At 57.1% G+C, this 57,671-nt stretch carries 58 protein-coding genes, 2 pseudogenes and 1 riboswitch; of the genes and pseudogenes, 54 read left to right on the forward strand and 6 right to left on the reverse strand.

Going from position 1 to position 57,671, the window contains the following annotated elements:
• From SDD30_RS07450 to SDD30_RS07485, 8 genes are all read left to right on the forward strand, one after another.
• Positions 1–987 (forward strand): UxaA family hydrolase (locus tag SDD30_RS07450; protein WP_434074298.1); only part of this gene is annotated, 987 nt, incomplete at its 5' end.
• A 310-nt stretch (positions 988–1,297) separates the two neighbouring features.
• Positions 1,298–3,217, forward strand: a complete 1,920-nt coding sequence (gene accB, locus SDD30_RS07455) for an acetyl-CoA carboxylase biotin carboxyl carrier protein (RefSeq protein ID WP_434074408.1) — start codon at positions 1,298–1,300, stop codon at positions 3,215–3,217.
• 24 nt (positions 3,218–3,241) lie between these two features.
• Positions 3,242–4,588, forward strand: a complete 1,347-nt coding sequence (gene accC / locus SDD30_RS07460) for an acetyl-CoA carboxylase biotin carboxylase subunit (RefSeq protein WP_434074299.1) — start codon at positions 3,242–3,244, stop codon at positions 4,586–4,588.
• A gap of 76 nt (positions 4,589–4,664) precedes the next feature.
• A complete protein-coding gene (locus SDD30_RS07465) occupies positions 4,665–5,063 on the forward strand; it encodes an Asp23/Gls24 family envelope stress response protein (RefSeq protein ID WP_434074300.1) in 399 nt (132 codons plus the stop codon).
• Positions 5,064–5,075: 12 nt separating this feature from the next.
• Positions 5,076–5,618 (forward strand): alkaline shock response membrane anchor protein AmaP, encoded by a 543-nt coding sequence (amaP, locus tag SDD30_RS07470; RefSeq protein WP_434074301.1) that lies wholly within the window; start codon positions 5,076–5,078, stop codon positions 5,616–5,618.
• Positions 5,619–5,634: 16 nt separating this feature from the next.
• Positions 5,635–5,862, forward strand: a complete 228-nt coding sequence (locus SDD30_RS07475; RefSeq protein WP_434074302.1) for a DUF2273 domain-containing protein — start codon at positions 5,635–5,637, stop codon at positions 5,860–5,862.
• Positions 5,863–5,874: 12 nt separating this feature from the next.
• Positions 5,875–6,312 (forward strand): transcription antitermination factor NusB, encoded by a 438-nt coding sequence (gene nusB / locus SDD30_RS07480; RefSeq protein ID WP_434074303.1) that lies wholly within the window; start codon positions 5,875–5,877, stop codon positions 6,310–6,312.
• A complete protein-coding gene (locus tag SDD30_RS07485; RefSeq protein ID WP_434074304.1) occupies positions 6,293–7,243 on the forward strand; it encodes a tRNA (adenosine(37)-N6)-threonylcarbamoyltransferase complex transferase subunit TsaD in 951 nt (316 codons plus the stop codon). The genes nusB and SDD30_RS07485 overlap by 20 nt, the downstream gene beginning before the upstream one ends.
• Before the next feature lie 16 nt (positions 7,244–7,259).
• Here SDD30_RS07485 and SDD30_RS07490 read toward each other — a convergent pair whose 3' ends face one another.
• Positions 7,260–8,498: an MFS transporter gene (locus SDD30_RS07490; protein WP_434074305.1), complete on the reverse strand. Its 1,239-nt coding sequence runs from the start codon at positions 8,496–8,498 to the stop codon at positions 7,260–7,262.
• 321 nt (positions 8,499–8,819) lie between these two features.
• Between SDD30_RS07490 and SDD30_RS07495 the strand changes: the two genes are divergently transcribed.
• From SDD30_RS07495 to sigF, 23 genes are all read left to right on the forward strand, one after another.
• On the forward strand, positions 8,820–9,659 hold the full coding sequence (locus SDD30_RS07495) for a sulfide/dihydroorotate dehydrogenase-like FAD/NAD-binding protein (RefSeq protein WP_434074306.1): 840 nt from the start codon (positions 8,820–8,822) through the stop codon (positions 9,657–9,659).
• Positions 9,650–11,041, forward strand: a complete 1,392-nt coding sequence (gltA, locus tag SDD30_RS07500) for an NADPH-dependent glutamate synthase (protein WP_434074307.1) — start codon at positions 9,650–9,652, stop codon at positions 11,039–11,041. Before SDD30_RS07495 ends, gltA begins: the two co-directional genes overlap by 10 nt.
• A gap of 27 nt (positions 11,042–11,068) precedes the next feature.
• Positions 11,069–11,911 carry a bifunctional methylenetetrahydrofolate dehydrogenase/methenyltetrahydrofolate cyclohydrolase FolD gene (gene folD / locus SDD30_RS07505; protein WP_434074308.1) on the forward strand — a complete coding sequence of 281 codons (843 nt, stop codon included), beginning with the start codon at positions 11,069–11,071 and terminating at the stop codon, positions 11,909–11,911.
• Positions 11,911–13,158, forward strand: coding sequence for an exodeoxyribonuclease VII large subunit (xseA, locus tag SDD30_RS07510; RefSeq protein ID WP_434074309.1), 1,248 nt, complete (start codon positions 11,911–11,913; stop codon positions 13,156–13,158). Before folD ends, xseA begins: the two co-directional genes overlap by 1 nt.
• Complete coding sequence (gene xseB, locus SDD30_RS07515; protein WP_434074310.1) at positions 13,130–13,381, forward strand: exodeoxyribonuclease VII small subunit; 252 nt, start codon at positions 13,130–13,132, stop codon at positions 13,379–13,381. The genes xseA and xseB overlap by 29 nt, the downstream gene beginning before the upstream one ends.
• Positions 13,356–14,255, forward strand: a complete 900-nt coding sequence (locus SDD30_RS07520; protein WP_434074311.1) for a polyprenyl synthetase family protein — start codon at positions 13,356–13,358, stop codon at positions 14,253–14,255. Before xseB ends, SDD30_RS07520 begins: the two co-directional genes overlap by 26 nt.
• A gap of 845 nt (positions 14,256–15,100) precedes the next feature.
• Entirely contained in the window at positions 15,101–15,688 is a 588-nt protein-coding gene (locus SDD30_RS07525) for a hypothetical protein (RefSeq protein WP_434074312.1), read from the forward strand.
• Entirely contained in the window at positions 15,685–17,607 is a 1,923-nt protein-coding gene (dxs, locus tag SDD30_RS07530; protein WP_434074313.1) for a 1-deoxy-D-xylulose-5-phosphate synthase, read from the forward strand. Before SDD30_RS07525 ends, dxs begins: the two co-directional genes overlap by 4 nt.
• On the forward strand, positions 17,600–18,421 hold the full coding sequence (locus tag SDD30_RS07535; RefSeq protein WP_434074314.1) for a TlyA family RNA methyltransferase: 822 nt from the start codon (positions 17,600–17,602) through the stop codon (positions 18,419–18,421). The genes dxs and SDD30_RS07535 overlap by 8 nt, the downstream gene beginning before the upstream one ends.
• A gap of 9 nt (positions 18,422–18,430) precedes the next feature.
• The gene (locus tag SDD30_RS07540) at positions 18,431–19,366 is read left to right on the forward strand and encodes an NAD(+)/NADH kinase (RefSeq protein ID WP_434074315.1); all 936 of its coding nucleotides are present in this window, start codon (positions 18,431–18,433) and stop codon (positions 19,364–19,366) included.
• On the forward strand, positions 19,290–19,745 hold the full coding sequence (argR, locus tag SDD30_RS07545) for an arginine repressor (RefSeq protein ID WP_434074409.1): 456 nt from the start codon (positions 19,290–19,292) through the stop codon (positions 19,743–19,745). The genes SDD30_RS07540 and argR overlap by 77 nt, the downstream gene beginning before the upstream one ends.
• A gap of 5 nt (positions 19,746–19,750) precedes the next feature.
• Positions 19,751–21,427 (forward strand): DNA repair protein RecN, encoded by a 1,677-nt coding sequence (recN, locus tag SDD30_RS07550; protein ID WP_434074316.1) that lies wholly within the window; start codon positions 19,751–19,753, stop codon positions 21,425–21,427.
• 393 nt (positions 21,428–21,820) lie between these two features.
• Positions 21,821–23,143, forward strand: a complete 1,323-nt coding sequence (spoIVB, locus tag SDD30_RS07555; protein ID WP_434074317.1) for a SpoIVB peptidase — start codon at positions 21,821–21,823, stop codon at positions 23,141–23,143.
• A 107-nt stretch (positions 23,144–23,250) separates the two neighbouring features.
• Positions 23,251–24,021, forward strand: a complete 771-nt coding sequence (gene spo0A / locus SDD30_RS07560; RefSeq protein ID WP_434074318.1) for a sporulation transcription factor Spo0A — start codon at positions 23,251–23,253, stop codon at positions 24,019–24,021.
• A 437-nt stretch (positions 24,022–24,458) separates the two neighbouring features.
• A complete protein-coding gene (locus SDD30_RS07565) occupies positions 24,459–24,995 on the forward strand; it encodes an NUDIX domain-containing protein (RefSeq protein WP_434074319.1) in 537 nt (178 codons plus the stop codon).
• 69 nt (positions 24,996–25,064) lie between these two features.
• Positions 25,065–25,679 carry a stage II sporulation protein M gene (gene spoIIM / locus SDD30_RS07570; protein WP_434074320.1) on the forward strand — a complete coding sequence of 205 codons (615 nt, stop codon included), beginning with the start codon at positions 25,065–25,067 and terminating at the stop codon, positions 25,677–25,679.
• Positions 25,680–25,698: 19 nt separating this feature from the next.
• Positions 25,699–25,941: a hypothetical protein gene (locus SDD30_RS07575; protein WP_434074321.1), complete on the forward strand. Its 243-nt coding sequence runs from the start codon at positions 25,699–25,701 to the stop codon at positions 25,939–25,941.
• Between the two features lie 115 nt (positions 25,942–26,056).
• Positions 26,057–26,944 carry a site-specific tyrosine recombinase XerD gene (xerD, locus tag SDD30_RS07580; protein WP_434074322.1) on the forward strand — a complete coding sequence of 296 codons (888 nt, stop codon included), beginning with the start codon at positions 26,057–26,059 and terminating at the stop codon, positions 26,942–26,944.
• Between the two features lie 34 nt (positions 26,945–26,978).
• Positions 26,979–28,148, forward strand: a complete 1,170-nt coding sequence (locus tag SDD30_RS07585; protein ID WP_434074323.1) for a phosphopentomutase — start codon at positions 26,979–26,981, stop codon at positions 28,146–28,148.
• A 149-nt stretch (positions 28,149–28,297) separates the two neighbouring features.
• The gene (locus SDD30_RS07590; protein WP_434074324.1) at positions 28,298–29,488 is read left to right on the forward strand and encodes a D-alanyl-D-alanine carboxypeptidase family protein; all 1,191 of its coding nucleotides are present in this window, start codon (positions 28,298–28,300) and stop codon (positions 29,486–29,488) included.
• Between the two features lie 80 nt (positions 29,489–29,568).
• On the forward strand, positions 29,569–29,910 hold the full coding sequence (locus SDD30_RS07595; RefSeq protein WP_434074325.1) for an STAS domain-containing protein: 342 nt from the start codon (positions 29,569–29,571) through the stop codon (positions 29,908–29,910).
• Positions 29,910–30,356: an anti-sigma F factor gene (gene spoIIAB / locus SDD30_RS07600; RefSeq protein WP_434074326.1), complete on the forward strand. Its 447-nt coding sequence runs from the start codon at positions 29,910–29,912 to the stop codon at positions 30,354–30,356. The genes SDD30_RS07595 and spoIIAB overlap by 1 nt, the downstream gene beginning before the upstream one ends.
• Positions 30,357–30,402: 46 nt before the next feature.
• A complete protein-coding gene (sigF, locus tag SDD30_RS07605; RefSeq protein WP_434074327.1) occupies positions 30,403–31,212 on the forward strand; it encodes an RNA polymerase sporulation sigma factor SigF in 810 nt (269 codons plus the stop codon).
• Between the two features lie 243 nt (positions 31,213–31,455).
• Here the strand turns inward: sigF and SDD30_RS07610 are convergent, their stop codons facing one another.
• The gene (locus SDD30_RS07610; RefSeq protein ID WP_434074328.1) at positions 31,456–32,616 is read right to left on the reverse strand and encodes a UxaA family hydrolase; all 1,161 of its coding nucleotides are present in this window, start codon (positions 32,614–32,616) and stop codon (positions 31,456–31,458) included.
• Between the two features lie 2 nt (positions 32,617–32,618).
• A complete protein-coding gene (locus SDD30_RS07615; RefSeq protein WP_434074329.1) occupies positions 32,619–32,897 on the reverse strand; it encodes a UxaA family hydrolase in 279 nt (92 codons plus the stop codon).
• A 400-nt stretch (positions 32,898–33,297) separates the two neighbouring features.
• Here SDD30_RS07615 and SDD30_RS07620 point away from each other — a divergent pair, with 400 nt between their 5' ends.
• The 4 genes from SDD30_RS07620 (at position 33,298) to hepT (ending at position 35,190) form a co-directional block, all read left to right on the forward strand.
• On the forward strand, positions 33,298–33,681 hold the full coding sequence (locus tag SDD30_RS07620; protein WP_434074330.1) for a RidA family protein: 384 nt from the start codon (positions 33,298–33,300) through the stop codon (positions 33,679–33,681).
• 132 nt (positions 33,682–33,813) lie between these two features.
• Positions 33,814–34,215 carry a secondary thiamine-phosphate synthase enzyme YjbQ gene (locus SDD30_RS07625; protein WP_434074331.1) on the forward strand — a complete coding sequence of 134 codons (402 nt, stop codon included), beginning with the start codon at positions 33,814–33,816 and terminating at the stop codon, positions 34,213–34,215.
• 113 nt (positions 34,216–34,328) lie between these two features.
• Positions 34,329–34,775, forward strand: a complete 447-nt coding sequence (gene mntA, locus SDD30_RS07630; protein WP_434074332.1) for a type VII toxin-antitoxin system MntA family adenylyltransferase antitoxin — start codon at positions 34,329–34,331, stop codon at positions 34,773–34,775.
• Entirely contained in the window at positions 34,768–35,190 is a 423-nt protein-coding gene (hepT, locus tag SDD30_RS07635; RefSeq protein WP_434074333.1) for a type VII toxin-antitoxin system HepT family RNase toxin, read from the forward strand. Before mntA ends, hepT begins: the two co-directional genes overlap by 8 nt.
• A 41-nt stretch (positions 35,191–35,231) precedes the next feature.
• Here hepT and SDD30_RS07640 read toward each other — a convergent pair whose 3' ends face one another.
• Positions 35,232–35,441 carry a dodecin family protein gene (locus tag SDD30_RS07640; RefSeq protein WP_109207404.1) on the reverse strand — a complete coding sequence of 70 codons (210 nt, stop codon included), beginning with the start codon at positions 35,439–35,441 and terminating at the stop codon, positions 35,232–35,234.
• A 353-nt stretch (positions 35,442–35,794) separates the two neighbouring features.
• On the opposite strand from SDD30_RS07640, the gene SDD30_RS07645 reads away from it, so the two are divergent.
• From SDD30_RS07645 to SDD30_RS07735, 19 genes and pseudogenes are all read left to right on the forward strand, one after another.
• Positions 35,795–36,571, forward strand: a complete 777-nt coding sequence (locus SDD30_RS07645) for a fumarylacetoacetate hydrolase family protein (RefSeq protein ID WP_434074334.1) — start codon at positions 35,795–35,797, stop codon at positions 36,569–36,571.
• Positions 36,572–36,732: 161 nt separating this feature from the next.
• Positions 36,733–37,923, forward strand: coding sequence for a pyridoxal phosphate-dependent aminotransferase (locus SDD30_RS07650; protein ID WP_434074335.1), 1,191 nt, complete (start codon positions 36,733–36,735; stop codon positions 37,921–37,923).
• A 186-nt stretch (positions 37,924–38,109) separates the two neighbouring features.
• A complete protein-coding gene (gene ku, locus SDD30_RS07655; RefSeq protein WP_434074336.1) occupies positions 38,110–38,943 on the forward strand; it encodes a non-homologous end joining protein Ku in 834 nt (277 codons plus the stop codon).
• Between the two features lie 93 nt (positions 38,944–39,036).
• Entirely contained in the window at positions 39,037–40,014 is a 978-nt protein-coding gene (gene ligD / locus SDD30_RS07660; protein WP_434074337.1) for a non-homologous end-joining DNA ligase, read from the forward strand.
• 61 nt (positions 40,015–40,075) lie between these two features.
• Positions 40,076–43,432 carry a DEAD/DEAH box helicase gene (locus tag SDD30_RS07665; RefSeq protein WP_434074338.1) on the forward strand — a complete coding sequence of 1,119 codons (3,357 nt, stop codon included), beginning with the start codon at positions 40,076–40,078 and terminating at the stop codon, positions 43,430–43,432.
• A gap of 25 nt (positions 43,433–43,457) precedes the next feature.
• The gene (locus SDD30_RS07670) at positions 43,458–44,363 is read left to right on the forward strand and encodes an SWIM zinc finger family protein (protein ID WP_434074339.1); all 906 of its coding nucleotides are present in this window, start codon (positions 43,458–43,460) and stop codon (positions 44,361–44,363) included.
• Positions 44,364–44,381: 18 nt separating this feature from the next.
• Positions 44,382–44,825, forward strand: a complete 444-nt coding sequence (locus tag SDD30_RS07675) for an OsmC family protein (protein ID WP_434074340.1) — start codon at positions 44,382–44,384, stop codon at positions 44,823–44,825.
• A 96-nt stretch (positions 44,826–44,921) separates the two neighbouring features.
• On the forward strand, positions 44,922–45,476 hold the full coding sequence (locus SDD30_RS07680) for a sigma-70 family RNA polymerase sigma factor (protein WP_434074341.1): 555 nt from the start codon (positions 44,922–44,924) through the stop codon (positions 45,474–45,476).
• Positions 45,469–46,167: a hypothetical protein gene (locus SDD30_RS07685; RefSeq protein ID WP_434074342.1), complete on the forward strand. Its 699-nt coding sequence runs from the start codon at positions 45,469–45,471 to the stop codon at positions 46,165–46,167. Before SDD30_RS07680 ends, SDD30_RS07685 begins: the two co-directional genes overlap by 8 nt.
• A gap of 289 nt (positions 46,168–46,456) precedes the next feature.
• Positions 46,457–47,620, forward strand: coding sequence for an NEW3 domain-containing protein (locus tag SDD30_RS07690; RefSeq protein ID WP_434074343.1), 1,164 nt, complete (start codon positions 46,457–46,459; stop codon positions 47,618–47,620).
• A 2-nt stretch (positions 47,621–47,622) separates the two neighbouring features.
• A complete protein-coding gene (locus SDD30_RS07695; RefSeq protein ID WP_434074344.1) occupies positions 47,623–48,597 on the forward strand; it encodes an ABC transporter ATP-binding protein in 975 nt (324 codons plus the stop codon).
• Between the two features lie 112 nt (positions 48,598–48,709).
• The gene (locus SDD30_RS07700; RefSeq protein ID WP_434074345.1) at positions 48,710–49,714 is read left to right on the forward strand and encodes an ABC transporter permease subunit; all 1,005 of its coding nucleotides are present in this window, start codon (positions 48,710–48,712) and stop codon (positions 49,712–49,714) included.
• Positions 49,715–50,391: 677 nt separating this feature from the next.
• Positions 50,392–50,757, forward strand: coding sequence for a response regulator (locus tag SDD30_RS07705; protein ID WP_434074346.1), 366 nt, complete (start codon positions 50,392–50,394; stop codon positions 50,755–50,757).
• An 83-nt stretch (positions 50,758–50,840) separates the two neighbouring features.
• A riboswitch (cyclic di-GMP riboswitch) is annotated at positions 50,841–50,928 on the forward strand.
• A gap of 132 nt (positions 50,929–51,060) precedes the next feature.
• Complete coding sequence (locus SDD30_RS07710; protein WP_434074347.1) at positions 51,061–51,975, forward strand: copper amine oxidase N-terminal domain-containing protein; 915 nt, start codon at positions 51,061–51,063, stop codon at positions 51,973–51,975.
• Between the two features lie 395 nt (positions 51,976–52,370).
• A pseudogene (locus tag SDD30_RS07715) lies at positions 52,371–52,802 on the forward strand (CHASE3 domain-containing protein); the annotation flags it as partial.
• A gap of 198 nt (positions 52,803–53,000) precedes the next feature.
• Positions 53,001–53,156: pseudogene (locus SDD30_RS07720) on the forward strand (histidine kinase dimerization/phospho-acceptor domain-containing protein); the annotation flags it as partial.
• A gap of 114 nt (positions 53,157–53,270) precedes the next feature.
• Positions 53,271–53,714, forward strand: coding sequence for a sensor histidine kinase (locus SDD30_RS07725; protein WP_434074410.1), 444 nt, complete (start codon positions 53,271–53,273; stop codon positions 53,712–53,714).
• A 32-nt stretch (positions 53,715–53,746) separates the two neighbouring features.
• Complete coding sequence (locus SDD30_RS07730; protein ID WP_434074348.1) at positions 53,747–54,139, forward strand: response regulator; 393 nt, start codon at positions 53,747–53,749, stop codon at positions 54,137–54,139.
• The gene (locus SDD30_RS07735) at positions 54,132–55,646 is read left to right on the forward strand and encodes an HD-GYP domain-containing protein (RefSeq protein WP_434074411.1); all 1,515 of its coding nucleotides are present in this window, start codon (positions 54,132–54,134) and stop codon (positions 55,644–55,646) included. Before SDD30_RS07730 ends, SDD30_RS07735 begins: the two co-directional genes overlap by 8 nt.
• 66 nt (positions 55,647–55,712) lie before the next feature.
• On the opposite strand, the gene fliD is transcribed toward SDD30_RS07735, so the two are convergent.
• On the reverse strand, positions 55,713–56,831 hold the full coding sequence (gene fliD / locus SDD30_RS07740; protein ID WP_434074349.1) for a flagellar filament capping protein FliD: 1,119 nt from the start codon (positions 56,829–56,831) through the stop codon (positions 55,713–55,715).
• A gap of 277 nt (positions 56,832–57,108) precedes the next feature.
• Entirely contained in the window at positions 57,109–57,651 is a 543-nt protein-coding gene (locus SDD30_RS07745) for an undecaprenyl-diphosphatase (RefSeq protein ID WP_434074350.1), read from the reverse strand.
• Positions 57,652–57,671 lie beyond the last annotated feature (20 nt).

The raw sequence follows: 57,671 nt of genomic DNA on the forward strand, positions 1-57,671 counted from the left end.
CAGCTGGGGGACGACCACGCCAATACCCGGCGGTTGCTGGCGGCCTTAGGCCATCACCCCAACGCCGCCGGGGTCCTGGTCCTGGGGTTGGGGTGTGAAAACAATAATATCTCTACGTTCCGCCAGGAATTGGGCGAGGTAGATCCCCGGCGCATTAAATTCCTGGTCGCCCAGGAAGTAGAAGACGAAATGGCGGCGGGCCTGGAGCTCCTGCGGGAACTGGCGGCGTATGCCGTTACCTGCCGGCGCGAACCCTGCTCCCTGGCCGAACTCAAAGTCGGGCTCAAGTGTGGTGGCTCCGACGCCTTCTCCGGCATTACCGCCAACCCCTTGGTCGGCCTGGTGGCCGACCGGGTAGTAGCCGGCGGCGGCACGGCGGTACTTACCGAGGTGCCGGAGATGTTCGGCGCCGAGACCATCCTGATGGACCGGGCCGTAGACGAAAGAGTGTTTCAAAAGATAGTAAACCTCATCAACACCTGGAAGCAGTATTACCTGGACCACGGCCAGCCGGTCTACGAGAATCCTTCGCCGGGCAATAAAGAAGGCGGCATCACCACCCTGGAGGAGAAGTCCCTGGGTTGCGTCCAGAAAGGCGGTACGGCGCCGGTGGTGGACGTTCTGGCCTACGGCGAAAGATGCCGGGAGCAGGGGCTCAACATCTTAAGCGCCCCGGGCAATGACCCGGTATCATCCACGGCCCTGGCGGCGGCCGGCTGCCAGATAATCCTGTTCACCACCGGCCGGGGCACGCCCTTTGGCACCTGCGTACCAACGTTGAAGGTAGCCAGCAACAGTACTATTTATAAAAAGAAGCGGCAGTGGTTTGACTTTAATGCCGGTAGGGTCCTGGAGGGCGAAAATACGGCGGAGCTGGCCGGAGAATTACTGGAGCAGGTTTTGCGGGTAGCTTCCGGAGAATGGATAAAAGCGGAAACTATGGGCTCAAGGGAGATTGCCATTTTTAAGTCCGGGGTCACCCTTTAAAACCCCCTTTGCAAGAAACTCTTTACTATCAGGTTAAATTTTACTTTATGATCCATACGACCATAAAACGGAGAGGGTACGGAGAGGGTAGGGGGATGGTGGGGGGCAGCCGGTTAAGTTGTATTTAACCTTGTGGCGCATATACCAGGTTTTAGTGCAATAATATTCATTGCTTCCATGCCTAATACCCAACATAATTAAAGCATGATATATGGAGGTGAGGCGTAAATATATTGTATACTTCTTCTTAAGGTATTGAATAACAGGATTGCTATTTATATAATAGGGCATGGCGGTTGCAAAGCCAGCCATGGGGAATCTCGCCCTGGCGCTAGCCAGGGTTTTTCTTTACGGGGGAGGAGCAGTTTTGAGCCAACTTAAGATTACCGACACCACTTTGCGGGACGGCCACCAGAGCCTCTGGGCCACCAGGATGACTACGGCCGACATGCTGCCCATTATTGAGAAGATCGATAGTGTCGGTTACCACTCCCTGGAGGTCTGGGGGGGAGCGACCTTTGACGTCTGCTTGCGCTTCCTGGATGAGGACCCTTGGGAACGCCTGCGGACCCTGAAGAAATACGCACGGCGGACACCCCTGCAGATGCTCCTCCGGGCCCAGTCCCTGGTGGGATACCAGCTCTATCCCGACGATGTGGTCCGGGCCTTCATTGCCCGGGCTGCAGCCAACGGCATCGACATTATCCGTATTTTCGACGCCCTCAATGACCTGCGCAATATGGAGGTCCCGGTGGTGGCCGCTAAAAAGGAGGGTGTCCACGTCCAGGGTACGGTGGTCTACACTATCAGCCCCGTCCACACCGTTGAGCACTACCTACAGGCGGCCCTGGAACTGGAGGAGATGGGGGTTGACTCCATCTGCATTAAAGATATGGCCGGCTTACTGGCCCCCTTTGAGGCCTACCAGCTGGTCAAACTCTTTAAAGAAAAACTCCACGTCCCGGTTCAGCTCCACAGCCACTACATCGGCGGCCTGGCGGTGGGAGCCTATCTCGAAGCGGCCCGGGCCGGGGTGGATACCGTCGACACAGCCTCGGTGCCCCTGGCCTTCGGCGCCTCCCAGCCGCCGGTAGAGACGGTGGTCCGCGCCCTGGCGGGAACGCCCTATGATACCGGCCTGGACCTCCATCTCCTTTTTGAGATTGCCCGTTACTTTGATGACCTGCGCCGGGAGCTGGGTTATGAGCGCGGCGTCACCCGCATCACCGATATGTGGGTTTTCCAGCACCAGGTCCCTGGCGGCATGATCTCCAACCTGGTCAGCCAGTTAAAGGAACAAAAGGCCGCTGACCGCATTAACGAGGTCCTGGCGGAGATTCCCCGGGTGCGGGCTGACCTGGGTTATCCGCCCCTGGTCACGCCCACCAGCCAGATTGTCGGCACCCAGGCGGTTTTAAACGTCCTCATAGGTGAGCGCTACAAGATGGTGCCCGGAGAGGTGAAGAATTACGTTCGCGGCCTCTATGGTAAACCGCCGGCGCCCATTCCCGCCGCGATCCGGCGCCTGATTATTGGCGATGAAGAGCCCATCCAGGGCCGGCCAGGCGATACCCTGGCACCCGGCCTGGAGGCAGCGCGGCAGGAGATCGGCGACCTGGCCCGGGACGAAGACGATGTGGTGGCCTATGCCCTGTTCCCCCAGGTGACCCGAAAATTTTTAGAGAAACGCCAGCTAGGTCAGCTTCGGCCGGGGAGGCAGACGGTAAAATCCCCGGACCGGCATCAGGCAGAGGCAGGAGGTACGACCAGGATGGATCTCAAGGATATTACCCAGCTCATCAAGGCCCTGGAAGAGACCGGCATTACCGAACTCAATTTAGAAAGCGATGGAGTTAAGGTAATGATTCGCCGGGGTGGCGGCCAGGAAGCCGTTGCCGGACCGGCACCAGCAGTCAAGACGGCCGGCGAGGTGCCGGCCCTGGAGGGTGGCGGCCAGGAAAAACCAGCCCCGGCCGCGGATATTATTGAAGTCCGGGCGCCCATGGTGGGCACCTTTTACCGGGCGCCTTCCCCCGACGCACCGCCCTTTGTCGAAGTGGGGACCAGGGTTAAAGCAGGACAAACCCTGTGCATAATAGAGGCGATGAAGTTAATGAACGAGCTGACGGCCGAGAACGGCGGCCAGGTGGTGGCCATCCTGGCGGAAAACGGCCAGCCAGTGGAATACGGCCAGGTGCTCTTTCATTTAAAAAAGTTAAAAAAGGACTGAGGTCTTCGTCTATGGAGGCTTGCTATGTTTAAAAGGGTCTTAGTTGCTAATCGTGGCGAAATCGCCGTACGGATTATCCGTGCCTGCCGCGAGCTGGATATTGAAACGGTGGCTGTTTACTCCGAGGCCGACCGGGGGGCTTTGCACACCCGCCTGGCCGACAAGGCCGTCTGTATCGGTCCGGCCCCGGCCAACCGCAGCTACCTGCATATACCCAGTATTATCGCTGCCGCCCAAATGAGCGGCGCTGACGCCATCCACCCCGGTTACGGCTTCCTGGCGGAGAACCCCTATTTCGCCGAAATGTGTGCAACCTCGGGGATAACCTTTATCGGCCCTTCACCGCGGGCCATGCAGCTCATGGGGGACAAGGCTACAGCCCGGTCCACCATGATTGCGGCCGGGGTGCCGGTGGTCCCTGGTTCCGCGGGAGTCATTAAGGACCTTGACCAGGCCCTGGCTACGGCCAGGGAGATCGGCTATCCGGTTTTAATTAAGGCTTCAGCCGGGGGCGGCGGCCGGGGCATGCGCGTCGCCCAGGGCCCCCGGGAACTGCGCCAGGCCGTCCAAACCGCCCAGCGGGAGGCCGAGGCTGCCTTCGGCGATTCCCAGGTCTACCTGGAGAAGTATATTGAAGAACCACGCCATATCGAGTTTCAAATTATCGGCGACGGCGAGGGCCAGATCATTCACTTGGGCGAGCGCGACTGCTCCCTGCAGCGGCGTAACCAGAAGATCCTGGAAGAAGCCCCTTCGGTGGCCCTGACCCCGGAATTGCGCCAGGAGATGGGCGAACTGGCCTTGAAGGCCGCCCGGGCAGCCGACTATTACAGTACCGGTACCGTGGAATTCTTGCTGGATAAGTATGGTCGTTACTACTTTATCGAGATGAATACCCGCATCCAGGTGGAGCACCCGGTGACCGAGGCCATCACCGGCATCGACCTGGTCCAGGAGCAGATCAAAGTAGCTGCCGGCGCGCCCTTAGGCCTGCGCCAGGAAGACATCCAGATCCGGGGTCATGCCCTGGAGTGCCGGATAAATGCCGAAGACCCGGCTTATAACTTCCGGCCGGCGCCGGGACGTATCGAGCGCTATCATGCGCCGGGGGGGTTTGGCATCCGGGTAGAAAGCGCCGTTTACAACGGCTACACCATATCACCCTACTATGACTCCTTGATCGCCAAGGTCATTGCCTGGGCACCAGAACGGGAAATGGCCATCAACCGCATGAGCGGCGCCTTAAAGGAAATGGTTATCGAAGGGGTACCCACGACCATACCCTTCCACCTGCAGATTATGGGTAATGCCTTTTTCCGGCGGGGGGAGATTTACACTAATTTCATCCAGCGCCGGTTAATGGCCGGGTAAAGTTTTTCAGGCTGGCAGTTGAGGTCACTGTCAGCCTTTGGTATAATAAATGAACGAATAAACGGAGGTGGGCAGAGTGGATCAGATTCTGGAACAAGAGGCTAAAACCGATCTGGGGACTATTAAAATCGCCAATGAGGTAGTAGCCATTATTGCCGGCCTGGCGGCGACGGAGATTGAAGGCGTAGCCGGGATGAGCGGCGGCATTGCCGGCGGCATTACCGAACTCCTGGGCCGTAAAAACCTGGCCAAGGGCGTTAAAGTAGAAGTAGGGGAAAAAGAAGCCGCTGTTGACTTGTTTATCGTCGTTAACTTCGGCGTCCGGATTCCCGATGTGGCCATTAAAATTCAGGAAAACGTCAAGAAGGCCATTGAGAGTATGACGGGCCTTCAGGTGGTGGAGGTTAATGTCCACGTCCAAGGAGTAGTCTTCCCCCAGGAAACCCGGGAAGAAGAAACCAGCCGGGTACGTTAGGAGGCCGTAACTTTGTCAGCACTGGATCGAGTCATGCTGGCCTTTTTTGCTTTACTGGCTGCCGTCCTGGCCGGCCTGTTCCTGGCGGTGATCGCCGGGTGGACCGTGCCCCTGGATCTCTTCGAATTCAGCCTGTTAAACAATGAGTATCGCCTGCTGGGCGGGGTCATCGCTCTGGTCTTTTTGCTGCTGGCCCTGCGTTTTCTGCTGGGGAGCCTGCGCCTGGCCCCGGCAGGGGAAAAGCAGGCGGTGATCAAGGCCGCCGATTTAGGACTGGTAAGCATCTCCATGCCGGCCCTGGAGAACCTGGTCGTCAGGGCCGCCCGCCAGGTCAAAGGGGTGCGGGAGATTCGCCCGCGGCTGGATTACGGCCCGGACGGCCTGGCCATCCGGTTGAACCTCACCGTCAACCCCGATCGTAACCTGCCGGAAATGGCGGCGGAACTCCAGCAAAGGGTCCAGGAGTACATAGCCAGCACTGCTGGCCTGGATGTACCCGAGGTGCAGGTGCGGATTAAGGGTATCTTTCAAGAAGGCCAGCACCGGGTAGAATAGGGGAGAGAGGTTCAGGATGGAAGAATTCGTTACCTGGTTGGAGTACCTCTGGCGGGAACATCGAGGCAAGGTTATCGGCGTTATCCTGGGCCTGCTCTTTGGCCTGGTAACTGCCGTCTGGGGCTTCGGCAAAGCCCTTTTTATTGGTATTTGCATCACCCTGGGCTACTTCATCGGGCACCGCCTTGATGAAGGTCAGGGCTGGCGCGAACTCTGGCAGCGCTTTTTTGGCGACCGCTGGTGAGGGGGATGCTATTTGCTTAGACGGGCAGCCAGGGCCAGGGCCCTACAGGCCCTCTTCGCCATTGATGTGGGACATACCAGCCCGGCGATGGCCCTGGAACAGGTCCTGGGGGAGGGCGAGCTGCCGCCCCGGGTAGCGGCCTTTACCCGGCAACTGGTAGAAGGAACCCTGGCCCGGCGGGAGGAGCTTGATGCCATAATCAGCAGGTATGCTGTCGGCTGGCGTTTGGAACGCCTGGCGGCGGTCGATCGTAATATCCTGCGGCTGGCTTTGTATGAATTGCAGTATCACCGGGAGACACCCGTCGGGGTAGTCATCAACGAAGCCATCGAGCTGGCCAAGGGCTTTAACAACGAAGAGGCAGGCAAGTTTGTCAACGGTCTCCTAGATAACGCCCGTAAGGATCTGGGATTGGGTGAGGAGTCAGAGAGTGGCTATTCTGGGGATTGACACCAGTGCCTATACCTGTTCAGCGGCTGTCGTCAGCCAGGAAGGGGAATTACTCACCGCCCACCGCCGCCTGTTGCCGGTGCCCCCGGGAGAGAAGGGGCTGCAACAGGGAACGGCGGTTTTTCATCACGTCCAGATCCTGCCGGAGGTCCTGGAAACGATCTTCGCCGCTGTCCCGGCAACAAGAGTCCGGCGTGTCGTAGCTGCAGTTAAGCCGCGACCGGTGGAAGGTTCCTATATGCCGGTCTTTACCGTGGCTGCCGGCCAGGGGCGCAGCCTGGCGGCCGCACTGGGGGTGCCCTTCCAGGCTACCACCCACCAGGAAGGGCATATTCAGGCCGGCTTGTGGTCGGCGGGCTGGCAACCCCGGGGGCCTTTCCTGGCGGTCCACCTCTCCGGGGGGACTTCCGAGGTCTTGCGGGTTGCGGAAAAAGCGGGTGGTTTTAGCATTGTCAAACTGGGGGGTACCCTGGATCTCCACGCCGGCCAGCTGGTCGACCGGGCCGGGGTCCTCATGGGTTTGCCCTTCCCGGCCGGGCCGGCTCTGGAGGGCCTGGCCCGGGAGGCAGGTCCGGCCAGGGTCCACCTGACCTCGGCCGTACGGGACTATAATTTCAGTTTTTCCGGCCCGGCCAGCCAGGCGGAGCGCCTGCTGGCAGCCGGAGCTGCGCCGGCGGCCGTGGCCCGGGCGGTGGAACAATGTATTGCCAATACCCTGGAGCGAGTCCTGCGGCCGGCAGTAGCGGCTACCGGTTTGCTGGATATTTTGATCGTCGGCGGGGTGGCGGCTAATGGCTACCTGCGGCAGCGCCTGCGTCACCGCTTGGAACATCCGGCGGTAGGGGCGCGCCTGCACTTTGCCGCCCCGGAACATAGTTCTGACAACGCCATCGGCGTCGCCCTGCTGGGCCAACCCCGCCACGAGGCATAAAAAAGGCATCAACCTTTTACTCTTGCTCCACCGGTTGCCCGGCGGCCGCCGGAGCCTCTTTTGGCGCCGCCACAATTATCTCCTGGCTGGACGGTCGCGGGCGCAGGTCAGGGAGGAAGCAGGCCAGGATAGCACCGATGGCCGGGATGATGGCCATGAGCTGGATGGTAAAGGGCACGCCCCAGGCATCGGCAATACCTCCCAGAATGAAGGTGCCCAGGCCGCCGGTGCCGATGGCAAAGCCCATCATCAGCCCGGAAGCCATACCCACATGCTGGTAGAGGATGTTCTGGGCCAGGACAATGGCCGGGGCAAAGGTGGAAACCAGGGCAAAACCGCTGGCGGCCAGGAGGATAGCCACCCAGAAACCCTGAACGTAAGGAAAGGCGATTACCAGTGGGACAAGGACGATCATGGAGCCGATAATCATTCTCTTGGCGCCCCAGTAATCGGCCAGCCGGCCTCCCACCAGGGTGCCCACCGCCCCGGCAATGAGGAAGATGGAGAGCATGGAGCTGGCGAAGTCCTCGTTACCCTGGAGATAATTAAGATAGTAAAAGGGTATATAATAAGTCAGGCCGCTCTGCAACCAGGAGCGCATAATCACTACCAGCACCAGCAGGGTGATGGCTGCCAGGGTGGCCTGGCCGGGTTTTAACCTGCTACTGCCGCCCGGAGCTGTCACCGTGTGGCGGCCGCCGGCCATGGTTTTTCCCAGGAGCGGCAGGGTGTAGCCCAGGAGTCCCACGGTAATTGCCGTAGGAATAAGGACCATCCACGAGGCCCGTAAGCCCCCGTGACCGAGGATAAAGGTCGCGATGATGGGCCCCAGGCCGAAACCCAGGTTGCCACCAACGGAGAAAATAGACATGGAACTAGCCTGCATGGGACCGCTGATATAATGGGCTGATTTGGAGGCTTCCGGGTGATAGGCGGCTACCCCCAGGCCGCTGATAAAAACGGTAGCTACCAGTAGAAAATAATCGGCAGCATAGCCGGCTGCCGCCATCCCCAGGCCGGCTACCAGGCAGCCGGCAGGTAAGAGCCAGCGCAGCTGGTGCCGGTCCGACCAGTAGCCGAAGAGGGGCTGGATTACCGAAGAGCTGATATTAGAAAGGAAGACGACCATACCTGCGGCCGCGTAACTCAGGCCGTACTGATCTTTATAAACAGAAAGGAAAATGGGCAACAGGCCCTGGTTGATGTCGGTGACCATATGCCCCAGGCTTAAAAGGTAGAGAATACGTTTGCGCACAGCTGACCCTCCCAATCTCATCATATCTTAATCCCCGCGGTGGTAGCGGTCAAGATTTTTTTCGGCCGCCGGCGTTACCCCAGTGTTACTACCGTTTCCGGGGCGGGGTAAGGGCTCCAGGTGCAAGAGGGGGCTAACTTACGGGGTTGTTCCACGATAGGAGTCGGCCCGAGGGTGCTGTTTTTCAGTGGCAGAGGTGCAGGGAGGAGTTGTGAACGATGTAACTTGTTTTTAATCCTGCAAGCAGGAAAAAAGGTTTCGGTATCGAACTTATAACAATATAGACTCAATTAGCTCGCACGTAAGGGGGTAATACTGTTAGTGTACCGGATTGTAAAGAAAGAAGTCATGTCGCCGGTGATCAAGCTGCTGGAGATTGAGGCCCCGGAGGTGGCCGCCAAGGCGCAACCGGGCCAGTTTATCATCCTCCGCCTGGATGAAACAGGGGAGCGCATCCCCCTAACCATCGCCGACTTTGACCGCTCCCGGGGAACGATTACGACTATCTTCCAGGAAGTCGGTTATAGCACCCGGCGCCTGGGTTGCCTGGAGGCCGGGGACAGCCTGGCGGATTTTGTCGGCCCCTTGGGTCAGCCTTCGGAAATTGAGAATTACGGCCGCGTAGTCTGCGTAGGCGGCGGCGTCGGCGTGGCACCGGTTTATCCCATAGCCAGGGCCTTAAAAGAAGCCGGCAACGAAGTCATCTCCATCATTGGCGCCCGGACCAAAGAATTGCTCCTGTTGGAAGACGCGATGCGGGCCGTATCCAGCGAACTCCTGGTCGCCACCGACGACGGCAGCTACGGGCACCACGGCTTTGTTACCGACCTGTTAAAGCAGGTCCTAGAGGAAAAAGGTAACGTCGCCCGGGTCTGGGGTATCGGCCCGGTGGTCATGATGCGGGCTGTGGCGGAAACCACCCGGCCCTTTGGCGTCAAGACCATCGTCAGCATGAACCCCATTATGGTCGACGGCACCGGCATGTGCGGCGCCTGCCGGGTCAGTGTCGGCGGGGAGACTAGGTTTGCCTGCGTCGACGGGCCGGAATTTGACGGCCATGAGATTGACTGGCAGTTAGCCCTGCGGCGGATGAACATGTACCGGGAAGAAGAACAGGCAATTATCAAAGCCCATGAGGGAGGTGGCTGCGGATGCCATTAAGCCCGAAAAAGACGCCCATGCCCTCCCAGGAGCCGCAAAAACGGATTCACAATTTTAACGAAGTAGCCCAGGGTTACACCCGGGAGATGGCCTTGGCTGAGGCCGAGCGCTGTCTCCAGTGTAAAAAGGCCCCCTGCCGCCAGGGCTGCCCAGTAGAAGTGGATATACCGGCCTTTATCGCCCGGCTGAAGGAGCAGGATTTCGACGGTGCCATTAATAAAATCAAGGAAAAGAACAACCTGCCGGCCATCTGCGGCCGGGTCTGCCCCCAGGAAAGCCAGTGCGAGAAATACTGTACCCTGGCCAAAAAACACGAGCCGGTGGGTATCGGCCGCCTGGAACGTTACCTGGCTGATTACCAGTTGAGCAAGGGGGAGCCGGGCAGTGTGGAAAAGGCACCGCCGACGGGCTTCAAGGTGGCGGTGATCGGTTCCGGACCGGCCGGTTTGACGGCAGCTGCGGACCTGGCCCGGATGGGGCATCAAGTAACAATCTTTGAAGCCCTCCATGTACCCGGGGGGGTTTTGATGTACGGTATCCCCGAGTTTCGTTTACCCAAAAAGATTGTCCAGCAGGAGATCGCTACCATCCGCCGGTTGGGAGTGGAGATCCGGACCAACGCTGTGGTGGGCAAGCTGACCACGGTGGACGAGCTGCTGGAGCAGGGTTACGACGCCGTTTTCATCGGTACGGGAGCCGGGCTGCCCCATTTCATGGGGATCCCCGGGGAAAACCTCCTGGGCGTATACTCGGCCAACGAGTTCCTGACCCGGACCAACCTGATGAAGGCTTACCTCTTCCCCCAATATGCTACTCCCATTAAAGTCGGTAAAAGGGTAGCTGTCATCGGTGCCGGCAATGTGGCTATGGACGCCGCCCGTACGGCCCTGCGCCTGGGCGCAGAAGAATCCTATATCGTATACCGCCGCTCGGCGGCGGAGATGCCGGCTCGCAAGGAAGAGATTGAACACGCCGAGGAAGAGGGCGTCCAGTTCCGCCTCCTGACCAGCCCGGTGCGCATTCACGGTAACGACCAGGGTGTGGTAACGGGCATGACTTGCCAACGCTTCGAGTTGGGCGAGCCTGATGCCTCGGGCCGGCGGCGGCCGGTCGCCATCCCCGGTTCTGAGTTCGACATGGCGGTAGATACCGTCGTTATCGCCATCGGCCAGGGCCCCAATCCCCTGGTCCTGCGGACCACGCCGGGGTTGGAGCTAACCCGCAAAGGGACCATTGCTGCAGATGAGGCTACCGGCGCCACCTCACGACAGGGCGTTTTTGCTGGCGGTGACATCGTCACCGGCGCCGCCACTGTCATCCTGGCCATGGGAGCCGGCAAAGCCGCCGCCCGGGCCATCGATGCCTATTTACGGGAGAAGTAATTGATTTATCGAGGAGGTTGTATTTTCATGTCAGCACAAATTCTCGACGGCAAAAAGATTGCCGAAGAAGTCAGGGCCGAAGTGAAAGAAGAGGTTGCCCGGCTTAAAGCCGAAGGGATTAATCCGGGTCTGGCCGTAGTCCTGGTAGGGGAAGACCCGGCTTCCCAGGTGTACGTCCGCAATAAACATCGTGCCTGCGAAGAAGTCGGTATCTATTCGGCGGTCTACCGCCTGCCGGCCGAGACCAGCCAGGATGAACTTTTAAAACTAATCGACCAGCTGAATAAAGACCCCCAGATTCACGGCATTCTGGTACAACTGCCCTTGCCGCGGCATATTGATGAGAAAACCGTCATCGACGCCATCGCCCTGCAAAAGGATGTCGACGGCTTCAGCCCGGCCAACGTCGGCAACCTGGTAATCGGCGACAAATGCTTCTATCCCTGCACCCCCCACGGCTGCATGGTTCTGCTGGATAAAGCGGGTATCGACCCCAAAGGCAAGAAGGCAGTAGTGGTCGGACGCAGCAACATTGTCGGTAAACCGGTGGCCATGATGCTCCTGGCCCGCCACGCCACAGTGACCATCTGCCACTCGCGCACCAGGGACCTGGCCGCCGAGTGTCGCCAGGCGGACATCCTTATTGCCGCGGTGGGCAAACCGGAAATGATTACCGGGGATATGATTAAAGAAGGCGCCGTAGTCATCGACGTGGGCATTAACCGCATCGCTGAGAAAAAGCTGGTGGGTGACGTCCACTTTGAAAGCGCCTCCCGGAAGGCCGGCTGGATTACCCCGGTTCCCGGCGGGGTAGGCCCCATGACCATTGCCATGCTTCTGAAAAATACAGTCGAGGCGGCCCGGCGCTAGTGCCGGAGGCTAGAGTCCTGGCGGTGGGGGAACTCACCGCCTATTTACAACGTCTCCTGGCCAATGACGGCCACCTGGCCAATGTCTGGATAAAGGGCGAGATTTCCAACCTGCGCTGCCCGGCCTCGGGGCACTTCTATTTCAGCCTGAAAGACCGGGTGGCAACCTTACGCTGTGTCATGTTCCAGGGACGCAGCCGTAGCTTCGCCCTGGGCCTGCGGGACGGTCTGGAGGTAATCGCCCGGGGGCAGGTCTCAATTTACCCACGGGACGGCGTTTATCAGCTTTATGTAGCGGAGATATTTCCGGCAGGAATAGGCCTGGCCAACCTGGCCCTCCAGGAATTAACGGCCCGGTTGGAAAGGGAAGGCCTCTTTGCCCCGGAGCGCAAGCGGCCCCTGCCCCTTCTGCCCCGCCGGGTGGGGCTGGTCACCTCCCCCACCGGGGCTGCCCTGCGGGATATGATTACTGTCAGCCGGCGGCGTTTTCCCGGCATTGGTCTGCTCCTGGCTCCAGCCAGGGTGCAGGGGGAGACGGCCCCCCGGCAGCTGGCCCTGGCCCTGGAACTCCTGGGGAAGAGGGGCGGCGTGGATGTTATTATTATCGGCCGCGGCGGCGGCTCGGCCGAGGACCTGAGTGCCTTTAACACCGAGATTGTCGCCCGGGCGATCTATGCCTGCCCAGTACCTGTTATCGCCGCTGTGGGTCATGAGACGGATCTCACCCTGGCCGACCGGGTGGCCGACCGACGGGCGCCGACCCCTTCGGCAGCAGCAGAAATGGCCGTACCGGTAAAGGCGGAACTGGAGAGGCGTTTGGAGATCCTGGCCGGCCGCGCTTGGCGCGGCCTGGAACACCGCCTGGAAATAGCCCGGGCCCGCCTGGAACGCCTGGCTAGAAGCCGTGGCCTGGACCGGCCCCGCCAGGAGCTCTATTACCGCCAGCAGTACCTGGACGGCCTGGAACAGCGCCTCTTGACCACCTGGGAACGCCGTCGCGGTGAGGGGGAACAGGCCCTGCAACTCCTAGCGGCCCGCCTGGAAGCCGCCAGCCCCCTGGCCCTCCTCGCCCGGGGCTACGCCGTCTGCCGCCGCCCTGGCGGCGGTCCGCCCCTGAAGTCCAGCCGGGAAGTAACCCCGGGCGCCAGGGTCGAGATCATCTTGCGGGAAGGCTCCCTTCAGTGCCAGGTGGAAGAAGTTGACGAAGCGGAGGTTCGATATGCCCGAAGAGGAACAGCTGACCTTTGAAGCGGCTTTACAAAAGCTCGAAGAAATAGTCCGGGCCCTGGAAGGGGAAGGGTTGACCCTGGAGGAATCCCTGGTTCGCTACCAGGAAGGGGTCCGCCTGGTACGCCTGTGCCGGCAACGCCTCAAGGAGGTTGAAGGGAAACTCCAGGTGCTCCTCCTCCAGGACGGCGAGGTAGTGACCAGGGAGATAGCCCCGGATGGGGGTGAAAACAACGAATCTTGACAGCTACCTGGAGGAACGCCGGCAGCAGGTTCAGGAGGCCCTCCGGGAATGTCTGCCGCCGGCGGATAGTTACCCGCCGGTCATCCACCAGGCCATGTACTATAGCCTCTTTGCCGGGGGTAAACGGCTGCGGCCCATCCTGGTCCTGGCAGCAGGTGAAGCCGTAGGCAGCCCGCGGGAGCCCCTGCTGCCCGCCGCCTGCGCCGTGGAACTTATCCATACCTATTCCCTCATCCATGACGACCTGCCGACCATGGATAACGACGATTACCGCCGCGGCCGGCCGACCTGCCACCGGGTTTATGGTGAAGCCATAGCCCTGCTGGCGGGCGACGCCCTCCTGACCCAGGCCTTTGCGGTATTAAGCCGCGTCCCGGCGGACATACCGCCGGAAAGGGTCTTGCAGGCAATGGGAGAGCTGGCCGTCGCCGCCGGCAGCCAGGGATTGATCGGCGGCCAGGTAGTCGATATGGAGGCTGAAGGCCAGCCGGTGACCGTCACCACGGTAGATTATATTCACAGCCACAAGACCGGCAGCCTCATCCGGGCCTGCCTGCGCTTGGGGGGCCTCCTGGGCGGCGCGGGAGAGGAACAGCTGGCTCTTTTAACCCGTTATGGCGAAGCCCTGGGCCTGGCCTTCCAGATCACCGACGATATTTTGGACATTACCGGCGATTTCAGCCGGATGGGTAAGCAGGGCGGCGGCGATGTCGCCCGGGGGAAGGCCACTTATCCCGCCTGCCTGGGCCTGGCGACCTCCCGGCAGAAGGCCGCAGAGCTCTGCCAGGAAGCTGAGGACTGCGCCCGGGCACTGGGACCGGCGGCCACACCCCTGGCTCTCCTGGCCGGGTTTGTTCTCAAGCGGCAGGAATGAGCATCGAGGTGCATTAATGAGGGTTAAAGTTATGGCCGCTGGCCAGCAACTGTGGCCGCCGGTGGCCAACCAGGGCCTCCTGCCGTAGTGCTTGCTGATTACGACCGGATAGCTTATAATACATCATGTCAGCGCAAAAACTTGCCTAAGACAGCTGACAATGGTAAAATTAAATACCTTGTTTGGTGGGTGGCGCAGTATTCTAGTCAAGACCACCATCTTTGAAGACGGGCCTAAAAATTCGTCAAGGGCACAACGATGAAGTTCCTGGTGCTGGCTGCCGACGCCCAGTCGGGGGTTGGTACTGGGAGTTAAGGAGGGGGGGCGATCTACAATGGCATGTAGGCGTGGACCCTCCCTCCGCGGAGACCCAGGTGCGTGGGAAAGTTCCCGGCAGGAACAAATACTATGGCCTGGGGTGGAAACCTGCAGTTGGTACGGAGGGTGCTGGCTGCAGCGTAGCCTGCCTTGAGCGGCAGGGGTGGATGCAGGCTGGTTGGCCTGGCCCGGTTTTCGCCGAAAGCCGGTGCTCTTAGCGGAAACTCCTGTTGCAAAAGAGGCTAAAAGATGGTCGGGATTGCCGGGGAAAACCCCTAGACTGTTTACCACCTGTAAGGCTGACCGGGGATTAAAGTATGTGCTAAGTGGTAATCCAGTCCTGCCGTCGGTGACGGGGCAGGGCAACCTTTAAAGGGAAACCGCCATGACGGCGACGCATGGTAGGTTGTCGGGAAAACCTACTGGACCTAAGCCATAACATTTATCCGGTCCGCTGCCACCCACTGCCAATTTATTTTTTACCTGTTCTACATAACCTTGCCGGTGGTGGAGGCATAAAATATAAAGTGGCCAAAACACAAGGTCGTTCCTCCTGGTTGAATGCCCTGACCATGGGCGGGGGAACTTTTTTTATAGCCCTGGCAGCAGGCTATGGTTCCCAATTTTTTTTGGGTAAAATAACTTCGATTATCCTCTCCTTTGTTCTGTTGCTGCTAATTATCCTGGCGGGCATTCTTTTTGACATCATCGGCGTGGCGACGGCAGCAGCTGTTGAAGCCCCTTTGCATGCGCGGGCTGCTAAAAAGATACCCGGCGCCCGCCAGGGTCTGAGCCTTTTACGTAATGCCGACCGGGTGGCTACCTTTTGTAACGATGTCATCGGCGATGCCAGTGGCACCCTGAGCGGGGCCATCGGGGCGGTAATTATCCTGCGCCTGGTCGGCCAACATGGGACTGAGGACATCCTGATTAGCACCCTGATGACGGCCGTTGTGGCAGCGGTGACGGTGGGCGGTAAAGCCCTGGGCAAAAGCTTTGCCCTGCGCCAGGCTAACGAAATCGTCTTTTTTGTCGGCAGGTTGCTGCACGCTATAGAAAAGGTAACCGGTTGGCAACCTATTCAGAATGGGTCCAGGAAAGGAAGACGTCAATGAGCCTGTTGACAGAAATAAAGGAACCGGCTGATGTTAAAAAGTTGACTCCCGGGGAGTTGGAGCTACTTGCCCGGGAGGTCCGTCAGGAGCTGGTGCAGGCAGTCGCCCGTACCGGCGGCCACCTGGCCCCCAACTTGGGGGTAGTCGAGCTGACCCTGGCCCTGCACAGCGTCTTTAATTTGCCCCGGGATAAGATCATTTGGGACGTGGGTCACCAGTGCTATGTGCATAAGATCCTCACCGGCCGGCGGGAAGCCATGGTGGGCTTGCGCCAGTTCGGCGGGATCAGCGGTTTTCCCAAACGGGCCGAGAGCCCTTATGATGTCTTTGACACCGGCCACAGCAGTACCTCCATTTCCGCGGCCCTGGGGATGGCCCTGGCCCGGGACTTAAAAAAGGAAGACTACCAGGTAGTCGCCGTCATCGGCGATGGTGCTCTGACGGGTGGGATGGCCTTCGAGGCTATGAACCACGCCGGCCACCTGCAGACCGACTTGATTGTTGTTTTAAATGATAACGAGATGTCCATCGCCCCGCCGGTGGGCGGCCTGGCGGCCTATCTTTCTCGCTTGCGGACGGACCCTATGTACTCCCGGGGTAAGGAAGAGCTGGAGAACCTGCTCAATCGCCTGCCCCACGTGGGGCCCCGGGTTCTTAAGGTCATTGACCGCCTCAAAGACAGCTTTAAGTACCTGGTTGTTCCCGGCATGTTCTTTGAGGAGATTGGCTTTACCTATCTGGGACCCATCGAGGGGCATAATATCCCCCAGCTGCGGGAAGTTCTCCAGCACGCCCGCAATACCCGGGGGCCGGTGCTGGTCCACGTGATAACTACCAAAGGCAAGGGCTACCAACCGGCCGAAAAGCAGCCGGACCGCTTCCATGGCATCGGCCCCTTCGACCCGGCGACGGGAGAAGCGCTGAATAAAGGCGGTCCACCAACTTATACGGCTGTTTTCGGTGCGGAGATGGTGCGCCAGGGGGAAAGGGATGACCACCTGGTGGCCATTACAGCCGCCATGCCCGATGGCACCGGCCTTACCCCCTTTGCGCGGCGCTTTCCCCGGCGCTTTTTCGATGTCGGCATTGCTGAGCAGCATGCCCTGACCATGGCCGCTGGTTTGGCCGCCGCCGGCCTGCACCCGGTAGTAGCCATCTATTCGACTTTTCTCCAGCGGGCCGTTGATCAAGTAATCCACGATATCGCCCTGATGGAACTGCCGGTAGTTCTGGCCATCGACCGGGCCGGCCTGGTGGGAGAGGATGGCGAAACCCACCAGGGCCTCTTTGATGTCTCTTTGCTCCGGAGTATTCCTGGTCTGGTCTTGATGGCTCCCAAAGATGAACAGGAGCTCCGGCACATGCTGGTTACAGCCCTCCGTTACCGGGGACCGGCAGCCCTGCGGTATCCCCGGGGCGCCGGCGTAGGCGTACCCCTGACGGGGGCGGCCCAGCCTTTACCCCTGGGCCGGGGCGAGATCCTGCGCCGCGGCCGGGACGTCACTATCCTGGCCCTGGGACCCCTGGTCTATGCCGCCCTGGAGGCGGCCCGGGACCTGGCCGGGGAGGGGATTGAGGCTACCGTTATCAACCCCCGCTTTGTTAAACCCCTGGATGAAGAATTGATCCTGTCCTGGGCGGACCTTACCGGCCGCCTGGTGACGGTGGAAGAACATATCCTGGCCGGCGGCTTTGGCAGCGCGGTCCTGGAACTGCTGGCCAGGAACGGCCGCCAGGACGTGCGGGTGCAGTGTCTGGGGGTCAAGGACGAGTTTGTCCACCAGGGTAATCCCCAGGTGCTCCGGGAGCACCTGGGCCTGACGCCGGCCGGGATCAAGGCCGCCGTCCAGGCCATACTCCAGGAAAAGCCGGCCCTGACCCGGAAACGTAGCCAGAGCAGGGGGATTTGGGGTGGCTAAGGTGCGCCTGGACCTCCTGCTGCTACAACGGGGCCTTTATCCCAGCCGCGAACAGGCCCGGGCGGCCATTATGGCTGGGGAGGTGCTGGTCGACGAAGTCCCGGTAGACAAGCCCGGTGCTGCTGTACCGTTGGCGGCGGCCATCCGCCTGACGGGATACTCCCTGCCCTACGTCAGCCGGGGCGGCCTGAAACTGGCCCACGCCCTGGAGGTCTTCAAGATTGATTTAACGGGTAAAATAATCCTTGACGTGGGGGCTGCCACCGGCGGGTTTACCGACTGTGCCCTCCAGCACGGAGCGGCCCGGGTCTATGCCGTCGATGTGGGTTATGGCCAGCTGGCTTGGTCCCTGCGCCAGGACCCCAGGGTTGTCGTCCTGGAGCGGGTCAATGCCCGCTACCTGGAACCGGGGCTCCTGGGCGAACCTGTGGATGTAGCCACCATTGATGTCTCTTTTATATCCCTGTTAAAGATCTTGCCGGCCGTCGCCAGGTGCGTGAAACCGGAAGGAGAAATAATACCTCTGGTGAAACCCCAGTTTGAAGCCGGTCCCGGCCGGGTCGGCAAAAAGGGCGTAGTGCGCGAGGCAGCCGTCCACCGGGAGATCCTGCAGGAGGTTTTGGCCGGTGCTGCCGGCCTGGGTCTTAAAGTCCGGGGTCTTACCTACTCACCCATCCTGGGTCCGGAAGGCAACCGGGAATTCCTCCTCTGGCTGGGCTTAGGGGGCCCGGCCCTGGCGGAGGGTACCTGGCCGGCCCTAATCGAGGCAACAGTGGCCGCTGCCCACAGGGAAGTTTCGCAGAGAAAGAAATGAGGGAATAGAGTGCAGCGGATCGGCATGGTCGCCAACCTGGAAAAACCCCGGGTCCGGGAAACGGCCCTAGAGATTATTGACTACCTTGAACGGCGGCAGGTCCAGGTCCTGATCTCCCACCGGAAAGCTGCCGCCCTGGGGTGCCCGGCAAAGGGCGTGGCGGAAGACGCAGTAATCACGGCCCAGGTCCTTTTAGCCCTGGGGGGTGACGGCACCCTCCTGCGGGCCGCCCGGCTGGTGGCTCCCACCGGAACCCCCATCCTGGGCATCAACCTGGGCCACCTGGGCTTCCTTACGGAGATTGAACTGGCGGAGCTTTACCCGGCCCTGGACAAACTCCTGGCCGGCGCTTACCGGGTGGAAGAGCGCATGATGCTCCAGGGCGCGGTGCAACGGGCGGAACAGGTACTATCTTGTACGGCTTTAAATGATATCGTCATTACCAAGGGTGCCTTTTCCCGCATGCTGCGCCTGGAGGTTTATATTGATACTGCCTACCTGGACACCTACCCGGCGGATGGTTTAATCGTCTCCTCCCCGACAGGTTCCACGGCCTATTCCCTGTCGGCGGGGGGTCCCCTGGTCTCGCCCCAACTCCAGGTCATGATTCTCACGCCCATTTGTCCCCATACCCTTTATGCCCGACCCCTGGTAGTACCGGGCGAGCAGACCATCAAGGTCTGCGTTCACGCCCCCGGTGCCGAGGTGATGCTGACAGTTGACGGCCAACAAGGGCTGCACCTCCGGGATGGTGACGTCATCAAGGTCACCCGGGCCGGAACGCCAACCCGCTTAATCAGGTTGCAAAACAACACCTTTTTCAGCCTGGTGCGGGAAAAGCTCAAGGAAGGGGGGAGCAGGCAGGATGATGAAAATCCAGCGCCAGCAGTTAATCCTGAAGCTGATAGCCGCCATGCCCATAGCCACCCAGGATCAGCTGGCTAAAGAGCTGCGCCGGCGGGGTCTCAGGGTAACCCAGGCTACCGTCTCCCGGGATATCAAAGAGCTGGGCTTAATTAAGGTTCCGGCAGGGGAAAATCTCTACCGTTATGCCGCACCCCCCGGGCAACGCCTCATTAATCCCTACAGCCGGTTGCAGCGCCTGTTTGCCGACTCGGTTATAAAAGTTGATGCTAGCGAAAATTTAATTTTAATCCGAACCCTACCGGGAACCGCCCACGCCGTGGCTTCCTGCCTGGATTCCATCGACTGGCCGGAGGTTATCGGTACTGTGGCTGGTGATGATACCATTCTGGTGATTGTCAAACCCAAGGAAGCGGTGGCTACAGTTTTACAACGCTTCCGGGAACTAGGGGAAGGGTGAAAAAGGTGCTCCGGGAACTGCAAATCGAGAACCTGGCATTAATCGAGTCCCTGCAGCTCAGCCTGGAGCCAGGGTTGACGGTCCTCACCGGTGAAACGGGTGCCGGCAAATCAATTATCGTGGACGCTGTCGGGTTGCTGGTGGGGGCGCGGGCTTCGGCAGAGTATATCCGGGCCGGGGCGGAGAAGGCGGAAGTCCGGGGCCTTTTCCAGGCTGCCGGCCTGCCGGGCCTGGCCGCGGCCCTGGCCGAAATGGGCGTGCCCGCCGAAGAGGATGGTACCTTGCTCCTTAACCGGGAGATCTGCCGCAGCGGCCGGCACAGCTGCCGCATCAACGGCCGTAGCTTGACCCTAGGGATGTACCAGCGCATTGGCCAGATGCTGGTCGATATCCACGGCCAGCATGCCTACCAGTCCATCCTCAGGCCGGCCTATCAAATGGACATGGTGGATAGCCTGGCCAACCTGATGACTTTGCGGCAGGAGGTCGGGGAACTCTATAACAGCTGGCAGGAGTTAAAAAATAAACTGGCAGAACTCTGCGGCAATTCCCGGGAAAGGGAGCAGCAGCGTGATTTCTGGCAATACCAAATCAAGGAGATAGCTGCGGCTAACCTGCACCTCGGGGAAGAAGAGGAATTAACCCACCAGCGGGATATCCTCAATAATGCCGAAAGACTGGCCCGGGGCGCGGCGGCAATTTATACCGGCCTTTTTACCGGGGAAGGCCGGTCCGCCTACGATCAAATCAGCCAGGCGGCGGCAGAACTGGCAACCCTGGCCGCTATTGACCCGGAGTTACAGGTCTATCAGGCAACCCTTGAAGGAGCGGCAGCCCAGGTGGAAGAGGTAGCCCGCAGCCTGCACCGTTATGGTGAAGGCCTGGAGTACGATCCCCGGCGGTTGCAAGAGATCGAAAATCGCCTGGAATTAATCAAGAATTTAAAACGTAAGTACGGCGATAGTATCCAGGCCATTCTGGCCTACCAGGCCGCAACAGCGGCAGCCCTAGAAGGGCTGGAACAGCGGGAACAGCAGGCCGCCGATCTGGAAAAAGAGATCCAGCAGGCTGAGGCAAGGTACCGGGAAAGGGCTCAATTTTTACGCCGGCGGCGCCTGGAGGCAGCCGCAAAAATTGAAAAAGATCTGGAGGAGATTCTCAAGGACCTGGCCATGCCCCGGGCCCGGATCAAGGTGGCCTGTACAGAGTCCGGTGGATCTGGCCCCAAAGGCCTGGATGAGGTCACCTTTCTTTTTCAACCCAACCCCGGTGAGGGCACGCGTCCCCTGGCCCAGATTGCTTCCGGCGGCGAGATGGCCCGGGTCATGCTGGCCTTAAAAAATATCCTGGCCGAGGTTGACGCTGTTCCGACCTTGATTTTTGATGAAATTGACGCCGGGGTCGGCGGCGCCGCCACCCGGGCTGTAGCCCGGACCCTGGCGGCCATCAGCCGCCGGCACCAGGTTCTTAGCATTACCCATTCGGCCCAGCTGGCCAGTTACGCTAGCCGGCACTACCGGGTCAGCAAGGTTGTCCAGGACGGCCGCACCTTTACCAGGGTGGCAATCTTGCAGGGTGAGGACAGGGTCGACGAGCTGGCGCGACTCTTATCCGGCTCCGCCAGCCAGGTGGCCAGGGAACACGCCGCCGATCTTTTAAGGCAATCGGCGGCCACAAAATGAAATTTATGCTAAAAAAAAGCAAATAGCAGTAAATATAGCTTGATATCTCCATGAATCAGGCCAAATCTCCACCTCAGGTCGTTTTTGACAGCATAAAAGCAACGACTTGAGGTTATTTTATGTTTAGAACAAAAAACAAAATCACGTTTAAGCTGTGGCTTGGATTAACGTCTTTACCGGCAAAGGGCTGGAGGCTACAGGCGAAGGGCGACTTGGTTCGAGGCCTTAGCAAACCCAGTGAAGCCGTAAAAAAGATAAGTCCAGCCACCCCCGCCGCCGAGCAAGGCTGAGCGCCAAGTTTGCTAGCCGAGAACCACCGGAGCCCGGAGCTGTACCTCCAGCCCTTAAGATGCTAAACCTAACTATTATTATGAAAATCCTCAGGGGAAGGTGATGCCCTTGAAACGCCTGGGGCACCGGATACTGGGCCTGGTGCTGGCGGCAATGATCCTCTATGGTGGTCTGGCTTCACCGGTACGCAACTTCTTTACCTTGCCCTGGCAACAGCGGCTCACAGCAACAGCGCCCCTTACCCTGCCCTGGGACCTGCCGCCAGGCCTGGCTCGCCAGGTTGAGGTCCAGATTGCCAGCGGTGACCGGACCAGTACCGCCACCAGCAGTTTTCCCCAGTGGTTGCAATTACAATTAAAACTCTTTGGCTTCATTCCCTTAAAGAATATCACCATCCAGCTGGTCCAGCCGGTATACGTTTCCCCTGGCGGTCAAGCTATCGGGGTTTTTCTGAAGACCGAGGGTGTCCAGGTGGTGGGTCAAGCGGCTGTTATCGATGAACATGGTAATAAAGTATACCTGGCACGGCAGGCAGGCCTGGAAACAGGCGACACCATCCTGACCATTGATGGACAAAAGGTAACCAGTGACCAGGAAGTAGCCAACCTGATTAATGCCGCTGGCCAGGCTAACCGTCCAGCCCGGCTAACCGTCAAAAGAGACGGCCGGCTATTAAATCTCAATATCCAGCCCCGGTACTGCCAGGAAACCGGGCGCTTCCGGATCGGCGTTTATGTCCGGGATAGTACAGCCGGTGTCGGCACCCTGACTTTTTTTGAACAAAGCAAGGGCGTTTTTGGCGCCCTGGGTCATGTAGTCACCGGTAGCGATGGCCAGACGGCCATGGATATCAGCGGTGGTAAGATCGTAGCAGCTGCTATCCAGGGTATCCACCAGGGGCATCGTGGTCAACCCGGTGAAAAGCTGGGGGTCTTCCTGGATAATGGTCAGTTTACCGGTATAATACAAAAGAATACGACTGTTGGCATATTTGGGACGATCTCCGGGAGGCCCGGTAGCGAGCAACAAGTACAGGTGGCCCTGGCCGATAGTGTGCATCCTGGACCGGCGGAAATTTTGACGGTTTTAGAAGGGGAAAAGGTCGAAAGTTTCCAGGTGGAAATCGAACGGGTTATGCCTAACCAGCGGGCTAGCGGTAAGGGCCTAATCCTCAAGATTACTGACCCGCGGTTGCTAGCCATTACCGGCGGCATTATCCAGGGTATGAGTGGCAGCCCCATTCTCCAGGATGGGCAACTGGTAGGTGCCGTAACCCACGTTTTTATTAATGATCCAACTCGAGGTTACGGCGTCCTGGCCGAATGGATGCTACAGGAGACAAATTTAGTACCTGCGACTTCAACCAGGGGCGCTGCTGTCGAAACCCCTGGTTATTTCCTTTTTATGGAATATTATGTTGGATAACCAAAACTTTTGCCTCTTTCTGCGGATGGAAGGATTATCCCCCCTGGACGTCGAAACACTATCTGCCAAATAAATGACAGGGTTTGCAGGAGGCGGGATGAAATAATATGGAGGCTATTAAAGTACTTATTGCCGATGATAATCGGGAATTTTGCGAGGTGCTGGAAGAATACTTTCAAGATCAGCAGGATTTTGTCCTTTCCGGTGTAGCCCATAACGGGCAGGAAACCCTGCAGCTTATCCAGGAACAGGAACCCGACATTGTCATCCTGGATATTATCATGCCGCACCTAGACGGCATCGGGGTATTAGAAAAACTTCAGGTTTTAAATTTTGAGCCGCGGCCGAAGATAGTTATCCTTACCGCCCTGGGGCAAGAGAGTATGACCATGCGTTCGGTCGAGCTGGGGGCTGACTATTACATACTAAAACCCTTTGACCTAGAAGTCCTGGGGAACCGGTTGCGGCAACTGGCCAACGGCCATCCCTTGCCGGCGGCACCGCCCCAGATTAACCGGGCCGGCCGGAACATGGACGTTGAGGTAACCAAAATTATTCATCAGATGGGTGTGCCGGCACACATCAAGGGTTATCAGTACCTGCGGGAGGCCATCCTCATGGTCATTGACGACGTCAGCCTCCTGGGGGCGGTAACGAAAGAGCTCTATCCTCTCATTGCCCGCAAGTATATGACTACCCCCAGCCGCGTCGAGCGGGCCATCCGTCATGCCATCGAACTAGCCTGGGACCGGGGCAATGTCGAGATGATGAATAAATTCTTTGGGTACACTATTAATGTTGAACGGGGTAAACCCACCAACTCGGAGTTTATCGCCATGGTTGCCGATAAGCTGCGGATCGGCGCCAAGATAAATTAACCGGCTAAAACTAACGAGGCTTTAGATAGATATGATAGCGAAAAACAGGAGGTTGGAGGGGAAACTGGCGGCAGCCGCCAGTTTCTTAATTTTGACAGTGCCAGCCAGGTTTCGCAATATTGCTGGTCGGTTTGGAGGGCTGGCGGTTACAGTCTCAGGCTCCGGTGGTTCTCGGCTGGCAAACTTGGCGCTCAGCCTTCCGCGGCGGCGGGGGTGGCTCGGTTTAGTCCTTTTGATCAATCATAACGGGGTGTGTTACTTTAAGCTTCTGAAGTTCCGTTACGATCCCCATCCCGTTCACCGCCGCCGCGGTGCGGCTTCGCTTAGTTTGCTATCGCCTCGAACCAAAGTCGCCTTTCGCCTGTGACCGCCAGCCCATTAGCGGTTGCGAGCACCAATTTCCATAGCAAAGCTATTTACGAAGGAGGACTTATTTCATGGACCTAACCGAAACCCGCCTTACCTCAGAGCGCATTTACGAAGGCCGTATCTTAAACCTGCGCCGGGATAAGGTGCGACTGCCCAACGGTCGCGAGGCCAGCCGCGAGGTGGTAGAGCACCCCGGAGCAGTGGCCATCATCGCCCTTGATGCCGAAAAAAACGTCTACCTGGTGCGCCAGTACCGCTATCCTATTAACCGGGCGACCCTGGAGATTCCAGCCGGGAAACTCGATGCCGGCGAAGAGCCCCTGGCTTGCGCCCAGCGAGAGCTGGCCGAAGAGGTCGGCCTGGCGGCAGCTGAATGGCAACCCCTCTTAACCTTCTATTCCACGCCGGGCTTTTCCAATGAAATAATGCACCTTTTTCTCGCCACAGGCCTGCGTCCCCACCGGGAAAAGGCCGATGATGATGAATTCATTGAAATCGTCCGCGTTCCCCTGGCGGAGGCCGTAACCATGGCCCTGGGGGGAGAGCTTCAGGACGCTAAAAGTATTGCCGGAATCCTGGCCGCAGCCCGGATCTGGCAGGCATAATTATCCTGGACCGGAATAAGTATCTAGGGGGTGGAAATTCTCCTGCCACTGCCCCGGGGAGGGTGTGAGGTGGAGCGAACCCTGGCCCGACACCTGCACGATAACCTGGGCCTGTACCTGCTGGTCGGTTTTTTCTTCCTGGCCGGGATTGTGGCCGGGACGGTAGCCGTTAACTTCCTGGAAGCCCAACAGGTAAGCCAGCTGGGCTCCTACCTGGAGAAGCTCTTAAACCAGTTTAAGGGCGAAGGCCCGGCATTTAAATATGCCGCCTACCAGGCCCTAATGAGCGCCTTGAAGGAAATGGGCCTGGTGTGGTTTTTGGGTTTAACGGTAATCGGCATCCCCTTAATTATCGGGCTTATCTTTTTCAAGGGGGCCATCCTGGGTTTCACCGTCGGTTTTTTGGTCCAGCAAAAGTCCCTGGCAGGGGTGGCTTTCTCCTTCCTGGCCATTTTGCCGCCCAATATTATTCAGATACCGGCCCTGTTTCTGGCTGCCGTCCTGGGGATCTCCTTCTCCATCGGCTTAATGCGTGGTCGCAGCCAGGTCGGCGGGGCCATCATGCCGCGCTTTTTAACCTACTCTTTTCTCATGTTACTGGTGACGGTACTCCTGGTAGGTGGGGGATTGGTAGAGGCCTACCTGTCTCCCTTCTTTGCCCGGGCAGTTCTTGCTTATTTTTGAAGGAACGGAGGGGTGCGGGATGATTGTCGTATCCATTAGCAACTGGCGCCGGAAAATAGTGTGGCTCCTGGCTGCGGCGCTGGTGGTAACGGTATTGCTGGGGCAACTGATTGGAGGGAACACTGCCGACCTGGCCGGGCCGGGTAACGCGCCGGCCAATATGCAAAGACAGGAACAACCGGCCTCGGCTCCAGCAGTCCAGGATTCCGGTCGCCTGGAAAGTTTACTGGAAAAGCTCAGAGGGTTTTATCGGGGTGAATAAACGCCATCCGCCCGGAGGGGCGGATTTTTTTGTGGTTTTTTCTGGTGCTGTTGGAGGACTTTTACCTTTACATGTGGAAATAATCTGGTAAACTTATGGGGAATGGTGGTGCAGCGTGCGCGAGCTGATAGATGAATTTCTTTATTACCTGGTGGTAGAACGGGGCCTGGCAGAAAATACCTTGGCTTCCTATAACAGCGATCTGCAACAGTTCCTGCAATATATGGAGAAGGCGGGAATCAAAAACCCGGAGGATGTGACCCGCGGGTTAATGGTCGCCTATGTGGTGAAAATGCAACAAGAAGGACGTTCACCAGCGACTATCTCCCAGCACCTGGCGGCCCTGAAATCCTTTTACCATTTTTTGTTGCGGGAACGCCTGGTCGAGAGCGATCCCACCAGCAACCTGGAATCGCCCCGGCAGACCAAGAAGTTACCCCAGGTCCTGACGGTAGCCGAAGTAGAAAAACTTCTGAACCAGCCGCGCCCAGATACACCGGCAGGCCTGCGGGACAAGGCCATGCTGGAGCTTCTCTATGCAACTGGCTTGCGAGTCTCAGAACTCGTAGCCCTCAACATCGATCAAGTCCACCTGGAAGGGGAGTTTGTCCGCTGCTTGGGCAAAGGAGCCAAAGAAAGGGTAGTTCCCATGGGTCAGGTGGCCAGTTTCCATGTTCGGACATACCTGGAGCACGGGCGGGGGAAACTAGTTAAAAAGGCGACGGAGCCGGCCCTGTTTGTGAACCATCACGGTCGGCGCCTTTCCCGCCAAGGCTGCTGGAAAATACTGAAGGGTTATGTCCGGGCGGCCAATTTGCAAAAAGACATCACGCCCCATACCCTGCGCCATTCCTTTGCTACCCATCTCCTGGAGAATGGCGCCGATCTGCGTTCGGTGCAAGAACTCCTGGGCCACGCCGATATCGGTACCACCCAGATCTACACCCACCTGACCAGGAAAAAGATTCGTGAGGTCTATGATGAAGCCCATCCCCGGGCCTAAAATATCGCTATTGTATTTCGGAGGAGCCGTGATCATGGATTCAGACCGTGTTATCTTGATTGTGTTGGATAGCGTCGGTGTCGGTGCCTTGCCCGACGCCGCCAAGTACGGTGACGAAGGCAGCAACACCCTGGGTAATATAGCTGCTGCCGTAAACCTTAAACTGCCCAACCTGACCCGCTTGGGCTTGGGCAATATTATTCCCCTGCGAGGTATTCCTCCGGTAGGAGTACCAGCGGCTGCCTGGGGTAAGATGGCCTCCAGGACGGCCGGCAAGGATACTACTAGCGGTCACTGGGAGCTGGCCGGCCTGATCCTGGAACGTCCCTTCCCCCTTTACCCCCACGGTTTCCCACCGGAGGTGATTGCGCCCTTTGCAGAGGCCATCGGCCGCCAGGTCCTGGGTAATAAACCGGCCTCGGGTACGGTAATTATTGAAGAGCTAGGGACCGAGCATATGCGCACCGGTTACCCCATTGTCTATACCTCGGCCGACAGTGTCTTCCAGATTGCCGCCCACGAAGAAGTCATCCCGGTGGAGGAATTATATCGTTACTGCAAAATAGCCAGGAAAATACTCACCGGCGAACACGCCGTCGGCCGTGTCATCGCGCGGCCCTTTATCGGGGAACCGGGGCACTTCATCCGCACTGACCGGCGCCAGGATTTCTCCCTGGAGCCGCCGCAACCGACCCTCCTGGACGCCGTGACTGCCGCCGGCCTGGAGGTCATGGCAGTAGGCAAAATAAAAGATATTTTTGCCGGCCGGGGCATTAGCCGCTGGATTCATACCCATGATAATATGGATGGCATTGATCAGACCTGTAACTATATGCGTGAAGGTGAGCGGGGGCTGATCTTTACCAATCTGGTGGACTTCGACATGCGCTACGGCCACCGCAATGACGTGGCCGGTTATGCTGCCGCCCTGGAGGCCTTCGACCGGCGCCTGCCGGAATTGCTGGCGGGCCTGGAGGGGGATGACGTCCTGATCCTTACGGCCGACCACGGTTGCGACCCAACTACTCCGAGCACCGATCACTCCCGGGAGTACGTACCACTGTTGATTTACGGCCAGCGCATCCGGCCCCTGAATGTCGGCGTCCGTTCGACCTTTGCCGACCTGGGCGCTACGGTAGCGGAGCTTTTAGGCGTGCCTTATAGACTGCACGGAAAGAGTTTTGCGTCTATGTTGCTCAAATAGTTGCCAATGGTTAACAATAGTTATAAAGAAAACCGGCGTAGCCGGAATTTTTTAAGGTAATGGGTTAAGGCCGGGAGTATACGTTCATATTTTGACCCCATCGCTAATATAAGTAAAAGGAGAGCAAGCCAGGCAGAGGGGGCGGTGGGGTGCCAAAAATCAGAGTGTTACTCCTGGCCTTACTTCTGGGTCTCTGTTCCTGGGCGGGTGTTTTGCTATTACAGGCGGCCGCAGCCCCGGCAACAGCCGGACAACAGGCCGGGCCAGGGGATATTAACGCCAAAGCAGCCATCCTGATGGATCCCCAGACCGGGGAGGTCCTATGGGAAAAAAATTCCCATGCCCATTACTACCCGGCCAGTATGACCAAGCTGATGACCATGGTGGTGGCCATGGACATGGTGGCGGCAGGGCAGGCCACCTTGAATGAACCGGTCCAGGTAAGCGAGCGAGCCGAGAGTTTTGGCGGGTCGGAGGTCTTCCTGGCCGTGGGCGAGACCTTTCCCTTGGAGCAAATGCTTATCGCCATTGCCGTGGCCTCGGCCAACGATGCCGCCGTGGCTGTAGCCGAACACCTGGCAGGTTCGGAGGAAGCCTTCGTCGCCCAGATGAATGCTAAAGCTAAAGAACTGGGCCTGAAGGACACCCACTTCGCTAACTGCCACGGCCTCCATGACGAGCAGAATTATACCTCGGCCTATGATATGGCCGTCATCGCTCGCTATGCCCTGAAATACCCCAAGATTCGCGAATGGACCGCCATCAAACGCTATACCCTGCGGAAGGACCCCTTGACTATCCTAGACACCACCAACAAAATGCTTTATTGGTACCCGGGCACCGACGGCTTCAAGACCGGCTTTACGGATGCCGCCGGTTTAAACCTGGTCTCCACGGTAGAACGGGACGGCCTGCGTTTTATTGCCGTAGTTATGGGCGTAGAGACACCCCAGGGACACTTTACGGAATCCATGAAACTCTATAATTGGGCTTTCAAACAGTGGGCCTTTAAACAATTCTACGCCCCGGGCCAGGTGGTGGCTGCCGTCCCGGTAGGAAAGGGCCAGTCAGACCAGGTTAAAGTTGTGGCTGCAGGTAAGGTGGGGGCCCGGGTGAGCCGCCTGCGGGGCCAGGCCGCCGACCTGGCGGCGAAAGTTGAGCTCCCCGGGATCATCAAGGCCCCGGTACAGGAGGGGCAGCACCTCGGCCAGGTACGGGTTTTCCGGGACGGCCAGGAAGTTGACAGGGTCGGGCTGGTTGCCCAACAAAGTATAGCCAGGGCTTCTTTGGGCCAGGAAATCTTGCGGGTTATCCGGGCGGTCTTCATTATTCGACAATAATTTTGCCATTATTTAGCAGGAAGAAGGCCGGGTCATAGCGAATTAACCCCTTCGGAAACCTTTACGAGGGGGTTTTTATTTTGCAGGTCTTTTTTAGTATGGAGGGTAAGGAACTCCAGGCACGCATTAAGGGTGAGGTAGACCTGGAGACCGCCGACCGGTTGCGCCAGGAATTGGAGGCCAGCCTGGATCATGCCCGGCCCGAGGTGTTACTCCTTGACTTGGCCGGCGTGACCTTTATGGACAGTTCGGGCCTGGGGGTTATCCTGGGCCGTTACCGGCGTTTAAAGAAACAGGGCGGGAAAGTCGTCCTCGCCCGGCCCCAGCCCCAGGTACGCCGCCTCCTGGAGATTTCCGGCCTGGGGAAGATCATGGCCATCGAGACTGGAGAACAGGTAAGCAGGCAGGGAGGGATTGACTGATGGCCGGCCAGGTACAGGTAGAAAATAGCATGGCCCTGGAGTTTTTAAGCCTGCCGGAGAATGTTGGCCTGGCCAGGGTGGCCGTAGCCGCCTTCGCCGCCCAGGTGGACATGACCTTAAACGAGCTGGAAGAGATTAAAGTGGCTGTTTCGGAAGCCGTCTCCAACGCCATTATCCACGGTTACGAAGGCCAGCCCCGGGGCACGGTGCGGGTAACGGTAGAACGTACCGACGCCGGTCTAGTAATCACCGTCACTGACCAGGGTAAGGGCATCCCTGATATAGCCCTGGCCATGCAACCCGCCTATTCCACCGACCCGGAGAGGATGGGCCTGGGCTTTGCCTTTATGCAGTCCTTTATGGATGAATTGGAGGTAACTTCGGAGGTTAACCGGGGTACCAGGGTCCGGATGTTAAAAACCACTAAGCAAGCGGGGGAGGCCTAATGCCTGCCGCTGGGGCTACCAGGCCGGTTGAGGTGGCGGTGAAGCAATGCGCCTGTCGGAAATGAACCTGCCCCGTTTCCCCCTTTTATCCGAGGGGGAGACAGAAGAGCTGTTGCGCCGGGCCAAAGGTGGAGACAAGGAGGCCCGGGAGCGACTTATAAATTGTAACCTTAAGCTGGTCTTCAACCTGGTGCAGCGTTTCGAAAAGCGCAACTATGAACTGGAGGACCTCTTCCAGATTGGGACCATCGGCCTCATTAAGGCCATCGATAAATTTGATTTAAGTTATAAGGTGCGGTTTTCTACCTATGCCGTACCTATGATCCTGGGGGAGATCCGGCGTTTCTTAAGGGATGACAGCACGGTCAAGGTGAGCCGCTCCCTAAAAGAAACGGCCTTTAAGGTCAATCGCACCCGGGAAGAACTGGCTAAGCAGTTGGGCCGCGAACCGGCCATCAGCGAGATTGCTGACGCCCTGGATCTTTCCCTGGAAGAGATCGTAGCGGCCATGGAGGCCGTGCAACTGCCCAGCTCCATCCATGATACCGTCTACCAGGACGACGGGGATCCTATCTACGTCCTGGATCAACTGGCCTCCGAGGACGGCGAGGAACCGGAGTGGCTGGATAAAATCGCCCTGAAGGAGGTCCTGCGCCAGCTGTCGGAAAAACACCGGCGGGTCCTGGTCCTGCGCTTCTTTCAGGATAAAACCCAGGCCGAGGTGGCGACGCGCCTGGGGTTGTCCCAGGTGCAGATCTCCCGCATTGAGCGTCAGGCCTTGGCCAAGATCCGGGAGCTCCTCCAGGCTGAAGGCAGGGATGGGGACGCCGGAGATAATGACAACCGGGTTGATTAGCGATCCTGAGTCCGGCGGTGACCATGGTTGTTTTTTTCTACTGCTGCCGCCTGGAAGCAGGGCCGCGATCATGGTCCTTGTCCAGCTTGCGCCAGGTACGGGACAGCAGTATCTCCTTCGTTCCGTAAAAAAGGGCCTAAGGCGAAAGAAGTCTCGCCTCAGGCCCTTGCTTTTTTTGTAACTGCTCAGGTTGCCTGGCGGTCACCCTTGAATGAAAGCACCAGACACCTGTATATTAGAACCCTAAGCGCTGCGGTAGAGCTTGGTGAGGATGAATTCCTTGTGGCTCAGGGCCTCGGCATTAGTGTAGCGGCCGTTCAAGGTCCGGATGAACATATCCAGGATGGCTGTGCCGGCACCGTCGAGGTCCATTTCCCGCCGCAAGAGGCCAGTCAGATCCACATCAATGTGTTCGTTCATGGTAGCCACAGTTACCGGGTTGGCGGAAATTTTAATGACCGGGATAACGGGGTTACCAACGATGTTGCCCTGGCCGGTGGTGAAGAAGTGCAGCACCGAGCCGCCGGCGGCAAAGAGGGTGATGGCCTCGGCGCCAGCGGAAGAGGTTTCCATGTACCACAGACCTTTACCTTGGGGTGCTGCGGCTGGCTGCAGGACACCCTGGACCATGGCCCGTTTGCCGATTTTCTGGATGTTGCCCAGGGCCTTTTCTTCAATGGTGGTCAGGCCGCCGGCAATATTGCCTTCCGTGGGTTGGGAACCGCTGAGGTCGACACCCTGGGATATAATAAAGTCATTATAGGATTTAAAGCTCTGCATAAACTGCTCACGAACCTCCGGGGTGGCGCAGCGGGCGGCTACCAGGTGCTCACCACCGGTGAGCTCGGAGGTTTCGCCAAAAAGGACAGTGGCGCCCAGATCCACCAGGCGGTCAACGGCGTTGCCAATGGAAGGATTGGAAGCCAGGCCGGAGGTGGTATCGGACTCGCCGCACTTGATGCTGACAACCAGCTCGGAGATATCGCATTCTACTTTTTGCTGCTCGGTGGCGTATTGGACGAATTCCATAGCCTTGCGGGAGGCCATTTCAATTGTTTTCAGGTCGCCGTGGCGTTCAATGGCAAACCCGGCTACCGGTTTACCGGTTTTGGCGATACCTTCCACGACGCGATTGGTCCAGTTGGGCTCAATACCGATAACGATGCAGGCGGCCACATTGGGATTGGCGCCAGTGCCGATGAGGGTCCGGAAGAAAAGTTCCAGGTCTTCGCCGAATTGCAGGCGGCCATAGGGGTGGGGGAGGGCGATGGTGCCGTCGATGAGTTTGGCTACGCCTTCGGCGGCGGCGTTGGACAGGTCGTCTAAAGGCAAAATAACTACGCGGTTACGAACGCCGATGCGGCCGTTTTCCCGGCGGTAACCCATGAATTTAGTACTGGTCATCTTTACCACCTCGCAGTCTTGAGATTATGGACATGGACGTGTTCACCCTTGGCAATAGGGGCGACGGTCTTGCCGATGGGCTCGCCATACTTGATAACCGTTTCGCCTTTGGCGATGTCCTGGAGGGCAAGTTTGTGGCCCAGTTTAATATCATTCAGGGCCTTGACGCTGACAATGGAGTTGTCCTCCATTACCCACCCGGAAACCGTTTCGCCGGCCAGGATATCGGCCACGGCCACGCCGACGGTGTCCCGCTTGTCATGGACAAAGAATTTTTCCACTGCTGGTTCCTCCTCTGCATATGAGATGTGGGAAGTGGGAGGTGAGAAATGGGAGGCTTGTCGAAACTGGCTGCGCCAGTTTCAGATTAAAGTTTGCCCACCTCTCGTTTCTCACGTCCATTGGTGAAGGCTCGCCACCGTGGGCGGCTCCCCATAGTTGAAATGTAGGTTGTGAGAGAAATACAGACCCAACTGAAAGGTCCCGAGTATGAGGTCTGTGGTAGGACCACTTTTATTGTAAAGCCCTTTCCGGTGAGTGTCAAGATAGAATTTGTGATATGATGAATAAAAAGCTCCGGGTTGGTTTATGATATTACTATTTGGCTTATGGAGCAGGAATTTTTATCTGCAGGGAGTATAATTTAAAAGGAAAAGTACTTGCAGAAGGAAGGAGATTTAGATGGCTTTTAAAGATGTAGTGACTGCTAGCAAGGCGCCGGCAGCTATTGGCCCCTATTCCCAGGCCATCAGAGCAGGTAACCTCATCTTTACCTCCGGGCAAATCCCCCTGGATCCGGCTACCGGGCAGGTCGTTAGCGGTGGGGTGGCCGCGCAGACTGAACAGGTGCTAGCTAATATAAAGGCCATCCTGGCTGCTGCCGGGGCCGGGATGGAGGATGTAGTTAAAACAACAGTCTATATTAAGGACATGGGTGATTTTAATACCGTTAACGAGGTATATAGCCGCTATTTTGTCCAGGAGCCCCCGGCGCGTTCCTGCGTCGAGGTCGCCCGTTTGCCTAAAGACGTCCTGGTAGAGATTGAAGCCGTAGCGGTTGTTTAAACCAAGGCCCGGTTTGCTGCTGGAAGCCAGGCGCCTGTACCTGCAGCTCCATGGTAACTAGCACATAATCCAACCTGAAAGATTTATTTTGGTATGGCCCTATCTGGGAAGTCCTCGTGGGGAGGTAACGCCATGTTTTTTTCCTTTGACTTGCAGACCCAGAACCAGACAGCTCTAATCGATATTACCCACCTGGCCGTAAAGGCGGTGCAGCAGGCAGGGATAAAAGATGGCCTTTGCCTGGTCTATATTCCCCACACAACCGCCGGGGTGACGATTAATGAGAACGCCGACCCGGACGTGGTAACCGACATTCTGGCGGCCCTTGATAAAATCGTTCCCGCCGGGGGTTACCGTCACCGGGAAGGCAACTCACCGGCTCACATTAAGGCTTCCCTCATGGGCAGCAGCCAGACGGTGATTGTTCGGAAGGGCAACCTGGTGTTAGGTACCTGGCAAGGCATATATTTCTGTGAATTCGACGGCCCCCGCCGGCGCAAGATACATATTAAAGTATGGCAGACAGGGGCATAGATCCTAAATTGCGATTGGGTACAGGGAATGGGCTAGATGCTGGACATCGAAACCAGCTGATGGTAGAATGTACCTGGTAAAGGGAAACATGGATTTGAAGCGGTGATCTAATTATGGACCCTGCCATTTCTTCCCTGGTAGAACGCCTGCGCGATGGTTTCATAAAAAGAAATGAAATTGAGTTTGCCTATCTTTTTGGTTCCCATGCCAGAGGGACAGCAAATAATCTAAGCGATGTGGACGTAGCCATTTTTTTAAAAGAAAGCCTTATGCCGCCAGCCGGCCCCTATGGGTATAAAAGCGAGTTACTCGTCTCCATGAGACAACAACTACGGCTGCCTGTGGATATAGTTATACTCAATGAAACCTCCCGGTCTTTACGTTTTCGTGTTATCCGGGATGGAAAAATCCTTTTCTGCCGTAACAACAAGGCCCGCGTCCATTTTCATGAGAAAACCTTGCGCGATTATTTGGATTTCCGGCCTGCACAGAAGATCCAGCAACAATATTTACTGCGGCGGTTGGCGTCAGGGCATTTTGGGGGTGGACTGAGTGGTTGATTCCGATCTTATCCAACAAAAGCTACTACAATTAGAAGGTTATTTAAGACAGCTGGAAAAGCACAAAGATGTCAGCGCCCCTGAACTGGAACAAGATTTGGACTTGGCCTGGATAGTGGAACACGGTCTGCAATTGAGTATCCAGGTAGTACTGGACATCGGTACCCATATTCTGTCCGGAGAAGGAATTATTGTTGATGAATATGGCGACGTTTTTGAAGAGCTGACAAAGTTAGGTGTCCTACCGCGGGAATTTGCCCGGAACATTACCGGTATGGCGGGTTTTAGAAATATTCTTGTGCATGAATATGGCAAAGTAGACATGAAAAAAGTAGCAGATATTATGGCTCATCACCTTGACGATTTCCGCCAGTATGCCCGCCACGTTATCAAATATATGGGTTGGAGTTTTTAAATAACCAGTAAAAAGCCCCGGTTGTACCCGGGGCTTTGCTGTTACAGGTCGGCGCTATGGTCGGCATAGGCAATCTTGACGTTGGCTTTAAACTCCGAAAGCTTACCATCCTTGACATTGGCCGTGAGGTTGTAGACCTCGACGCCGGAGATATTCCGGACATCGCGGCTGGCCTCAGCCACGGCAGCCTGGACGGCATCCTTCCAGTTATGGGGGGATTCACCCACCAGTTCTACTACTTTAACGTGCAAAAATAAACCCTCCCTTCCCTGAAAAATTCCTGGCGAGTTTTATTATTCCCCTGCCGGGAAGATTAATCCCTGCACCTTTATTGTAACCGCGTTAACCGCGATAACTCCGTGAGAAAGGAGATGTCAAAGCACCAAGCAGTTTCCGATACATGAACTCTATATTATTCATATAGCCAAATAAAGGGAAGTATAGTAAAATGAGCTCTGAGGTTCTGAAGCGCAGTTATCAGCAATATTTGCCTGCGGTATTACAATCCCTGCTGCAAATAGAACCAGTGGCGAATGTAAGATGTAATGGTAGAGAGTTCTATTTTCGCGGTCAATAAAAAAATAACAGGGGAAGGAGTAGTACAATGGAAAATATTGAAAAACTAGTTCGCTTTGTCGTCAATGGCAAAGTTTACTATGGCCGCCTGGAGGGGGAGAATATCCAGGTCATGGCGGGTGATATCTTTAGCTCACCCCAGGAAACGGGCCGGCATTATAATATTAATCAGGTCCGGCTGCTGGCCCCCTGCCAGCCGGGTAAGGCCGTTTGCGTCGGCCTGAACTACCACAGCCATATCGCCGAAATGGCCGAAAACTTGCCGGCCGAGCCGGTGCTATTTATTAAACCCGCCACCAGCGTCATCGGCCCAGGGGAGGATATAATCTACTGGCCTATGGTCGGACGGCTGGATTATGAAGCCGAATTGGCAGTGGTTATAGCTCGGGAAGCCCATAACGTCAGGGAGGAGGAAGCCGGGGAGTATATCTTCGGTTATACCGTCGCCAACGATGTTACGGCCCGGGACCTGCAGCAAAAGGACGGCCAGTGGACCAGGGCCAAGGGCTTTGACACCTTTTTGCCTTGCGGGCCCTGGATCGTCAGGGGTATCGACCCTGCCGGCCTCCGCGTCCAGTCTTTTTTAAACGGGGTACCAAAACAAGACGGTCGGACCTCCCAGTTAATCTTCTCCGTTCCCTACTTGGTGAGCTTCATCTCCCATGTAATGACCCTGCAGCCCGGGGATCTAATCCTGACCGGTACCCCTGAGGGCATAGGCCCCATGCAGGTTGGGGATACCATTGAGATCCGGGTGGAGCAGATCGGCAGCCTGGTCAACCGGGTCGCCAGCCCGGAGGCATAGCCGGATCGAACAACCGGTAATTACCGGCACCGGCTGCCCGCGGGCTTGCCTCCTTTGGCGGCAGCGGGCAGAGAAATACTGTGTACAAGGGGGAAATGCCTTTACAAAACCATGGTCACTGATAAATAATAAAAATATCAAGGACACTGGAGGGATTTAGATTGGAACTTGCCCGGCGGGCTGCGGGAATCAGCCCTTCCCCCACCTTGGCCATTGATGCCCAGGCCAAGGCCATGAAGGCCAGGGGGGTTAAAGTGATAAACTTCAGTGCCGGCGAACCCGACTTTGGTACTCCGGAACATATTAAACAGGCAGCCGTTGACGCCCTGGCCGCCGGTTTTACCCGTTACACGCCGGTGGCCGGTATCCCGGAGCTGCGCCAGGCGGTAGCCGCCAGCCTGACGGCCCGGGGGGTGAACTACGAACCGGCGGATATTGTCGTCTCCTGCGGTGCCAAACACTCCCTGTATAACGCCATGCAGATCCTGCTTAACGAGGGGGACGAGGTAATCCTGCTCGCCCCCTACTGGGTGAGCTACTACGAACAGGTCAAGCTCGCCGGCGGGGTACCGGTGGTCATCCCAGCGGGCGCCGATAGGGACTTTAAGGTAACTCCAGCCGCCTTGCAGGCGACCCTGACCCCCAGGACCAAGCTAGTAGTCCTGAATTCACCTGCCAATCCAACCGGGGCCGTCTACAGCCGTGCTGAGCTGGAAGCCCTAGCGGAGGTGATTCTGGCCCACGACCTCCTGATCATTTCTGATGAAATCTACGCCGCCCTGCTTTATGATGGTCTCACCCACACCAGCATCGCCTCCCTGGGGCCGGAGATTAAGGAACGGACCATCCTGGTGGATGGGGTTTCCAAAACCTACGCCATGACCGGCTGGCGGATTGGCTACGCTGCCGCGCCGCGGACTATCGCTAAAGCCATGACCGATCTCCAGAGCCACTCGACTTCTAACCCCACCTCCATCGCCCAGAAGGCAGCCGTAGCCGCCCTGAACGGCAGCCAGGAACCGGTGGAGGCTATGCGCCGGGAGTTTGAGGTGCGCCGCAACCGCATCTTGGCAGGCCTGCGGGAGTTGCCAGGGGTGGTGTGCAACCAACCCGGCGGTGCCTTTTATGTCTTCCCATATATCGGCAAGCTCTTGGGCCGGAAGTTCCGCGGCCAGGAATTGACCAATTCCACCGCTGTGGCCACGGCCCTTCTTAATGAATACCAGGTAGCTGTGGTCCCCGGCGTGGCCTTTGGCGCTGACCCGTACTTGCGCCTCTCCTACGCTACATCTATGGACCAGATTGAAATCGGCCTGAAACGGATCAAAGCCTTTATCAGCGAGCTGGAGTAATTGGCAGGAAAAAACCGCTTAAACTCAAGCAAAGGATTTTCATGGGGCGTCACTGCCCGTCTTGGGAATTAACGAAAAAACCGATTAAAGGTCAAGGAAAGGCCCGGGTTTCCCCGGACTTTTCCTTTTTCTGTATCTACTTCCTCTAAGACGGGGATACTACAGAAAAAGCCCGAGGTGAGAGCCATGCGGCCCCTGTGGAAGGGCGCCATCAGTTTCGGCCTGGTCAACGTGCCGGTGAAACTCTACCCGGCCACCGAAAGCCAGGACCTTAAATTCAACTACCTGCACTCCCGTTGTCAAACACCTATCCAGTACCGGAAATACTGCCCCCATTGCCAGACCGAAGTGCCGCCGGAAGAGATTGTGCGCGGTTATGAGTACGAAAAAGGCCGGTACGTAATCATCCGGGAGGAAGACCTGGTGGGTATCCCGGCTGATACCACCCACAGCATTAACATAATGGATTTCGTCGACTTGCCGGAGATCGACCCCGTCTATTTTGCCCGTTCCTATTACCTGGTTCCCGGCGAAAGGGGGCAGAAACCCTACACCCTGTTAAGACAGGCTATGGCTGAAACGAGGAAGGTGGCTATAGCCCGGGTGACCTTGCGAACCAAGGAAGCCCTGGCGGCAGTGCGGGTCTACGGGCCGGCTCTGGTGATGAACACGATGTTTTACCCTACCGAGGTAAGGGCGATAAGCGCCCTGCCGGAGCTAGACTTCCAGGTGGACCTCCACGCCAATGAAGTCAAGATGGCCGTCACCCTGATCAAGAGCCTGGCCACCAGTTTTCAACCGGAAAAATACACCGACACCTACCGCCAGGCTCTAATACAGGTTATCGAGGCTAAAATTGCCGGCGCCGAGGTAGCCGTCCCGGCCCGGCCGGAGGCCGGTAAGGTGGTTGATCTGATGGAGGCCTTGAAGGCCAGTATCGAGCTGGCCAAAAAGGAAAAGGAAGGGGTGCCCGCCGGGACAAGGGCAGATAAACCCCGCCGCCGGCGTAAGACCTCCTAACGAAGGCAGGGGCAAGCCCTATGACAACAGCATCCGACTCGCTCGCGGTGGCGGTGAAATAATAATAGAAGTAGCGCAAGGGAGTAAAATCATATGACAAGAGTGGCGGCCCTTCCTGAGAACAGCCAGCTGCCGGTTTTCCAAATTAAGCCCATGCTGGCCATTGCCGGTCAACCCTTCGATTCCCCGGACTTCCTGTATGAAGTCAAGTGGGACGGCTACCGCGGCCTGGCCTACCTGGAGGAAAGGACCATTCTCCAGTCCCGCAACCTGCAGGATATTACCGCGGTTTTCCCGGAGCTGGCCGATTTGCACCAACCGGTCCGGGGACGCCCAGCAGTCCTGGACGGGGAGATCATCATCCCCAGGACGGACGGCAAGCCGTCCTTTAGCCTTCTCCAGGCCCGGGGTCGGTTGGGGGACCCTTTAAAAATCAGGCAGGCGGCCCGGCAGACGCCGGCTATTTTTATGGCCTTTGATATCCTTTACCATCAGGGTAGAAATGTCATGGCCGAGGCTCTGCAATTACGTAAAGAGATCCTGCAGTCAGAGGTTCGGGCTGCGGCGAACCTGATCGTCTCCCAATTTATTCTCAACCAGGGTATCAGCTTTTATGAAGCCTGCGTCAACCGGGGTTTGGAAGGGGTCATGGCTAAGGAGCTAAGCAGCCCTTACCTCCCCGGCAAGCGCTCGCCCCTGTGGCGCAAATTCCGGCATACCCTCGCCGGGGAATTTATTATTGCCGGTTATGAACCGGGACGTGGGGAGCGGGCTCTGGGTGCCCTGATCCTGGCGTCATACGTGGAGGGGCGTCTGATTTACCGGGGTAAGGTAGGTACCGGCTTTGATCGAGGGGAGGAGCGGGAACTTATGGCCTGCTTGCAACGGCTGCCGGCGGCGCCCCCGCCCTTTAGAGAAGCCATCCCCGAGCTTAAAAATCCGCGCTGGGTGGAGCCCCGGCTGGTCTGCCAGGTTGAGTACCTGGAAATGACGCCTCAGGGTCGCCTGCGGCACCCCGGCTATCGTGGCCTGCGCCGGGATAAAGAGCCGGAGGAATGTAGTTTACCTTGAAGGAGGATTTAATTCCCGCGGCGAATATATACAAGATATAGCCGACAGGAGCGAACAGTCCATGGTTGCCTTCAATATACCCCCTGGGTCCGGTGTCCTGGAGGCGGCAGGGAGGAGCAAGTCGACGGTAGTCCTCCACGGCACCTGGGTGCCGGGTAAAAATCCAGGGGCCGGCGGACGTTTTTTTGTTTGGGGAGAAATGCCGGTGAGAGCCAGGAATCAGGGTAATAGCCATTCTCGGGCTGCGACCGGCAAACCCCCCGCCCACCCTTACCAGGCCCCCGAACAGGAGTTGATTAACTCCCTCCGTAATTTAAGTGCCGGCCTTTATAAAAGTATTCCCCTGGCGGCACCGGGTTTGGAACGGATGGAGCTGCTCCTGCCGACCTCTGGGGAATGGCCCTTACCGGCACCAGCAGGGCGGCGCTTGGCCGGCAGCAACCCTGCTCCCCGACCCGGGCGGACCCTAAAGGAAACGTCGCCAACCCTGACCCCCTGGGAGGTTAAAGGCCTGGCTGTTTCCCCGGTGTGGGTTGTTAATATCCTCAGCCGCATCCAGCACGGCGAGGGGGAAACCGCTCAGGGTTACGTTTTGGCTGCCGATTTACGCTTCTGGAGCCTGGCCGCCAAACTCGCCCTGGAACTGCTGGTGCGGGAACGCTTTATCCCGGCGGCCCTGGCAGTAGAAAAAGTTCCCCTTAGAAAGCAGAACCTGGTCCGGGCCGGTACGCCGGCCCGACTGTCCGTGCAGGCAGCCTGGCGTGCCCTCCTGGACCAGCCGGAGGACGCCAGACGGGTGGCGATATTGGCAGCTGGCATGCCGCCGGCCTGCCGGGCTCCGGTAGAGGCGACTCCCCTGGACTCCGTCCAGATGATCGAAGATTTTCTCCACGGTACGGTTGATGCCTTGGCCCGTTACTGGTTGGCCCTTTCACCCCTGGAGGGGAGGATCAGGGCCGATGCCGATCTGCCGGAAAAATGGACCGCGGCCCTGGCTACGGCAAGGCCTGTCTTCAGCGGTCCGTTAGTAGAGACTAGGGACCTGCTGCAAAAGGTTTCCTCCTGGACGGGAACTTTAACCATCCAGCCGGATGCCGTGGCCTTTCGTACCTGCTTTCGCCTGGTGCCCCCGGCGGGAGACGTTAACCAGGATAGAACGGGAGCGCAGGAAGAAGCAGAGCCGGCCTGGCAGCTGCAATTTTTACTCCAGGCCAGCGACGATCCCAGCCTCCTGGTCCCTGCCGGCAGGGTCTGGCAGGAGGGCGGTAGCATTCTTAAATTTTTAAACCGCCGTTTTGCCAATCCCCAGGAGCGTCTCCTAGCCGACCTGGGACGGGCGGCGCGTTTGTTCCCGCCCCTGGAGCGGAGTCTGAAGAATCCCTCCCCGGAAGCCTGTCTCTTGACCATTGGTGAGGCCTACACCTTCCTACGGGAGGCTGCCGGCCTCCTGGCTGAAAGCGGCTTTGGCGTGCTGCTGCCCCCCTGGTGGGGGCAGCATAGACCTCGCCTGGGCCTGCGCCTACGGCTGAAGGCCAGGGAGCAGGCCCGCCATACCCGGAAGAAGGCTTCAGTAACAGCGGCCGGCCTGGGTTTCGCAGCCCTGGTTGATTATGAGTGGGAGATCGCCCTGGGGGATACGGTAATTAAACGCCAGGAATTTGAGCGGCTGGCTGCTTGGAAGGTGCCCCTAGTCCAGGCGCGGGGCCAGTGGGTAGAGGTCCGGCCGGAGGAACTGGCGGCGGTGACCCGCTTTTGGCAGGAGCAGGAAGACAGGGGGATTATGACCCTGCCCGAGGCGTTGCGTTATGGCCTTTGGGCCAGAGGTGAGGCTGAAGAAACCCCGGGGATCATCTGGGGTACAGGGATGGCCTCCAGCCTACCCCTGCTGGGAGTCACCGCCGAAGGGTTACTGGCCGGGCACCTGGAGAGGCTCCAGGGAAACCAACCTCTAACTATCCTGCCCCAGCCACCCGGATTTCAGGGTGTTTTACGGCCTTATCAATTAAGGGGCTTTTCTTGGCTCCATTTCCTCACTAGTTATGGCCTGGGAGCCTGCCTGGCCGATGATATGGGCTTAGGTAAGACCATCCAGCTTCTGGCCCTCCTCCTTTACCGGAAAAAGGAGGGCCTGGCCACTGGCCCGGTACTGATTATCTGTCCTACTTCAGTGGCCGGCAACTGGCAGCGGGAAGCAACGCGCTTCGCCCCCTCCCTGAAGGTTCTGTTGCACCACGGCCATGAGCGCCTAAACGGCGACGATTTTATCACTACAGCGGCCGGCTGCGACCTGGTAATCAGCACCTACACCCTGGCCTCCCGGGACGAAAGGGAACTGACGGCCGTTACCTGGGATGGGGTGGTGCTGGATGAGGCCCAGAACATTAAAAACCCGGAGGCCAAGCAAACTAGAAGTATTCGCCGGCTCCGGGCCGACTTCCGCATCGCCCTTACCGGCACGCCGGTAGAAAACAACCTGGGGGAGCTCTGGTCCCTGATGGAGTTTTTAAACCCCGGCTACCTGGGCAGCCAGGCCGGTTTTCGCAGTCGCTTCATGATCCCCATTGAACGCTATGGTGACGGGGAGCGGGCCGCCTGCCTAAAACGCCTGGTGCAACCCTTTATTTTACGCCGGCTCAAAAGTGACCCGGCCATCATCCAGGACCTGCCGGCCAAACAGGAGATCAAGGTTTACTGCCACCTGACCCGGGAGCAAGCGACTCTTTATGAAGCCGTGGTCCAGGATATGCTCCAGAGGATAGAGACGGCGGCAGGAATTGAACGCAAAGGGCTGGTCCTGGCCACCCTGGCCAAATTGAAGCAGGTCTGCAACCATCCGGCCCAATTCCTTGGTGACGGCAGCACCCTATTCGGTCGCTCCGGGAAATTAGCCCGGCTGCAGGAGATGCTGGAAGAAGTCCTGGCAGCCGGGGAGAAGGCACTAATTTTTACCCAGTTCGCCGTGATGGGGCAGATGCTCCAGGAGTGCCTGCAGGAGGTTTTTAACCGGGAGGTCCTTTTCCTCCACGGCGGTGTGCCCCGCTCCCGGCGGGAGGAGCTAATCCGGCGTTTCCAGGAAGAAGGGGAGGGACTGCCCTTCTTTATCCTTTCCCTCAAGGCCGGTGGGGTGGGCCTTAACCTTACCCGGGCCAACAATGTCTTTCACTTTGACCGCTGGTGGAATCCGGCCGTGGAAGACCAGGCTACCGACCGCGCCTTCCGCATCGGCCAGCAAAGGAGCGTCCAGGTATACAAGTTTATCTGCGCCGGGACCCTGGAGGAACGTATTGATGCCCTGATTGAGTCTAAACGCGGCCTGGCCCGGCAAATCGTTGGCACGGGTGAAGGCTGGCTGACGGAGATGTCGACGGGTGAACTGCGGGAACTCCTGAGCCTGAGGGATCAAGGAGTTGAGCTTTAAGGGAAATCGTTGCGGAGGTTGAAATATGGCTGCCAGGTGTAATTTCGGTAGCAACTGGTGGGCCCGGCGCTGGCTGGAGGTGCTGGAGTCCTTCGGCTGGGAGAGCCGCCTGCAACGGGGCCGGACCTATGCCCGCCGGGGCAACGTTCTGAGTATTGATCTGGCCCCCGGTACGGTGAAAGCCAAGGTCCAGGGGAGCCGGCCACGGCCCTATACGGTCAAAATAAAAATCAGCCCCCTGACCGATAGAGATTGGGAGCGGGTTATAACAGCCCTGGCTGGCCAGGCTGCCTTTGCCGCCCGCTTGCTGGCTGGTGAGATGCCGGAGGATATTGAGACCGCCTTTGCCGGGGCGAGCCTCTCCCTTTTCCCAGCTAGCCCGGAAGATATCGAAACCAGCTGCTCCTGCCCCGATTGGGCTAACCCCTGTAAACATATCGCCGCCGTCTATTACCTCCTGGGGGAAAAGTTTGACGGTGACCCTTTCCTGCTCTTTCTTCTGCGCGGCCGGGACCAGGAAGCCTTGATGGCCGCCCTGCGGGAGCGGCGCGTCACCCTGGCTGGGGGCAGCCCGTCACCGCCTGCCGTTAATCGGGAGGAGAATGCCTCCACGAACGGGGATGAACCGGCCAATAACGGGCGGGGACAGGGGCAAGCGAAGGAATTGCCGCCCGATCCAGTTGCCTTCTGGAGGGCCGGGGACGATCTGGCCGCTTTTAAGGTACATATGGCACCCCCGGCAGTACCTCGGATGGTTTTAAAACGCCTGGGACCGCCGCCCCTGGGACGCGAAGCCCCGGAGTTTTACCGGCTGTTAGAAAGCTATTACGAAGAAATATCCCGCCAGGCTTATGAACTGGCCTTTGCCGCCGGCGAGGCCGGGGAAAAAATTGTCTCCAACCGCCAGCCGGTGTATAATAACCAAAAATAGCAACAGGAGGGCAAAAGAATGCACATAACCGTAACCTGGGCGGGGGAAAAGATGCGCCTTGAGGGCCGGGGTGCTTCCGGCCAACCGGTGACTATGGATGCTGGAGCCGACCACGGCGGCCAGAACGCCGGGGCCAGGCCTTCGGAAGTGCTTCTCATGGGTATGGCCGGTTGTACGGCCTTGGATGTCCTGAGCATTCTCCAGAAAAAACGCCTCGAACTGACTTCCTTTGCCATCGACGTCGAGGCCGACCGGGCGCCGGAGCATCCGAAGGTATTTACCGCCGCTACCCTTATCTACCGCCTGGAGGGGCCCGACCTGCCCGAGAACCAGGTAAAGCAGGCCATCGACCTCTCTCTAAGTAAATACTGCGGTATGGTCAATACCCTGAAGAAGGCTATGCCCGTCTCCTACTGCTATGAGATCAACGGTAACCGCAGCGCCGTGGCCCCGGCGCCTTAATATGGTGCCAGATCACGAATTAATTATGTTACTGTTCGCTGGAACTATGCTCGCCGGTTTATGACCAACTGGTGCAGGCTTGACGGGGGTAGTATCATGGGGGTCTCCGAATCCGTTCCCGGTACTGGCCCGGGTGCTCCTGGGCTGAATAACTACCAGCAACAGCTAGAGTACCTCATGCGCCGTTTCGGCGACAAGGTCCTCTACCTGGCTTACTCTTACCTCCATGACCGCTACCTGGCCGAAGACGTGGCCCAGGAGGTTTTTATCCGGGTTTATACCAACCTGGATAAATTTCAGGGCCGCAGCTCTATCTATACCTGGATCTATCACATCACCGTCAACCTCTGCCGTGACTACCTGCGGGCCCAGAGCCGGCGGCGCCTGGAGCCGAATAGGTTATTGGAGGTTGCCGTCCCGGATGTTGAGGCTATGGCCCTGGCCAACCTCGAGTACCGGGAATTATGGCAGGCTATTTTACAGCTTCCTGTGACCTACCGCGAGGTAATCTGGCTACACTACTACGACCAGTTAAGCCTGAAAGATATAGCAGCTATACTGGACATTTCCCTGGCAGCGGTAAAGATCCGCCTATATCGCGCCCGGCAACGGCTGCAACAGGTTTTAAAGGTGGGTGACCAAGTTGAATAAGCATAAGGATCAACTTGAGGAACTGCTGGCCGGACTACCAACCCATACGCCGCCGCCCCTGGCCGGCTGGCACTTCTCAGCGGACCTGCGCCAACAAGTACAAAAGCGGGCAGCCTCATTACAGGACTCACCGCAGGACCAGATCCATCAAGCAGGCAACGGGGGGGGTTGCGGCGGCGCTATTCCCGGATTGACTATACCGGTACTGGCTTGCTCCTCCCCCAAGAAAGTTTCCCCGGGTCTCTTGTGCCGGTTACGGCATTTCCGGCCGGGCCTAGTTGCAGGCCTGATTGTAATATTTGTTTTGCTGGCCTGGTGGTATCGACCGTGGGATGGCAACTACTGGTCAGAGGTACCCGGCGGGCCGCCGGCGGGTTTCCAGGTCAAACCCATCCAGTACCAGTGGGTTAATCTGAATGACCCCTACCGGGAAGCTGTAGTCAGCATTGGCAGGGTGGCAGGCTCCAACCAGCTCCTGGCGGCTATAAGTAAACGACGGGAACCGGCGGGCTGGCAACTGATTTATACCCAGCCCTTGAACGCTTACCTGGTGCTGCCGGTAAAGGTAGTCCACGCTAACGCTAACCAGGTTACCCTGATCCTCATCGCTTATCAGGAACAGCAGGAGGAGGGTTACCGTTACCTAATCCTCAGCTTTGATGGTGAAAGGGTAATACCATATAACCAGTAACTTGGAGGTGACGTGCGTGTTGGCGATAGGGGTGAGACTGGTTCCCTGAGGGCGCCTTTGGGCGTGAGTATCAAGACTAAGGACAAGCACGGCCGCCTGCCTGCGAGCCGAAGGGTCGAGCTACGGCCGCGCCCCAAGCCGGGCGAGTTCGCTTCCAAGCATAAGCAAGCATAAGCAGGAAGAAAAACCGGACGGTGTACCGTCTGTTTTTTTTCACCGGGGCTGTAACCCCCCGGGCCTGGTTGACGTCTATAAGATTGTAATTATTTTTCTGGCGAGGTGGTTGCCTGTGGCAAAGAGATTATGGCTGGTGCTAGTTACTGTTTTCTGTACCCTGGGACTTCTCCTCACCCCCTTGTTAACGCCGGCCCGGGCCAGCAACGGCCTGCTGCTCGCGACAGATTTCCCGGGTATTGAAGTGCAGCCGGGAACTACTGTCACCTTTCCCTTGACCCTGACCAACAGTGGTGCGCCGCAAAAGGTGGATCTAAAGGTAGTCTCAGCTCCTAAAGGCTGGCCGACCTCTTTTAAAGGCAGCGGCATGATCGTCACCCAGGCCTTCGCCGGCAGCCAGCCGGCCAAAATCGACTTCCAAGTGGAAGTACCGGGCGACGCCCAGCCCGGCAGTTATAACTTTGTAGTCCAGGCCACCGGGGCCGGGGCCTCCTCCGAATTAACCCTGCAGGCAGTCATTAAAGAAGCTTCTGCGGGGGGTGATAAGATAACCACCGATTACCCGGTTTTAAGCGGTACCAGCAGCACTAATTACCAGTTCCGGGTAACCCTCACCAATAATGGTGCCCAGGAACGTTCCTACAGCCTGGCCGCCCAGGCGCCGCCGGGTTGGCAGGTAACCTTCAGCCCCGCCTATGACAGCAAGCAGATTGCCAGCCTGAGCATCAAACCAGGCCAGAACCAGGGGCTGGATGTCAACGTGAAACCGCCCCAGGATGTCAAGGCCGGTACCTATAATATTCCCATCCAGGCTACCTCCGGCAGCAGCAAGGCGGGGGTAGTATTAAAGGTCAACATCACCGGAACCTATAGCCTGGAGTTGACGACCCCCGACGGCCGGTTGAACGTCGACGCCCTGGCCGGTAGGGAGAGCCCGGTGACCCTGGTGGTCAAGAATACCGGTAGCGCCGACTTGACAGGCATTACCCTGGCGGCCAACGCCGCCAGCAGCTGGGCCGTGACCTTCAAACCCGATAAGATCGACTTGTTGCCGGCCGGGGGCAGCCAGCAGGTGACGGCCTTTATCAAGCCGTCTAACGAAGCCATTGCCGGTGATTATGTCGTCCGGCTCACGGCCAATGCCCAGGAGGCCAGCGGTAACGCCGATTTCCGGGTCAGCGTGCGGACCTCCACCCTATGGGGCGTTGTAGGGGTTTTGCTGATCTTGGCGGTAGTCGGCGGCGTGGCCTGGATCTTCCGGAAATACGGGCGGCGATAGCTATGGCGGCACAGGAAGCAGTTATTGTCACCCGCAACCTTACTAAGCATTATGGCAGCATCACCGCTGTCCAGGATTTGAACCTGGAAATCCAGCGGGGGGAGATCTTCGGTTTGTTGGGACCCAATGGTGCCGGTAAGACGACCACCATCCTGATGCTCCTGGGCCTGACCGAGCCGACCGGCGGCCAGGCCCTGGTGCAGGGTCTGGAAGCCACCCGCCATCCATTGGAGGTTAAAAGAATCATCGGCTACCTGCCGGATAACGTCGGTTTTTACGACGATTTGACGGCCAGGGAAAACCTGCTCTATACGGCCAGTTTAAACCAGATCCCTGCGGGTGTGGCCAGGCAGAGATTGGAAGCAGCCCTGGCGGAGGTTGGCCTGGCGGACGTCGCCGGCCGCCGGGTACGGGAGTTCTCCCGCGGCATGCGGCAACGCCTGGGCATCGCCGATGTAATCCTGAAAGACCCGTCGATCATTATTCTCGACGAACCCACCCTGGGGATTGATCCCCAGGGCGTCAAGGAATTACTGGACCTAATTGTCCGCCTAGCCCGGGAGCGGGGGAAGACCATCCTTATCTCCTCCCACCTTCTGCACCAAGTCCAGCAGGTCTGCGACCGGGTGGGAATCTTTGTCGGCGGCAAGCTGATAGCCGTAGGACCGGTGGCCCTCCTGGGGCAGCAGGTCATGGCTGGTAAGCTTCTGGAGGTTGAACTCCAGGCCGAGCCGGATAATAACGACCTGCTGGCTGCCCTGGAGGCCTTGCCCGGTGTGGCCGCCGTAGAACGTCGCGGTGCCTTTATCCGGGTGAGCTGCGCGGCCGGCGTTGATATCCGCCGTGAACTGGCCCCCTACCTGGCCGGCAAGGGATTTACCCTGTTCTATTTACGGGCCCGAGGTTATGACCTGGATGATATCTACCGCCAGTATTTCCAGGGTGAGGCGTTCACGGTGCACGCTGCCACTAGCTAATAAGGGATAGAAGCGACCAACGAGCTTTAATCTGGAACTGGCGTGACCAGTTCCTACAACCCTCTCACATCTCACCGCCAACATCTCACATCTATTCTGAGGGAGGTATACCATGGCACGCTGGCAGGATAGAGTAGAGGACTGGCTGGCCTGGTGGCGGCAGCAGGAGTGGTTCAGCGGCGGTCTGCGGGCTGTTTTCCAGAAGGAACTGGCTGATAACCTGGGCAGCACCCGCTTTACCATCCTCTTCCTCCTAGTGGCTATTGCCGGTATCAGCGCCTTTTATGTCGCGGCCCAAAGCATCCGCCAGGCGGTAGGTCAGGAGAATTCCCATTTTGTCTTCCTGCGCCTCTTTACAACCAGCGGCAGGAACCTACCGCCCTTTATAACTTTTATCTCTTTTCTGGGCCCGTTGCTGGGACTGGCCTTGGGTTTCGATGCCATTAACGGCGAGCACAATAAACGCACCTTGAGCCGGCTCCTGGCCCAGCCCATTTACCGAGATGATGTAATAAATGGTAAGTTCCTGGCGGGACTGACGGTTTTGGCCCTAGTCATTCTGGCCCTGGGATTTCTAGTGGCCGGCCTAGGACTCCTTTTGCTTGGCGTCCCGCCGACAGGGGAGGAACTGGGCCGACTCCTCATTTATCTCCTGGTGACTATTATCTATGTGTCTTTCTGGTTGAGCGTCTCCCTGCTCTTTTCCCTGTTATTCCGCCAGAATGCCACCTCAGCCCTGGCGGGCATCGCCGTCTGGCTCTTTTTCGCCCTCTTTGCCGGCATGCTGGTAGGCCTTATTGCCGACGGCCTTTTCCCGGCCAATCAAAACTCCCCGCCACAGCAGATCCTGCATAACGCCACTTTGAAGCAGGACCTGGGCCGCCTTTCGCCGACGACCCTTTACGATGAAGCCACCATCACCCTGCTCAATCCGGGGGTGCGCACCCTGGGGCCGGTATTAGTCCAGCAGCTGGAGGGGGCCATCCCGGGCAGCCTGCCCCTTGACCAGAGCCTACTCCTTATATGGCCCCACCTGGTCGGGCTGATCGCGGCTACCCTGCTTATTTTCGCCCTGGCCTATTACTTCTTCATGCGCCAGGAGATCCGGGCCGGGTGATGTTTGCTATTTTGCTATAATCTCTTTTCCCAGGAGACGGAGCGAAACGCAAGCGAAGCGAAGGGAAACCTAACCTGCCGGGGGCCTGAGGGGATTTCCACGGGTTATAGCGGCCGGCAGAATAAGAGAATGAGGACAGCAAAATTAGCTGCCCTCGTTTTTTATGATTATATTTACGGCTTAAAAATTTAATACAGGTTATTGGAGGATTTAGGTAAACTATGTCGAAATACGAAAAAAATAGTATCCAATAAAGGAGCCAAGGCAATGTTATATATCTCAATAAATACCATAAATTCCCTGGGGGGGGGGGGGGGGGATATTTTACCACCCCCACCAGAAAAAACAACTACCTTATAGTTATATTATCATCCCCCTCTTTCTCTTTTGCTATTTTTATCTATCTTGTGATTCCTCCAGCCTGTCTTGCGATCTGGGGCCGCAAGACCCTATCTTACCATATACCCCCTCCCCTCTTTATCTTCCAGGTGATTTATTACGTTTACGATCGTTACGCTCGCCACCATTCCTCTGATCAGGGTTGCCTTATTACCTTCAGCTGCAAGTGATAATTACCGCGGCTTACAGGAGGCAATGCCATGAGCAGAGGCCTATTGGAGATGGGAGTCACTAAAGTGCGCCTCAGCAGCAAAGAAATCTAACTGGAGGCAAATTTAATGGCTCATTTAATCTTACTGGTAGAAGATAATGAAGCTAATAGAGTGCTGTTAAAGGATATCCTGGCGTTGACCGGCAATGAGGTTTTAGAAGCCGTTAATGGCGAAGCAGCGGTCCAGCTGGCGCAAGAACAAAAGCCACAATTAATTTTTATGGACTTGCAGCTACCGGGTATTGATGGGATAAAGGCGACTAAAATCTTGAAACAGAATCCCAGCACCAGGGATATACCTATTGTGGCCGTTAGTTCTTATGCCTATGCAAGGGAAAAGCAACTTTTCCTGGCAGCCGGGGGCAATGTTTACCTGTCCAAGCCTATAGATGTTGATCTAATCTTAGCAACAGTGAGCCGGTTTTTGCCATGAAAGCATGAAAGATGGATAATATATAATTAATTTGCTGCCAGGCACTCAAGAAATTATTAGATATGCCGATGATTCTTTTTAAGAACCGCAAAGGGCAAACCCGACCGAAAGGCGGGGGCGCAAAGCCACGGGCCTAAAGCCTTGACAGGCTATGGCAGCCGGGTTGCCGGGTAAGCCATAGTGAAATTTTTTGGCGATAACGGGCAACCCGGGCTGAGGCGGGTTGTCCTAAAATTTTTATAGGGGGTATGCTGGATGAAGTATAAAAAATTAATCAGTACCCTGGCCATAACCGGCCTGCTCTTGCCAGCCGGCATAGCTTATGCCCTCCCGGGTAATGGTCATGACAACTATAGTCCTGGCCAATATACGGTAGTTACCGCTGGAGGGGCTAACTATGGGATTAAGGTTAAAGGGGAAGATAAACAATTAGAAGATGAGTCAGAAGATCAGACAACCGAAGCTCAAGATGAGACTAGAAACAGGAAAGAAACCGAACCAAAAGAACAAGAAATAAAATCGCAGGAGGGGGCCAGGACGAAGGAAGAAAAAGAAGTGCAAGGATACCTAGACAAGGAAATTTCCGGGCTCCAGGTTACCCCGGAAGCACAGGTGAGGGAAGAAAACCAGGTAAGGGAAGAAACCCAAAATGCCGGTCTGGTGAAATTTCAAGGTAGAATCCGGGTTAAGAATAAAGAAATAAAATTTGATGTACCGCCAGTGATTAAAGGAAACCGGACCCTTATCCCCGTCAGGGCGGTTACCCAGGGTCTAGGCGCGACTATCAATTGGGACGAGGCAACCAACACCGTAACTATAACAAAAAATGGAATTACAGTAGTACTTATGCCTGGAAGTACAGAAGTAACCGTCAATGACACCAAAATCAATTTGGATGTCCCCGCGGCAATAATCAGCAACCGTACTTTTGTACCCTTGAGGTTTCTGGGTGAGGTATTTAAAGATAAAGTGCATTATGATGCAGCAACCGGCAACATTGATATTGAAGAAGGCAACGAAAACGAGGCAGGACAAGGTACTGAGTCTCCACCACCTGGTACAACGGCGCCTGAAAGTCCGGTTAACAGCAGTCCAACTACTACGACAGTACCGACAAGTACCAGCCCCACACCTCCCGCAACAACAGGTACCAGTACGACAACTACTCCTTCCATCCCAGCGCCGACAACAACGACCTCCTCTTTACCTGCCGCATAAAGCGGCACAAATCCCTGCTTTTATCGCAGCGGGGATTTTTTTTGCTGTTGCAAAGCCGGGTAGCTTGACTTGGTTAAGGACCGCGTTTTTACCGGCGCAGGTAAAATTTTCCTTGACGATAAAAAGGGTAGCACCTATAATTAAATTGGTAGAATAGTGTCACTTTAGGGAGAAAAAAGTCGGTGGACGGTGCTTGGGGCCCCGGAGGTGCCACTATGGCCGAGGAATTGAGACACCGCCGGCAGCGGCCTTTATGACGCCGGGCGGCGTTTCCAGTAAAACTTATAGGTGGCGGTCCGAAAATGAAAAAGTATTTTAATTCCAGAGTACTAGTGAGCATTATAGTCTTGTTAATTATTGGCGTCATAGGCCAGACTTTCTGGCTGTATGAGCAAATGACGGAACTGGCCCGTCGGTATTACCAGGTAGGCCGGGAGAGTTATACGGCTTTGTACAACCTGAAGAGCATAGAAAAGCTGGTCATGGATATGGAAACGGGGGTACGCGGTTACCTCTTGACAGGCGATCCGGCTTTCCTGGATCCTTACAATGAAGCAAAGCAAGAGGTGCAGGATTATTACCAAAAATTGTCGGGGAATTTAAGCGGGGATGCCGCCTCCCGCAGTTACCTGGAGAGCATTAAACAAGAAATTAAGGATTGGGTAGTGAAGATTGCCGGTCCGGCTATGGCCGACCGTAAGCTATTGGGGCCGGCGGCGACTTTACAAAATTTGACGGCCAGTATTGATTTTTCCCGGAGTAAATCCATCATGGACCGCCTCAGAGATAAGTTTGATCGGTTGGATACGAACCTCGAGGCTCGCCGGGACCAACAAATGCAGGCTGTCTTAGACTGGAATCACCACATAACCATATTAATGATAGTAGTAACTGGGATACTACTGTTGGCTATAATGGTTCTGGGCCTGGCGCTTTATCGCTTGCTGCGGCAAGTAGAGGTACAGAATGCCCAGCTCCTGGACAGGGAAGGAAGGCTGCAAAAAGCCATCCGGGAGTTATATATGGCTTCCAAGATGAAATCGGAGTTCCTGGCCAATATGAGCCATGAACTGCGCACGCCCTTAAACGCCATTATCGGCTTTGCCCAGGTATTGCAGAAGCAATACTATGGGGCCTTAACTGAAAAACAGGTTAAGTATGTCGAGTATATCTTGACCAGCGGCCGGCATCTCTTAAGCCTGATCAACGACATCCTGGACCTGTCGAAGATAGAAGCCGGCAAGCTTGAATTGGAGCCAGCCACCTTTTCCCTGCCAAAACTACTGGAAAACAGTTTGATCATGGTAAAAGAAAAAGCAGTGCGGCACCGGTTGGAAGTTATTTTACAGGTGGACCCGGATATCCCGGAACTTACCGCCGATGAACGTAAAGTGAAGCAAATAGTCTATAACCTGTTGAGCAATGCCGTTAAATTTACCCCCGACGGCGGTAAGATTACCGTCCGTGCCCGGCTTCTACCCGGTGATCAAGTACAGGTTAGCGTTGCCGATACGGGCATCGGCATCGCGCCGGCAGACCAGGAGAGGATTTTTGAGGCCTTTATCCAGGGCGACAGCGGTTATACCCGCCAGTATGAAGGGACGGGCCTGGGACTGGCCCTGGTCCGCCGCCTAGTTGAACTGCACGGGGGCCGGGTATGGGTGGAAAGCGCCGGCTCCGGCCAGGGTAGCACCTTCTACTTCACCTTGCCGCTACGGCTAGAAACGAAGGAGCAATGATGATTAATAAAGATTCCGGGGGTGAAAACTTCATGGCGGGACCAATTTTAATAGTCGAGGATAACGAAGCCAACCGGGTCTTGCTGGAAGAAATCCTGACCCTGGGGAATTATGAGGTTTTGAAAGCCGTTGATGGCGAGGAAGGGGTCCGCCTGGCCCGGGAACAACAACCCCGGTTGATTTTGATGGATATCCAGCTACCCGGCCTGGACGGAATCAGCGCCACCCAGGTCCTGAAGGGTGACTCTTTGACCCGCCATATCCCGGTTGTCGCTATTAGTTCTTACGCTTATGAGAGGGAGAAAGAACTTTTCCGGGCCGCCGGGGGTGACGCCTACCTCACCAAACCTATTGATGTTGATGTAGTATTGCAAACCGTAGCGAGGTTTCTGGAGGGAGAGGCTTCAGGTGGAAAAAATGCCTAAGATCTTGGTGGTCGACGATGATGAGCTAAACCTGGCCTTAATGGAAGCCATGCTGGCGCCCGGCGGCTACCAGGTGCTGACGGCTGCTGATGGCGAGGAGGCCCTGGCGGTAGTGGCCCAAGAAAACCCGGACCTCATCCTCCTGGACATCATGATGCCGCGCCTGGACGGCTTGACCGTCTGCCGCAGGCTGAAGGCAGACGAGGCGACTCGCTTTATACCCGTGATTTTGGTTACGGCCCTGGATCAGCTTCAGGACCGGGTCGAGGGACTTGCCGCCGGGGCGGACGACTTTTTAACCAAGCCGGTTAACGAGCTGGAACTGACGACCAGGGTGCGCTCGTTGTTACGAGTAAAAAAGTTAAACGACCAGCTGCGCTACGCCCACGAACACATCAATTCTTTAACCCGCCATGTGGCGGGCCTGCTGCAGGAATTCAATCCCCTGTATTTTGAGTTAGAAGCGACCCTGCGGGAGCTTTTGCAGCAGTTACTTTTGTTAAAGGAGCTGGCGCCGGCGGCAGTACTGGTAGTTATGGCAGCCGGCCAGGGCCGTAGTCAAGGCTGGCTTTATTATCGTCAAGAGGGAACAATAAAGCAGGAAACAATTAAAATTCCCTTGCCGGCAGATGCCGGGGCCGTCCAGAGCATCCTCCGCGCCAGGGGAGAGGGCCTCTGCGGCAACCGGGGCGACCCTCAATGCGAAGAAGAAATCAATTTTTTTGCCTCCCAAGTGACGGGCTATACCGGCGCTATTCACAATTTCGCCTGCTTTTATGATGGCCCCTTACTGCTAGCCGCCTTTAATTACCCGGCGGCGGTCACGGCCTATGAGCGGGATGTCCTGCAGAACCTATTGACATATAGCCGTTTCTTACAACTGGTGGCCGGGCAAATCCGGGACACGGAAGGGGCCTTTCACTATACCATCCAAGCCCTGGCCCGGGCCGCCGAGGCCAATGACGACGATACAGGCAATCATATCGTCCGGGTGGGCACCTTTGCCGCAGAGCTGGCCGGGGGCCTCGGCTGCCCACCGGATTTCTGCCGGGAGATCGCCCTGGCGGCCCAGATGCACGACGTGGGGAAGATTCACATCCACCCGGATATTTTACGCAAACCGGGCCGGCTAACCCCGGACGAATGGTTGTTGATGCAGCAGCACCCCCTTCACGGCGCCAGGATCCTGGGAGACGCCCCCAGGTTACGAATAGCCCGGGAGGTGGCCCTGCACCACCACGAGAAATGGGACGGCAGCGGCTACCCTGCCGGCTTGCGGGGCGAGGCTATTTCCCTGGCGGGCCGGATTGTGGCTGTGGCCGACATTTATGACGCTTTAAGGAATAAACGCAGCTATAAGCCCGCCTTTTCCCATCAGGAAGCCTGCCGGATTATTACTGCCGGCGACGGGCGGGTACAGCCGGGGCACTTTGACCCGGCGGTTCTGGCGGCTTTCCGGCGGGCTGCCTCCCACCTTGAAGAAATTTATGAAACAATAAAGGATTGAAGTCATACCGCTGGGAACATTGCCAAACTGAGTGAGGGCCTGGTGCCTTTCCCGGCTCCCTGGCAATTAAACCAACTGATTAAAGAATGATCCCGGAGGCAGCAGGAGGGACCAAAGATTGGCGGTGTTTAAAAACCCCCACCAATTGTAAGAGGATAGGTAAGGGGTATTTAGCTGTGGTAAGGGGTTAGCAAAGGTAGTTAGGGGGTTGGTGGCGATCTGTTGGGCGTTAAACCCAGCTGATACGGCCAAGCCGTTGACCCCACTGAAGGCAGTCTCTACCAATCCCAAGTTATTCTGGAGGGCGCTGGTAAGGGCAGTTTGGTTAATAGCCAGGGTGCCGTTCTGGTTCTGGGTAATGCCTATGGCGGCCAGGTTCGCGGCTTGATAACTATAGCTTTGCTTTAAAATAGAAAGTAGCTGCGGACTGATATACTGTGAATTTTGCGCCGTAAAGGTCACCAGGTTGTTATAGGCCGTCACGAAATTGTTGATGGCGTTGTTTATAGCTTGGGTATCAGGAGTGACTGTAATGGTGGCGTTAGTTACTGTACCTAAGAGATTTAAACTCAGTTTTCGGTTATCCAGGTAGATGGTGTTGCTTGTGGAAGTGTAAGGGACACCATTGAGGGTGTAACTAGCATTGGCTGCCGCAACAGAAACCGTGTTAGCCCCACTATAAGCGACAGCATTGCCGGTCACATCAGTTAAGGTGAAGGCATTACTGGTACCGGTATTCTGGGCAGTTAAAACCACGCGGCTGGTACCGGCTACAGTATCGGTAGCTACCTTGGCGGTAACCGGCGCGCCGGCAGCATTGATGGCCTTGGCCATGTTAGTGAGTACAGTTAGGTTAGTATCGCCAGAATTAACGGTAAAGGATAGGGAATAAGTCTTGCCGCCTGTTTGCAGGTTGAAATTATAACTACCTGGCGCCAGCCCGGTAGCCGCGGCGCTGGTCAGGGCGAGGCCCATGTTTTGCTGGGCGGTGGCGATCTGGCTTATGCTCATAGTATAAGTAGCTAAAGTTGCCCCCGGCTGGGCCTGGGCAGTAACGGCGCTGGGAGCAGATGAAGTTGTTGTTCTCTGCAAGAATACATTAGCGCTGGTGCTAAGCTGTAAGGGCTGGGAAGCCTCCCAAAGCTGGCGGCCATAGTTGCTCAGAGTGGCCAAGCTATTGGCCAAGAGAGAAGGCTGCTGCCGGTTCCAGTTATTAACCCATAAGGCTTCCTGAGCTATGTTGAGTGGTGCTCCCGGCTGGTAAGGGTAAGAAGGCGCTGAGGGATTTAAGAGATAACTCGCCAGCCAATAATTAGGGGACCAGTAATTGCTGTACAACGGGCCAACCATGCGAGATCATCTCCTTGGTAACATCTTGTGAAACCTATTATAACACTAAGAAATAAAATAGGGAAGATTTAATCTTGTAGCTGGTCCATTGCTTTGCACAGGGATTACAGCTTCAGGGCAGGATCAAGGCCAGCCGCCTGGCTACGGGAACAATCCTGGGCCAAAGATAGGCAACGATAATGCTGGCCACTATGCCTACCACGGCGCCGCCGATAACATCCGCAGGGTAGTGGACCCCGACGTAAACCCGGGCGATCATTATTACCAGCGACAAAACCATCAGGCCGTAATGCAGGCCTTTAGACCGGGCGCTCCACGTCAGGGCCCAGGCCAGGGCGGCATGATCGCTGGGGAAGGAGGAATCCGGAGCGTGGGGGATCAAAAGCTTGACATGGTTATGGACAAAGGGGCGGGGCCGGTAGTAGCAAGTACCGATAACCAGGTTGATGACCAGGGCCAGGGAGGCTGTCGCTGCGGCCTTGAGGACCAGCAAGCGCTCCTCGCCGGATTTTTCCCCCCGGCCGGCAAACCAGAAGTAGATATAGGGTAACAACAAAACGAAGGGGCCGTAAAGGGCCATAAAGCGCATGAGTAGATCCAGGTCACGCCAGTGGCCGGCCAGGTTGTTGATGGCCGCAAACAGGTGCCCGTCCATCAGGAAGGCCTCCTTAACCG

Source organism: Moorella naiadis (nom. illeg.), assembly GCF_051020825.1.
In the GTDB taxonomy this organism is placed as follows: Bacteria; Bacillota; DSM-521; order Neomoorellales; family Neomoorellaceae; genus Neomoorella; species Neomoorella naiadis.

Coding starts and splice junctions, on each gene's coding strand:
- accB (WP_434074408.1), top strand. CDS start 1,298: ATGGGGAATCTCGCCCTGGCGCTAGCCAGGGTTTTTCTTTACGGGGGA.
- accC (WP_434074299.1), top strand. CDS start 3,242: ATGTTTAAAAGGGTCTTAGTTGCTAATCGTGGCGAAATCGCCGTACGG.
- SDD30_RS07475 (WP_434074302.1), top strand. CDS start 5,635: ATGGAAGAATTCGTTACCTGGTTGGAGTACCTCTGGCGGGAACATCGA.
- gltA (WP_434074307.1), top strand. CDS start 9,650: ATGCCATTAAGCCCGAAAAAGACGCCCATGCCCTCCCAGGAGCCGCAA.
- folD (WP_434074308.1), top strand. CDS start 11,069: ATGTCAGCACAAATTCTCGACGGCAAAAAGATTGCCGAAGAAGTCAGG.
- xseB (WP_434074310.1), top strand. CDS start 13,130: ATGCCCGAAGAGGAACAGCTGACCTTTGAAGCGGCTTTACAAAAGCTC.
- SDD30_RS07520 (WP_434074311.1), top strand. CDS start 13,356: ATGGGGGTGAAAACAACGAATCTTGACAGCTACCTGGAGGAACGCCGG.
- dxs (WP_434074313.1), top strand. CDS start 15,685: ATGAGCCTGTTGACAGAAATAAAGGAACCGGCTGATGTTAAAAAGTTG.
- argR (WP_434074409.1), top strand. CDS start 19,290: ATGAAAATCCAGCGCCAGCAGTTAATCCTGAAGCTGATAGCCGCCATG.
- spoIVB (WP_434074317.1), top strand. CDS start 21,821: ATGCCCTTGAAACGCCTGGGGCACCGGATACTGGGCCTGGTGCTGGCG.
- spo0A (WP_434074318.1), top strand. CDS start 23,251: ATGGAGGCTATTAAAGTACTTATTGCCGATGATAATCGGGAATTTTGC.
- SDD30_RS07565 (WP_434074319.1), top strand. CDS start 24,459: ATGGACCTAACCGAAACCCGCCTTACCTCAGAGCGCATTTACGAAGGC.
- SDD30_RS07575 (WP_434074321.1), top strand. CDS start 25,699: ATGATTGTCGTATCCATTAGCAACTGGCGCCGGAAAATAGTGTGGCTC.
- SDD30_RS07585 (WP_434074323.1), top strand. CDS start 26,979: ATGGATTCAGACCGTGTTATCTTGATTGTGTTGGATAGCGTCGGTGTC.
- spoIIAB (WP_434074326.1), top strand. CDS start 29,910: ATGGCCGGCCAGGTACAGGTAGAAAATAGCATGGCCCTGGAGTTTTTA.
- sigF (WP_434074327.1), top strand. CDS start 30,403: ATGCGCCTGTCGGAAATGAACCTGCCCCGTTTCCCCCTTTTATCCGAG.
- SDD30_RS07610 (WP_434074328.1), bottom strand. CDS start 32,616: ATGACCAGTACTAAATTCATGGGTTACCGCCGGGAAAACGGCCGCATC.
- SDD30_RS07620 (WP_434074330.1), top strand. CDS start 33,298: ATGGCTTTTAAAGATGTAGTGACTGCTAGCAAGGCGCCGGCAGCTATT.
- SDD30_RS07625 (WP_434074331.1), top strand. CDS start 33,814: ATGTTTTTTTCCTTTGACTTGCAGACCCAGAACCAGACAGCTCTAATC.
- mntA (WP_434074332.1), top strand. CDS start 34,329: ATGGACCCTGCCATTTCTTCCCTGGTAGAACGCCTGCGCGATGGTTTC.
- SDD30_RS07645 (WP_434074334.1), top strand. CDS start 35,795: ATGGAAAATATTGAAAAACTAGTTCGCTTTGTCGTCAATGGCAAAGTT.
- ku (WP_434074336.1), top strand. CDS start 38,110: ATGCGGCCCCTGTGGAAGGGCGCCATCAGTTTCGGCCTGGTCAACGTG.
- ligD (WP_434074337.1), top strand. CDS start 39,037: ATGACAAGAGTGGCGGCCCTTCCTGAGAACAGCCAGCTGCCGGTTTTC.
- SDD30_RS07665 (WP_434074338.1), top strand. CDS start 40,076: ATGGTTGCCTTCAATATACCCCCTGGGTCCGGTGTCCTGGAGGCGGCA.
- SDD30_RS07670 (WP_434074339.1), top strand. CDS start 43,458: ATGGCTGCCAGGTGTAATTTCGGTAGCAACTGGTGGGCCCGGCGCTGG.
- SDD30_RS07675 (WP_434074340.1), top strand. CDS start 44,382: ATGCACATAACCGTAACCTGGGCGGGGGAAAAGATGCGCCTTGAGGGC.
- SDD30_RS07680 (WP_434074341.1), top strand. CDS start 44,922: ATGGGGGTCTCCGAATCCGTTCCCGGTACTGGCCCGGGTGCTCCTGGG.
- SDD30_RS07695 (WP_434074344.1), top strand. CDS start 47,623: ATGGCGGCACAGGAAGCAGTTATTGTCACCCGCAACCTTACTAAGCAT.
- SDD30_RS07700 (WP_434074345.1), top strand. CDS start 48,710: ATGGCACGCTGGCAGGATAGAGTAGAGGACTGGCTGGCCTGGTGGCGG.
- SDD30_RS07705 (WP_434074346.1), top strand. CDS start 50,392: ATGGCTCATTTAATCTTACTGGTAGAAGATAATGAAGCTAATAGAGTG.
- SDD30_RS07730 (WP_434074348.1), top strand. CDS start 53,747: ATGGCGGGACCAATTTTAATAGTCGAGGATAACGAAGCCAACCGGGTC.
- SDD30_RS07735 (WP_434074411.1), top strand. CDS start 54,132: ATGCCTAAGATCTTGGTGGTCGACGATGATGAGCTAAACCTGGCCTTA.
- SDD30_RS07745 (WP_434074350.1), bottom strand. CDS start 57,651: ATGGACGGGCACCTGTTTGCGGCCATCAACAACCTGGCCGGCCACTGG.